This is a genomic window from Acidovorax soli, from assembly GCF_014207955.1.
Lineage (GTDB): Bacteria > Pseudomonadota > Gammaproteobacteria > Burkholderiales > Burkholderiaceae_C > Acidovorax > Acidovorax soli_A.
In genome coordinates, this window is record NZ_JACHLK010000015.1 from 56945 (window position 1) to 110979 (window position 54035).

A 54035-nucleotide genomic window follows, 5' to 3' on the forward strand; every position below is an offset into this window, starting at 1 on the left:
CTGGCCAGCAACTGAGCTAAGCTCAGGGCCGTTGATGGAACACGCTGAATCATGGCCGCGTTGACAACCTTTCTCCCCAGAACCTTCGGCCTCGCCGCCCACCGCCTGCACCGCTCGACGGCCGACGGCGGTCTGGCCCAATGGGCCGCCGCCTCGCACGCTGCCCTGCAAGAGCTGCAACTGGGCATCGCCGCCGTCGGCGGCTGCGCCGACGCCATCGCACAGCATGCCCTGGCGGGCCACTTTCCGCACTTCACCCGCCTGCCCTATGGGCGCGAGGGCGGGGTGATGCGCATGGTCTCGCGCATCGCGGGCGGTGTGCATGCGGAGCAGGAACTGGCTGGCGCCATCTACCTGCTGGACCCGCTCGACCCCTCGTCCCTGTACCCCGAGGCCCAGGCCCTCAAGCGCCAGTGCATCTCGCATGGCAAGCCCCTGTTGCTCACCGTGGCCGCGGCCGTCGAATGGGTCGCGGTGGAGGCCGCGCTGCAGGCCGGCACCTCGCTGCGCCAGCGCCCGCCGGCCATGGTGCAGCCCATCGACAGGCAGTCCGTCGCGCTCATCGCGCACGATGCCCTCAAATCCGCCATGGTGGACTTCGCGCACCGCCACTTCGACCTGCTCTCGCAGACCCAAGAGCGCTTTGCCACCGGCACCACGGGCGGGCGGCTCAACGAGATGGCCTGGTCGCGCGGCTGGCCGCGCGACCAGCCCTGGGTGCAGCCCCTGCGCAGCGGCCCGCTGGGGGGCGATGCGCAGATCGCCGAACTCGTGCTCGACCAGCGTTGCGACAAGGTGCTGTTCTTCGAAGACGTGCACGTGGCGCGCCAGCACGAGGCCGACATCCAGCTGCTGGAGCGCGCCGTCTGCACCAAGAGCTTTGCAGCTACCTGCTACCACACGCCTGCCATGGCAGACGCCTGGGCGCGCGCCTGGGCTTGACTCCCTGCCGCCACCGCCGGCGGCCTCCATTTGACCGCCAGCGCACTGCGCGTTGACCCACGCGGCGAAACCGCCGCCGCGCATTGCCGCGGGCTGCCATGCCCCGGATCATCGGCCACCAGAACAGCGCAGGGCTTGTGCCTTGCGCCGGGTGAACCAGAACGAGATCCGGAGACAAGGCATCATGGGTGCGGTACAGGCATACAACTACATCGTCGTGGGTGGGGGCTCGGCGGGCTGCGTGGTCACGCACCGCCTGGTCCGCGCCGGGCACAGCGTGCTGCTGCTCGAAGCCGGGCCCGCCGACAACACGCCCTTCGTGCGCATGCCCGCCACGTTTGTGCGCGTGATCGGCAGCGAACGCACCTGGCTCTACGAGACCGAGCCGCAGCCCCATGCCCAGGGCCGCCGCATGCATGTGCCCCAGGGCCGCACCCTGGGGGGCGGCAGCTCGGTCAATGCCATGGTCTACATCCGCGGGCAGGCCGCCGACTACGATGGCTGGGCCGCCCAGGGCTGCACGGGCTGGGCCTGGTCCGATGTGCTGCCCTGGTTCCGCCAGGCCGAGGCCAACCATGTGCTGTCCGGCCCGCTGCACGGCACCGAGGGGCCGCTGCATGTCAGCGAGACGCGCCACCGCCACCCGCTGAGCTCGGCCTTCCTGCAGGCCGCGCAGGAGTGCGGCCTGCCCTACAACCACGACTTCAATGGCGCCGAGCAGGCCGGTGTGGGCTACTACCAGACCACCACCCACCAGGGCGAGCGCGCCAGCACGGCGGCCACCTACCTGGCGGCCGTGCGCCACCTGCCCAATCTCACGGTCGCCACCGGTGCCCAGGTGCTGCGCCTCACGTTGTCGGGCGGGCGTGCCACGGGCGTGGTCTACCGCGATGCACACGGCACCGAACACCAGGCCCTGGCCCATGACGAGGTGGTGCTGAGCGCTGGCGCGCTGGCCACGCCCAAGCTGCTCATGCTGTCGGGCATCGGCCCGGGGGCGCATCTGCAGTCCATGGGCATCCCCGTGGTGCACGATCTGCCCGGCGTGGGCCAGAACTTCCAGGACCACCTGGAGGTCAGCGTCTACGGCCGCTGCCGCGCACCCATCAGCCTGGCGGGCCAGGACCGCGGGCTGGCCGCGCTGCGCCACGGTCTGCAGTGGCAGCTCACGCGCACCGGCCTGCTCACCTCCAACGTGGTGGAGTCCGGTGGCTTCGTGGACACCACGGGCAGCGGCCGCCCCGACGTGCAGTTCCACGTGCTGCCGGTGCTGGTGGGCGATGTCGACCGCGAGCCGCTGGCGGGGCACGGCATCTCCATCAACCCCTGCTTCCTGCGCCCCGCCTCGCGCGGCTCCGTGGCCCTGGCCAGCCCCGACCCCATGGCCCAGGCCCGTTTCGACGGCAACTTCCTCGCAGCCCGGGAGGATGTGGACACCCTGGTGCGCGGCGTGAAGCTGGCCCGGCGCATTCTGCGTGCGCCCTCGCTGGCGCGCCACATCAGCGCCGAGCTGTCGCCCTCGGCCGACGAGGCGCTGGACGATGCCGCGCTCGAAACCCATGTGCGCGCACGCGCCAAGACCGTCTACCACCCTGCAGGCACCTGCCGCATGGGCGGCGCGGGCGATGCGCAGGCGGTGCTCGACCCCGCACTGCGCGTGCGCGGCGTCGCTGGTCTGCGCGTCTGCGATGCGTCTGCCATGCCCACCCTGGTCAGTGGCAACACCAACGCACCGGTGGTGATGCTGGCCGAGCGCTGCGCCGATTTCATGCTGCGCGCGCGCTGAGCCCACCCGGTTTGTGGTCCCCGCTTCGGGGCCTTGATTCAAAAGGAGACTGTTGTGAGCAACCCATCTGCATCCCTGGCCGGCCTGTCGGTCCTCATCACCGGCGGCGGCACCGGCATCGGCGCCGCCGTGGCGCAGCAGTGCGTCGCCGCAGGCGCTCGTGTGGCCCTGATGGGGCGCAGGCTGGCCCCGCTGCAGGCCGTGGCCCAGCCCCTGGGGGCCCTGGCCGTGGCGGGCGATGCGGCTGACGCGGCCGATGTGCGGCGCGCGCTGGCACAGGTGCGCGATGCCCATGGCGGCATCGATGTGCTGGTGGCCAATGCGGGCGGGCATGGCATCGGCAATGCGCTGGGCACCGATGATGCCTCCTGGGCCCTGTCGGCGCGGCTCAACCTGGACACCGCCTTCGTCTGCGCGCGCGAGGCCCTGCCCGGGCTGATGGAGCGGCGCGGCAACATCGTCATCCTGTCCTCCCTGGCCGGCCACTTCGCCGGCCCCGATGCGGTGGGCTACGTGACGATGAAGCATGCGCTCATCGGCCTGACCCGCTCGCTGGCGCGCGACTACGGCCGCCATGGCGTGCGTGCCAACGCCGTCTGCCCGGGCTGGGTGCGCACCGACATGGCCGACGAGCAGATGGCCGTGCTGGTGCAGCGCCACGGGCTGACCGGCGTCGATGCCGCCTACGACCTCGTCACCCGCCATGTGCCCCTGGGCCGGCCAGCCACCCCGGATGACGTGGCGCAGGCCGTGCTGTTCCTCGCCTCGCCACAGGCGGCCATGGTCAGCGGCAGCGCGCTGATGGTCGATGGCGGCGCCTCGGCGGTGGACCTGCCCACCCTGGCCTTTGCCGAATGACGGTACCCCTTTCCTCTCTCACCACTGGAGCACATGCCATGAGCGCTACCCACCGCCCCCCGGACTGGAAGCATTTCGACGACTTCGCGGCCGGCATCGCCACCAACCGCCTTCCGGCCAGCGAGGCCCTGGTCGGCCAGGTGCTGCCGCTGCACCTGCCGGACCGCGTGCTGACGCTGCGGCCCGACAGCCGCCACACGCTGCGCTGGGAGGAGTCGGGCGAGGGCCTGCCCGCACGCAGCGGCAGCGACCGCTACGAGGCCGTGGAGGTCGCGCCGGACACCTGGTTCATCGACCTCACGCGGGCGGCGTTGCCCGACGAGGCCTGGACCGTCATCGCCAACACGCGCACGCGCCGCGTGCTGGCCGTGCGCTGCCACATCCTCGGCGACGGGCAGGTGGCGGGCGAGCCGCGCGTGGCCCAGGACTTCCTGGCCGGCACGCTGGGCGCGGGCCCGGCCCTGGCGGGCAGCACCGCGCCGCACGAGACACGCGAGCTGATCGGGCTGCGCACTTTCCAGACCTACAGCCCCGAGCACACCTACGAGCACACCTACCTGAGCTCCCAGCGCTACGCCTGGCAGTGCCTGGTGGGCGTGCAGCGCGGCCATGGCGACGTGGACCAGGCCAGCTACTACAAGTTCGACGACCAGCAGTACATCTTCACCTTCCGCGAGTACCGCATCCCGGTCGCCTCGGTCTTCTTCTTCAACTTCGAAAGCGGCCGCTCCACCGGCAAGTTCCTGGGCCTGACGGGCGCGGGCGAGATCTCCAACCAGTCCGCGGGGGCCTTCATGCGTAAGGCCTCGATGACGGTCTACCCCTCCCAGCACGAACCCGTCTGAGGCACCCCACCATGCGCACCCCCTACCAGATCATTGCAGACCACTACGCTGCCTCCGACCGGGGCGACATCGCGGCCATGGTGGCCGACCTTGCCGACGATGTGCAGTGGACGGAGATGGCCGGCTTTCCCTGCGCCGGCACCCATGTCGGCCCCCGCGCCGTGGTCGAGAACGTCTTTCAGGTGCTGGGCCGCGACTGGGAGGGCTACCGCTTCACTCTGACGGCCCTGCTCGATGCGGGTGACCAGGTGGTCGGCATCGGCACCTACAGCGGCCGCTTTCGCGCCACCGGGCAGGCCATGCAGGCCCGCGCCGTGCATGTCTGGGCCCTGCAGGGCGGCCGCGTGACCCGCTTCGAGCAGTTCACCGACACGCTGCTTGTGGCACGCGCCATGGCCCGGTGAGCAGACCCCCTCGGAACCTTCCCATGACACCCCACGAACACCCAGCCCACCACCCACTGGCCGACGGCTTTCTGATGCGCCGCCGCTACGGCAATTGCATCGACGGCCAGGAGCAGGCACCGCGCAGCGAGGCCTGGCTGCCGGTGGTCGACCCGGCCACCGGCATGCACATCGCCGATGCCCCCGACAGCGGCGCGGCCGATGTCGATGCCGCCGTGGCCGCAGCCCGGCGCGCCTTCACCGATTCGGCCTGGACGCGGCTGCGCCCGGCCGACCGCGAGCAGATGCTGTACCGGCTGTCGCAGCTGATCGAGGAGCATGGCGACGAACTCAGTGCCATCGAGACGCTGCAAAGCGGCAAGCTGCGCAGCATCGCGCGCGCCGTGGACGTGGGCGGCGGCGCCGAGTTCGTGCGCTACATGGCCGGCTGGGCCACCAAGCTCGAAGGCCAGACCTTGCAGCCCTCCATCGGCTTTCCGCCCGGGGTGCAGTACCACACCTGGACACGGCGCGAAGCCGTGGGCGTGGTGGCGGCGGTCGTGCCGTGGAACTTCCCGCTCGCCATCGCGCTGTGGAAGGTGGCGCCTGCGCTCGCGGCCGGCTGCACCGTGGTGCTCAAGCCCTCGCCCGAGACCCCGCTCACCGCGCTGCGCCTGGCCGAGCTGGCCCTGGCCGCCGGCATACCGCCGGGCGTGCTCAACGTGGTCTGCGGGGCCGGTGCCACGGGGGCGGCGCTCTGCGGCCACCCGGGCATCGACAAGATCAGCTTCACCGGCTCCACCGCCACCGGCAAGGCCATCGGCCGCGCCGCCACCGAGAACATGGCCCGTGTCACGCTGGAGCTGGGCGGCAAGTCGCCGCTGATCGTGCTCGGCGATTGCGATGTGGAGCGCGCCGCCATGGGCGCGGCCATGGGCATCTTCTTCCACCAGGGCCAGGTGTGCACGGCGGGCTCGCGCGTCTACGTGCAGCGGCGCATTTTCGAGCCGGTGGTGGCGGCGCTGGCGCAGATTGCGCAGGGCATGAAGATCGGCTCCGGCTTCGACCCCGAGACCCAGATCGGGCCGGTGGTCTCCAGCCGCCACCTCGACCGCGTGCTGGGCCACCTGGACCGCGCCCGCGCCGAAGGCGCGCGCGTGCTCACCGGGGGAGAGCGCAGCGGCACGGCGGGCTGCTTCATCGCGCCCACCGTGCTGGTGGACGTGCATGCCGGCATGCAGGTGGTGCGTGAGGAGGTCTTTGGCCCCGTGGTCACGGCCATGCCCTTCGACGACGTCGACGAAGTGGTGCGCCTGGCCAACGACTCGCCCTACGGCCTGGCCGCCAGTGTCTGGTCCAACGACCTCTCGGCCGTGCACCGCCTCATTCCCCGGCTGCAGGCCGGCACCGTCTGGGTCAACTGCCACAACATGCTCGACAACAACCTGCCCCTGGGCGGCTACAAGCAGTCGGGCGTGGGCCGCGACCTGGGGCGCGCCGCCGTCGAGGGCTGCACCGAACTCAAGAGCGTGTGCATGGCCGTCTGAGCGGCCGAGGCAGTGCAGAGCAGAGCAGAGCAGAGCAGAAGCATTCCAACCCACAGGAGACAAACCATGATCCCTTCCCGCAACACCGTGCGCCTGGCCGCACTCACCCTGGCCCTGGGCGCTGGCACCGGGGCCGCCTGGGCCCAGGCCCGGCCCGACTGCGGCATGAACACCGGCAAGAAGGCCAGCGGCGAGCCCATCGTGCTCGGCGCCGTGGTCGGCAAGACCGGGCCGGACGACTTCAGCGCCTCGGCCCTGGCCGCCGCCGCGTACTTCAAGTGCGTCAACGACAACGGCGGCATCCATGGCCGCCCGGTGGAGTACCTGATCGCCGACGACCAGTGGAACCCCGAGGTCGCCTCGCAGGTGGCGGCCAAGCTGGTGATGGACCGCAAGGTGCTGGCCATGGTGGGCAGCTCCAGCTTCGTCGAATGCGGCGCCAATGCCCGGCTCTACGAGCGCGAGAACGTGATGGCGATTGCCGGCGTGGGCGTGCCGCGCGAATGCTTCTTCGCCAAGAACTATGCCCCGGTCAACAGCGGCCCGCGGGTCTCGGCCACGCTGGTGGCCGCGCATGCGGCCCAGGCCTACAAGGCGCGCCGCATGGTCTGCATCATCCCCAACATCCCCAGCCTGGGCAACTGGGCCTGCGAAGGCGCCAAGGGCTGGGGCAAGGGGCAGGGCGTGGAGGTCGAGACCATCACCATCGACCCGGGCTCGGCCGACGCCACCTCGGTGATGCTGCAGGCCGCCGCGAAGAAGCCCGACGTGATCGTGCTCAACGTGCCCAAGGGCATCATGGTCCCCATGCTGGCCGCGGCCGAGCAGCAGGGCCTGCAGCGCCGGATCCGCTTCGCCTCCACCACGCCGGCCTACAACAGCGACGTGCCCAAGGCCATCGGTGCGGCCTGGAACAACGCGCTGGACGTGCACCTGGAGTTCATGCCCACCGAGTCCAACGGGCCGGACAACCTCAACTGGAAGGCGGTGATGGCCGCCTATGCGGACAAGGGCGCGCCGCGCGACTCCTTCGCGCAGGGCGGCTACCTCGCAGCGCGCGTGGTCACGGACGCGCTGCTCAAGCTGGGCAGCGCCAAGCCGCTGGACCGGGCCAGCGTGAGCGCCGCGCTGCGCCAGGTCAAGGGCTTCAAGAGCGACATGCTGTGCAAGCCCTTCTACGTGGGCGATGGTGCGCGCCACAACGCCAACACCAGCGGCCCCATCGCGCAGGTCAGCGGCAACGGCTTCAAGCAGGTCACGGCGGCCTGCCTGACGGCCGATGAGCCCGAGCTCGCCGACGTGCGTGCCGACGAAAAGCGGCTCGGGCTCTGAGCACCCGCCATGGACGAGCTCCTGCCCTTCCTGATGGCCGGCCTGGGCGTGGGCGCGGTGTATGCGCTCTCCGGCGTGGGCCTGGTGGTGCTGTACCGTGCCAGCGGGGTGCTGAACTTCGCCTTCGGCGCCATCGGCGCGGTGGGGGCGCACGTGGCCTGGTCGGCGCTGCAGGCGCAGTGGCCGCAGGCCCTGGCCTGGGCCGCAGCGGTGGCCACGGCCATGCTGCTGTCGCTGGCCTACGGGCGCCTGCTGGCGCCACGCCTGGCGGCGCGCGATGCCACCATCCGCAGCATCGCCACGCTGGGCCTGGCGCTCATGCTGATGGCGTTTGTCGAATGGTTCTGGGGCGAGCAGCCGCGCCGCCTCATCCTGCCCACCGACCTGCAGGCCATCGAGCTGGGCGAGGTGCGTCTCACGGGCACGCGCATCCTGGGCCTGGCGCTGGCCGTGCTGATGATGGCCGGCGTGGGCTGGCTGCTGGCGCGCACCCGCATCGGCCTGATGATGCGCGCCCTGGCCAACGACCGCGCGCTCAGCGCCCTGCTGGGGGTGCAGGTGCTGCGCGTCGATACCGTGGCCTGGGTGCTCTCGGGCGCCTTTGCCGGCGTTTGCGGCCTGCTGCTGGCCAACATCGTGCGGCTGCAGGCCACGGTGCTGACCTTTCTGGTGATTCCCGCGTTCGCCGCCGCCATCCTGGGCCGGCTGAGCTCGCTGCCGGCCACTGTGGCGGGCGGGCTGCTCATCGGCATGCTGGAAGCCTGCGCCATCCTGCTGCCCGGCTTCGCGCCCTTTCGCACCGCCGTGCCTTTTCTCATGGCCCTGCTGGCCATCGTGGCCTTTCGCAACACCACGCGTGCCGCGTAGGTCTCTTCTGTCTTCGATCGTTCCACCATGTCCATCCTCCCTTCCGCCGCCGCGCCGCTGCCGCCGCGCCCGGCCGTTCCCCGCGCGCCTGCGGGCCTGCTCGCTGCCGTGGCCCGGAGCGCTGCGCTGCAGCGGCGCCAGTACCACTGGCTGTGCGCGGCCTTGCTGCTCATGGCCCTGGTCCTGCCGTGGCTGGCCAACAGCTACTGGACCAAGACCCTGAGCGCTTCGATGGCGCTGAGCGTGGCCGCCGCCGGCGTGGCCCTGCTCTATGGACAGCTCGGCCTCATCAGCCTGTGCCAGTACGCCCTGCTCGGGGTGGGCGGCTGGGTGGCGCTGCGCCTGGGCCATGGCGGGGCCCTGCCATTCGAGCTGTGCGTGCTGGCCGGCGGCCTGGCCGCCAGCGCGGCCGGCATGGTGGCCGGCCTGCCGGCGCTGCGCATGAAGGGCCTGTACCTGGCGCTGGTGACCCTGATGATGGCCGGCGGCTACCAGGTGCTGGCCAGCGCGCTCGGTTTCCCCGATGGCGGGCCGGGCTGGCTCGGCAAGGCCGATGGCACCGGCCGCGCCATGCTGGCGCGGCCCTGGCTGGCCCAGGGCGATGGCGCCTACCTGGCCTATGTGCTGGCCTGGCTGGCCGCCGTGATGGGCCTGATCGAGTGGCACCGGCGCGGCAAGCCGGGCCGTGCCTGGGCGCTGATCCGCCGCGGCGAGGCTGCCGCCACCGCGGCCGGTGTCAACGTGCTGCTCTACCAGACCTGGGCCTTCGGCCTGGCCGGCTTTTGCGCCGGGGTGGCGGGCGCGCTGCTCGCGGGCAATGTGGGCCAGCTCGATGGCCGGGCGTTCCAGGCGTCCGAATCGGTCATGCTGCTGGCCCTCACGGTGGTGGGCGGCGCCTACCACTGGCTGGGTACGCTGCTCGCAGGCCTGCTGCTCAGGGCCGTGCCGGCGCTGCTGACCGACTGGGAGGTCAACGGCTATGTGGCCCTGATGTTCTTCGGCGCGGCGCTGCTGCATGCGCTCATCACCGCGCCGCAGGGCATTGCGGGCCAGTGGCTCTCGGCGCTGCAGGCGCTGCGCCAGCGGCTGCGGGGAGCGCAGGCATGATCGTGATCGACAAGCTCTGCGTGCAGTTCGGCGGCCTCAAGGCCATCGACGGGCTCACGGCCACGCTGGAGGCACCGGTCTGCGGCCTGATCGGCCCCAACGGCGCGGGCAAGACCACCCTGGTGAACCTGCTCAGCGGGCTGGTGGGCGCACGCGCCGGCCAGGTGGCCGTGGACGGCCTGCCCTGGCTGCCGCTCTCGCCGCGCCAGCGCGTCGTGCAGGGCCTGCGCCGCTCCTTCCAGACCGAACAGGTGGTCGAAGACCTGAGCGTCTGGGCCAATGTGCAGGCCGTGCTCGACCAGGTGCCGCCCACGGGGGTGGAGGCTGTGGACGAGGTGGCCGACGTGCTCGGCTACTGCGGCCTGGCCGATGTGGCCACAGAGCCCGGGCAGGCCATCAACCTGTTCCAGCGCCGCATGCTGGAGCTGGCCAAGGCCCTGGTCGGCCGGCCCCGCCTGCTGCTGCTGGACGAACCCGGCGCCGGCCTCACCGAGCACGAGTCGGGCCGGCTGCGCGAGGCGTTGCGCGGCATCCAGGCCTTTCGCGGCGCCCAGGTGCTGCTCATCGACCACGACGTGGACCTGATCGCCGACACCTGCAGCCAGACCCTGGTGATGGACTTCGGCCGCCGCCTGGCGTTGGGGTCCACGCGCGAGGTGCTGCAAGACCCCGAGGTACGCCGTGCCTACCTGGGAACCGAAGGAGACACCACATGCTGACGATCGAGAACCTGGTACTGCAACGCGGCGGCAAGCCGGTGCTGCATGGCATCGACCTGGCTGTGGCACCCGGCACCGTGACGGCCCTGGTGGGCGCCAACGGCGCGGGCAAGTCGAGCACGGTGATGGCCGTGGCCGGTGCCCTGCCCGTGCAGTCGGGGCAGGTGCTTGCCGACGGCCTGCCGCTGCTGCGCCTGCGCCCCGAGGCCGTGCGCGCTGCCGGCGTGGCGGTGGTGCCCGAGGGGCACCGCGTGCTGGGCGAGCTGTCGGTGCTCGACAACCTGCGCGTGGCCGCCGGCGGCTTGCCCGCCACCGAGGTGGCCGGCGCGATCGACGCGGTGCTGCAGACCCTGCCCGAGCTGCGCGGCAAGCTCGCCGACCCGGGGCGCTCCCTGTCGGGCGGGCAAAAGCAGATGGTCTGCGTGGCCCAGGCGCTGCTGGCCCGGCCGCGCTACCTGCTGATCGACGAACTCTCGCTGGGCTTATCGCCAGTGGTCGTCAAGCGCCTGGCCGAGATCGTGCAGGAGGTGGCGCGCCAGGGTGTGGGCGTGCTGCTCATCGAGCAGTTCACCACGCTGGCGCTGTCCGTCTCCAGCCAGGCGAATGTGCTGGTGCGCGGGCGCATGGCCTGGTCAGGCACCTCGCGCGCGCTGCTGGCGCAACCCGACATCCTGCACAGCAGCTACCTGGCGCCAACTGCCTGAAGCAGCCTCCTGCTCAGTGCGTGTGGGCGTGTTGCCCGCGCCAGCCCGATGGCGCCACCCCGTACTCGGCCTTGAACATGCGGCAGAAATGCGCATTGCTGCGAAAGCCGCAGGCAAAGGCGATGTCGGCGATCTTGCGCTCGGCCTGCGCGGGGGCGGCCAGCAGGAGCTGGCTGCGTGCCAGGCGCTCGCGCCAGATGTAGCGCTCCAGGGTCACCGGCTCGTCCTCGAAGACACGGTGCAGGTAGCGCTTGGAGCAGCGCATGGCCTCGGCAATGCTGTCGATGCTGAGGTCGTCCTCGCCCAGGTGGGCCTGCACATACTGCTGCACGCGCAGCTTCATCACCCCGGGCAGTGTGGCGTGCACGCGGCCCTGGTGCTGCTCGCTCAGCAAGGTGTAGCCCAGCAGGGACAGCACCGTCTCGCTCAGCGCCGGGGCGGCTTCGTCGGGCAGCGAGGCCAGTTGCTCCGACAGCGAGCGCAGAAAGCCCCCCAGCACCGCCGACAGGCCCAGCTGGGCGCTGTCGCGCGCCTCGCAGGTGTGCAGCTCGGGCACCTTGAAGCCGCGCAGCAGCTCCCGCGGGATCTGGATGGCCAGCAGCCGCGTGCGCTCGAAATTGCCGATGGAGTAGGGCACCCGGGGGTCGTACAGGCTCCAGTCGCCCGCATGCAGGTCGAACACCCGGTGCCGTTGCTCGATGCGCGCATGGCCCTGCAACTGCAGCACCAGCTTGTAGCAGTCGTCCAGCGCGTCCGGCGTGTGCCGCGGGTTGCGCACCACCAGGTGCGGCGGCGCCTCGATCTGGAACAGCCGCAGCCCGCCCAGCTCATAGCGCGAGAGCTCAGCCTCCAACAGGCCGGTCTCCATGGCCTCCACGCTCAGGCCGCCGAAGTGGCAGCGGTTGATCTCGGCCCAGTGCTCCGCGCGGTCGGAGGCAGCGGTGTGGAAGGTGTTCACTCTCAGATGGTTCATGCCCCGCCGCCTCGATTACTAACATTTGAGTGACTTTAGGCCTTTTGCCAGGGCTGTTCCACCGGGGAATCCCTTGCACACAACATGGCGGAACACAGCGGCACGTGGATCGCATAAGATACTGTATAAAAATGCAGTATTTGCTGCACGACCACTGCAGTTCTGTGGAGTCACCATGCCCACCCCGCCACGCCCACCCGCCCAGGTTGATGACGAGAACGCCCCCCAGGTCATGCAGGAGGTGCGCATCCCCCTGCAGGCCGTGCGTGGCCGGGGCGTGGCCACGGCGCTGGCGCACCGCTTCGTGCGCGACACGCGCGAGGCCGTCGATGATGGCTGGGAGGCGTATGTGGAAGAGGGCGATGGGCCAGCGCCTCCCACCACCCGCGTGCACTTCGAGACAGCCAAGAGCGCCATCTGCGCCAACGACTCGCCCGACATCTATTTCGATCTCTCGGTGAACCCCTACCGCGGCTGCGAGCACGGCTGCGTGTACTGCTATGCGCGGCCCACGCACAGTTATCTCAACCTGTCGCCGGGGCTCGATTTCGAGACCCAGATCATCGCCAAGCACAACATCGCCCAACTGCTGCGCGACGAACTGGGCCGGCCCAGCCATGTGCCGCAGCTCATCAACATCGGCTCGGCTACCGACTGTTATCAGCCCGTGGAGCGCGAACTGCAACTCACGCGCGGCCTGATCGAGGTGATGCGCGACATGCGCCACCCCTTCTCCATCATCACCAAGTCCGCCGGTGTGGAGCGCGACCTCGACCTCCTGGCCCCGCTGGCCGCACAGCGGCTCACGGCCGTGTACGTCACCATCACCACGCTCGACCCCGCCCTGGCGCGCCGCATGGAGCCGCGCGCCGCGGCCCCCCACCGGCGCCTGCGCACCATCCGCACCCTGGCCGAGGCCGGCATCCCCGTGGGCGTGAGCGTGGCGCCCCAGATCCCCTTCATCACCGAAGACATGGAGCAGGTGCTGTGCGCCGCGCACGAGGCCGGCGCGAGGAGCGCCTTCTACACGGTGCTGCGCCTGCCATGGGAGCTGAACCCGCTGTTCCGCCAGTGGCTGGAGCTGCACTACCCGCAGCGCGCAGCCCGGGTGCTGGCGCGCGTGCAGGATTTGCACAGCCTCGACCCTGCGCAGCGTGCTGCGGGCAAGGTCTATGGCAGCGACTTCGCCACGCGCATGAAGGGCTCGGGGTTGTGGGCCGATCTGCTGCGGCAGCGGTTTGCGGCCAGCTGCCGCAAGCTGGGGCTCAATCGGCAGCGGACGGAGTTGGATTTGACGCAGTACCGGGCTGCGTATGCCCGGAATCAGGGGTGCTTGTTCTAGATTCGATGGCTGGCTGTGGTTGCCGCAGTCCTTGTTTGAGCAGGAGCAAGCCAATGGCCAAGACAGGGCGCCCACCCGTGATTTCCCCCGGCGACTACGCCGACTTGCGCGAGGTGGTCCGAGACAACCCCCAAGCCAACCTGCCCGGCAGACCGGCCGCCTACTGGCGGCGCAGCACCGTCGGTGCGTGCACATCGCTCACCCTGGTGGCCGGCTGTCCAACGATTGTGCTGGCTACACTTTGGTGTCAAAGAGGGCGAAATGGTGGTCTCTGGTTCGGCTTGGCGGTCGAGAGGGAGCCTTCCTGAGATACTCTGGCGTCGCCGGGCCGTGCCGTTTCGAGGTGCTATTCGACATTGCAGAAGTTTGACATTCCAGTTGGAACCGAACTTGGGCAGGCGTTACTAAACTAGCGACATAACAGGTTGCCAACGCTCGCGTCGTGACGATTTCGAACTCCTTCCCTCTCCCTGGTGCTGCCGGTTCCGCCGAGCTGCCCTCGCTGGACGCATTCCAGTCGGCAGCCAAGCAGGGTAGCTGGGTCCATGTGAGCCAGGACGGCTCGCAGTGGCAGGTTCGTGCGACCGGAACCACGCCATCTCAGCGATCGGTGGCATGGGTTGAGCCGCAGTCGGACGCCACGTCCACCTTCGTCGGGGCGCTCGGCCAATCCTTCTCCCGCGGCATACAGGCTGCGGTGGCACGCGAACTGGGCCTGCAGCCTGCCCCAGGACGCCCCCTGTCTGCCCGGACGGTGCTGCAGGCCATCGACATGGCGCAAACCAGCCAAACGGCGATGAGTGGCGTCGATTTCCTCACCCGGCTCAACCTCTCCGCCGTCAGCGGTTCGGCTGCATTCGCCGAGGTCTGCCGCTTGGCGGCGCTGGACCCGGCCGCCTTCGATCCCCAGCAGCGCGCCGCTATCGACGCGCGCATGCAGCAGCGCTTCGACACCGCCTCCGCCCAGGGCCTTTCGCCGGTTTCCGAGCCACTGGCTCGCCAGTGGCTGGAGGAAGAACTCCGCCAAGGCTGAGGTGCCCTTTTGGGGGATTGCACGCAACGCACTTTTAACTGTACAGCGTCGCAAGCGTCTGTAAAAATCTGCTGTAATTGTGCGCTGGAAGGCGCACGCATGCACCTCGCAGCAGATATCCGTGACTTTTCCCCTTCCTCTTTGTGATGCTTTGACCGCGGATGCCGATGCCGTGACAGATGGCATCGCCTTGCCGAGCGAAGGGTGCATACCACTGGGGGAAGAAGACTCGGCCGAGCGCGACGCGTTGTTCCGCACGCTGGTGCAGGCCCATGGCGTGCGTCTGCACCGATTCATCATCAAGAACATCGGCCATTCCACCGACGCGGAGGATCTGGCACAGCAAGCCTTCCTTGAGGCCGTGCGTTCCTACCAGAGTTTCAAGGGCCAGTCGGAACTGTCCACCTGGCTGTACGGCATTGCAATGAACCTCGTGCGCAACCACCTGTCCCGCGCGCCGCACCGCCGCTACGACTTCGGCTCGGACGACGAACTGGCCGAGATGGCCACCGAATCGCCCACCCCCGCCCAGAAGCTGGAGCAGACGCAGCACATGAACCACCTGCAGTCCGCGCTGGCCGAATTGCCCCAGGCCATGCGGGAAATCCTGCTCATGGTGGGGGTGGACGAGTTGTCCTATGAAGACGCAGCCGCCATGCTCACCGTGCCGGTGGGCACGGTCCGCAGCCGGCTGTCGCGCGCTCGCACGGCACTGCGCACCAAGCTGCAGGCGCGCGGCGTGGTCCTGGATTTCTAGCCAGGGCAGTCGCAGCCACGGTGCCGCGCCCTCAGAGCCTGTCCAAAATCTTCTTGGGCCGCAAAAAGATCTTGAACAGGCATCTTGGATGCCGGCTTACTGGGCGGCTGCAGGGCGTAGCGCATCCACAGCACTGGCGGCGGAGGCGGGCAAAGACACTATGCGCGGCTTGATCATGAACAGGCGCTCGCGTGTCTGGTAGTTGCCGGTCTTGTGCGAGAACAGCAGCCCAAGCAGCGGCACCTGGCCCAGCACGGGCACGCGGCTGTTGTCATTGGTCTGCTGGGTGCTCTTGTAGCCGCCGATCAGCAGGGTCTGGCCTTCCCCAACGATGGCCTGGGTGCTCACCACACTGCGCCGCACCGTGGGAATGGCATCGACCCGGGTCTCCTGGATCTGGCCGTCCTCGATGTCCACGTCGAGCTGAATCACGGGGCCGTCCGCACGCTGCACGAAGTGGGGCGTCACCCGCAGCGTGGTACCCGCGGTGATGGGGGTGACTGTAGCCACGCGTTCACCGACGCTGCGTATGTAGAAGGTCTCGGAGAGATCGAGCAAAGCGCCGATGTTGTCGATGGTCAGAATGGACGGGCGCGACTGGATGGACGCGTCGCCCGTTCCTTCGAGTGCTCGGATGCGGTTGACCAGGAAGTTGCCCGAGCTCACCACCAGGCTGCTGGGGTCGATGGAAGCCCCGCGCTGCAGCGCACCCAGGACGAAGTCGTTCCCGTCGCCCGTGGGCGTCATGTTGCCAAAGCCGCCCACCGTGCCGCCCCGGCGGCCGCTCCAGGAGATGCCCAACTCGTCGAGCTTGGTGGAGTTGACGTCGATGATCATCGCCTCGATCTCGATCAGCGGGGTGGGCACGTCCAACTGATCGATCAGCGCCTTGTACAGCGGAATGCGCTCGGGCGTGTCCTGCACGATCAGGGCGTTCAGGCGCGAGTCGGCCTGGATGGATGGTGCCAGGCGCCGCTGGTTGTTCACGCTGCTGCCCGTGTTGCCGGCCGTCCCCCGGGCGCTGGCGCCCGGGGGGCCGGAAGGCTGGGTGCGGGCCCCGGTGGCAGAGACCGTGCCGTTGGGGGATGCCGCCAGCGCCGTGGCCTGACCGGAGCTGGCAGCGTCGAAGGACAGGCCTGCCGTGTTGGCCGCCGAGGGCATGCCATCGGCCAGCGGCGCAGCGATGGACGAGATCAGTGCACTGTTCACGCCGGACGTGCCGCCCCCCGAGACCAGGTTGCGCAGCACTTGGGCCAGGCCTGGCGTGGTGATCTGCCGGTCGCGGTAGAGAATGGTGCGGTCGTCCACGGAGGCATGCTTCAGACGGAACACCGCCACCTGCTGGCCGCCAGCGGTCAGGGGCAGCGTCGCCATGGTGCGTTCGACCAGGGTCACGTAGGCCGGCGGTCCCGAGATCAGGGCAACACCCTGCTCTGGCAGTTCACCCCAGCCAAAGCGTGCATCGAGCACTCCCAGGCTGGTCAGCGCCTGGCGCACCGCAGCGATGCTGCTGCCACCCGAGGTGATGCTGCGCGTGCTCATCTCCGTGGTGCGTGCCACGAACAGCGTGCCCGCATGGGTGAACCACGTCAGCCCGTAGACGCTGGCCATCCGGTCCATGAACTCGGTAGGCGTCTGCGCGTTGAAGCGGCCGCTGACCTTTCCTTCGACCAGGGGCGAGAGTTCGAGCGACAGGCTGAAGCTGGCCGCGAAATCGCGCAGCACGTTGGCGATGGGTGCGCCGTCAGCGTAGTAGCTGTAGGGCGCGTCGGTCCATGGCACTGGCCCGGCCTGGGCGGCAGGCAAGGTGGACAGTGTCAGGGCACAGACTGCCAGCGCGTTGGCCAGGAGGGAGAGGATCGGTCGAGCGGGTTGGGTTCGGTGCATGGGCTGCGGCGTCAGACGTTGGCGATGGCCTTGCTCCAGAAAGCCAGGCAGTTCACGAAACTTCCCACGGCATCGTCGATGTCCTGCGTGGAATTGGCGGGGGCGGCCTGCTGCAGCCAGATGGCGCGGTCGCGCTCGTCCACAGCGCAGGCGGCGGCGTGTTCTTTCATCGTGCCGCAGGCCAGGCGTGCCACGCCCAGCAGCAGATCGTCGCGTGCGGGCCCTGGCTCGGGCAGGCTGCGCAGGCGTGAGCGCACGGCAATGCCGCCCTGGGGCAAGGCCTGCAGGCGGATGCGGTACTGCCCGTCCACTGTGAGCGTGACCGGTGCGCTGCCGCTGCCGGGGGCAGCATCGCCGGCACCGAACTGGGCGGCATAGGCCTGGAGCAGGCGGGCGGAGGCGGGATCGGCCGGGGCGGAGGTCATCATGGCGTAGGGCCTTCCATCTGTTGCAGCAGCCGCAGCACCTCGGCCACGGGTTCGACGAGTTCGGAGGGAATGTACTGGCCGGCCTGCGCGTGCTCGGTGAGCGCGCGCGCCAGCGGAATGTTCTGCATCACCGGCACGCCGGCTTCGCGCGCGGCCTGCATCATGCGTTCGGCCAGGGCGCCTTCGCCCATGGCCAGCACCACGGGCAGCGGGGTTTCATCGGCGTCGTAACGCAGGGCCACGGCCAGGTGGGTGGGGTTGGTGACGACCACGGTCGCCTTGCGCGAATGCTCCACGGCGCCGTGCTGCATCATTTCCTGGTGCAGGTGCTTGCGCTGGTGCTTGATGTGGGGGTCGCCCTCCATCTCCTTGTATTCCTGCTTGACCTCATCCTTGCTCATCATCAGCCCCTTGCGGTACTGGTAGCGTTGCCAGGCGAAGTCGGCCAGGGAGATCGCGCCGTAGGCCAGGCCGACGTTGATCAGCATGGTCTTCATCAGCTCGCCCACCACATGGCCCAGGCCCGCCATGCCGGCCTGCGGAATGCTGGTCATGATGGGCAGGGCGTCGGCGATCAGGATCCACAGCAGCGCCGAAAGAAAGCCGATCTTGAGCACCGACTTGAGGAACTCCATCAGGTTCTTCTTGGAGAAGATGTTCTTGAGGTTGTCCAGCGCGTTGAGCTTCTTTGCCGAGGGCTTGAGCTTCTCGAACGCGAACAGGATGCCCACCTGCATGGTGTCGCCGAAGATGCCGGCTGCCAGCACGATGCCGATGAAGGGCAGTACCACCAGAGCCATCTCGCGCAGCACGGCGTCGATCAGGGCATTGGCCGCGTCGTTGAAGCCCATGTGCAGCAAGGTGGCAGGCAGCAGGATCATCTGCCCCAGGCCTTCGACGATGCGTCCGGCACTGGCCAGCAGGTAGCCGAAGATGGCCAGGATGAGAAGCGTCTGCGTGAAGTCCTTGCTGTAGGCGACGTCGCCTTTCTGGCGCGAATCGCGCAGGCGCTTGCCGGTGGGTTGTTCGGTTTTTTCGCTCATGCGTGCTCCTTTGCGCTAGCGGTTGCCGAATGGGCCCCACTGCTCGCGCAGCAAGGTCAGGATGCGGCCCACGGCGTCCACCTGATCGGCACCGTAGTCGAACAGCGAGGCGGCGTACAGCATCAGCACCAGCATGGCCAGCGCACTCTTGATGGGCATGGCCATGAAGAACACCTGGAGCTGCGGCGCGAAGCGGCTCACCAGCGCCAGGCCGATCTCGGCCAGGAACATGGCCACCAGCACGGGCGCGGCGAACAGCATGGCCAGGCGTACCAGGCGGTCGAGCTGGGATAGCATCACCGGCACCGATTCGGGCTGCAGCACGGGGATCCACTGCGTGACGCTCCACAGCGTGAAACTGTCGTACAGCGTGCCCAGCAGCAGCGAAAAGCCGCCCGTGAGCAGAAAGAAGACGATGAAGGCCTGGTTGAACATCAGACCCAGGGGGGACGAGTCGTTGCCCGTGAGCGGATTGAGGGTGGAGGCGATGCTGGCGCCTCGCTGGTTGTCCACCAGAAAGCCCACGGCCTCGAAGATCCAGAACGGGATGGCCGCCAGGTAGCCGATCACGAAGCCGATGAAGGCCTCCTTGACGATGGTGCCCAGCACCTGCGCTGTGCCCCAGTCGGCCGCCGTCACCTGCGGCTGCAGTGCCGGCACCATCACCAGGCCCAGGGCTCCGGCAATGGCAAAGCGCACCAGCCCGGGCACGAGCTGGGTGTTGAAAAGCGGCAGGACGAGGAACATGGCCAGGATTCGCGGTTGCGTCAAAGCCAGCGTTGCAACGAACGACTTGGCTTGATCGTAAGTAACCGGCAGGTCCATGGGGTTCCAGCGCTGGCAGGCTTGGCCGCGCTATTTCCCAAGCAAGGGCATCACGTCGAAGATCTGCAACGTGAAATTGAACAGCTCGCCCCCCACCCAGCGCGCCGTGAGCAGCAGGGTGATGGAAACGGAAATCAGCTTCACGCCGAACGACAGGGTCTGCTCCTGGATCTGGGTGAGCGCCTGGAACAGCGAAAACAAGGTGCCGACGATGGAGCCCACGATGATGGGCGGCAGCGACAGCCAGAGCACCAGGTACAGGGCCTGGGTGAAGAAGGAGACAACGTCGACAGTCTGCATGGCGGGCTCCGTGGATCAGGCGTAGGTCAGGACCAGGCCCTGGATCAGGCGTGACCATCCGTCTACCATCACGAACAGGAAAAGCTTGAGGGGCAGCGATATGGTCACCGGCGACACCATCATCATGCCCATGGCCAGCAGGATGTTGGAGACGATCAGGTCGATCACCACGAAGGGAAGGTAGAGCAGGAAACCGATCTGGAACGCCGCCGTCAGCTCCGACACCACGAAGGCCGGCATCAGCACGATGAAGTCGCGCTCGGTGACGTCCGCCGACAGCTTGGGGCCCCACATGCGCTGGGCCGTGCGCACGAAGAAGTCGCGCTGCTCGGGCCGGCTGTTCTTGGTCATGAACTCGCGCAGCGGCTCGGCGCCTGCGCGCACCCCGCCAATCAGCGCGGGCACGCTCTTGAGCGTGTCGGGCTGGGCGGTGAGCCGATCGAACATGTTCACGCCCACGGGTGCCATCACGTAGACCGAGAGAATGAGCGCCATGCCGTACAGCGCCAGGTTGGGCGGCATCTGCTGCACCCCGAGGGCATTGCGCAGCAGCGACATCACCACCACGATCTTGAGAAAGCAGGTGCAGACCACGATCAGGGTGGGCATCAGCGCCATCAGCGCCAGCAGTATCGCCAGCGTGATCGGATCGAAACTCGTCATCGCGCCGCGCCGTTGCCAAACAGGTGGCGGATGGACACGCCCAACTGGCCGTCGATCTCGATCAGGTCGCCCTCGCCCACCAGGGCGCCGTTGGCCCGGATGCGCACGGCGCCGGCAAGCGGGTGGCCCAGGTCCAAGGCCTGGCCCGGTTGCAGGGCACGCAGCTGGGCCACCGTCAGTGCCACGTCGCCCAGGTCGAATGACAGGCGCACGGGCAGGGCGTCAAGTGCGGCAGCGCCCCCGGTGGGCGCCTGGTCAGCGGAAGAAACAGCGGGCATGGTATCGGTCCATGGATGCAAAACGGTGAAGGAGGGGGCGGCAGGGGCGCCGCCATCGGCGGGCGCAGGGGCCTGAGAGTAGGACACGTGCAGGCCGGCCTGGCCCGCCGCATTCAGCCAGAGGCTGCCCTGGGCACCCAGGAAGCAGCTGTCCACGAGCACCACATCGCCCGCGGCCAGGCCCGCCACCTCTTCGAGCGTGATGCGGCAAAAACCGAATTCGGCGCGCAGCGCAAGCGGTGCCTGGTCCTGTACCGGGCCAGGGACGGGCGGGCGCCGTGCCACCAGCCCCGCCAACAGCAGCAGGCCCAGGCCATCGGCATGCAAGCTTGCCGCGATGGCCTCGGGGCCGGCCTCGGCGCGCAGCACCAGGTCGAAGGCGTGGGGTGGCAGCGCCGTGGCTGAGGCATCGCCGGCGGTCCAGTCCACCAATTGCGCAGTGCCGCGCCCCAGGGTCTGCAAGGCAGCCAGCAGGTCGGCCAGGCTGGCTTCCATCAGGGCCTGCGCCACCTCGTCGGGCACCGTCGGCAAAGCCGCGCTGCCCAGGCTGGCGGCCAGTACCTGCTCGATGGCCAGCGCCGGCACGCGCAGTGTGAACTGCGCTCCAGCCCATTCGAAGCGCAGCGTGCTGCTGGGCGCTGGGATGGGGGTTGCGGTGGTGGTGGGCACCAGGCGTGCCTGCCAGGCGGCAGTGCCCAAACGCAGCGGCAGGCCGGCGGCACGCTGCGCGATGGTGGTGCACGCCTGCGCCTCGTTGCGCGAGAGGCGCGGCGGCTGCAGGGGCGTGGCGGATGCGGGCAGGGCGGACATCGGTGCGGTGCGAAGGAATGGCGTTGGAATGGTGCGGGGTGCGGCGCTCAGGCGCCAGCGTGCGCCTGCACGGTGCAAGGGTCTTCGGGATCGTCGGTTTGCACGCGCACGCAGACCGGCCTGGCCAGGCGCTCTGCCAGGCCATCGGCCAACCACTGCGCATTGCGTGCCAGGCGTTCGCGCGCGCTCTCTTGCGAACAGGTGAAGCAGGTCACGAGCAGCCCCTCCTCTTCGAACACATCGAGCACGACGCCTTGCAGATGGCCGTCGGCCAACTGGATCTGCACCGCGCGCCGGCCGCTGCTGCCGTCGCTGACCAGCAGGCGCCTGGCCATGCTCGCCAGGGTGTCGTCGATGCCGCCGGGCAGGTCCTGCGCGGTGGCCGCTGGCGGCGCCGCCTGCTGTGCGGCCGGGCTGCCAAACAGGTCGAAGGGCCGCTGCGCCGTGGGGGCCGGTGCGGCGGGTGGGGCATGGCGGCCCGCGTCGAGCAAGGCGCGCAGCGCCTGCGCGTCGTCGTCCAGCTGCTGCTGGCCACGGGTATCGGCCTGGGGCTGGTTGCCCTTGCCTGCCGGTACGTCGAAAGGCGTCGACGCAGGCATGCCCAGGTCCAGGTGGATGGGGCGGTCGGTCACTGGCGTGCCTCCTGGGTCATGCGGCGTGCTCCGGGTCGTGGGTTTCCCAGTCTTCGCGGTCGCGCCTGACGCTGGCGGCCTCTTCCATCTCCAGGTCTTCCTTGCGCTCGACCTCGCGCAGTTGCGCATCGGCATAGTTGCGTGCGAGGTCGACGAACTTGGACTTCTGGCGCGATGCCTCCTGGTGCGCGGCACGCGCGGCGTCCAGTTTCTGGTTCTGCGCCTCTTGCGCGCGCCGGGCCGTCTCCACGGCGTCCTGCTGTGCAGCCTCACGTTGGCGCAAACCGGCCACGGACAGCTGCACATCCTCGATCTCGCGCAGCCGCACGATGCGCGAGCACAGGTCGCGGTAGAGCGCGGTTTCGGTCTCCAGGCCTTCTTGCATCAGGCGCGCGAGCAGGGCCTCGGCCGCGGCGCGGGCCGCCTGCGCATCGGCCAGCGCCTGGCGCTGCACGCGCACGGCACTTTCGGCCTGGCCCTCCCGGAAGGCCTTGATGGCCAGCAGGTCGCGGAAGATGCTCATCGGCGCACTCCCGATCCGACCAGGCCGGCCAGCTTTTCCAGCGTCTGCGGCAGGCTGGAGTGTTCGTCGGTGCGTTGGCGCAGAAAGGTGCGGATGGCTTCCACCTTGTCGATGGCCTCGTCCGTGGTGGGGTCGCCGCCGCGCTTGTACTCGCCGATTTTCACCAGCAGCTCGACCTCTTCGTACTTGGCCATCAGTTCGCGCAGGCGGCCGGCCAGCTTCTTGTGCTCGGGCGTGACGACGGCGTTCATCACGCGCGAGGCCGAGGCCAGCACGTCGATGGCCGGGTAGTGGTTGGCCGCCCCCAGCTTGCGCGAGAGCACGATGTGGCCATCCAGGATGGAGCGCGTCTCGTCGGCGATGGGCTCGGTCATGTCGTCGCCCTCGACCAGCACGGTGTAGAGCGCCGTGATCGAGCCCTTGTCGTTCATGCCCACGCGTTCCATGAGCTTGGGCAGGGTGGCAAACACACTGGGTGGGTAGCCGCGCCGCGTGGGCGGCTCGCCTGCGGCCAGGCCGATCTCGCGCTGCGCACGCGCGAAACGCGTGACCGAATCCATGAGGAACAGCACCTTCTTGCCCTGGTCGCGGAAGTATTCGGCAATGGCCGTCGCCACGTACGCGGCCTTGGCGCGCTCCATCGACGATTTGTCGCTGGTGGCGCAGACGATGACGCTCTTGCGCCGTCCTTCCTCGCCCAGTTCGTGCTCAAGGAACTCGCGCACCTCGCGGCCGCGCTCGCCGATCAGCGCGACCACGGTCACGTCCACCGCCGCGCCTTTGACCAGCATGCCCATGAGGGTGGACTTGCCGCCGCCAGCCGCCGCGAAGATGCCCATGCGCTGGCCTTCGCCGCAGGTCAGCACCGAGTCGAGCGCACGCACGCCCAGCTCCAGCGGCTCATGGATGATGCGGCGCTTGAGCGGGTCCGGCGCCTCGGAGAACACGGGGTAGAACTTGGTCGCCTCCAGCGGGCCATGCACGTCTTCATCCAGGGGGCGGCCCAGGCCATCGAGCACGCGGCCCAGCAGGCCGAAGCCCACGGGCACCATGTGCGCGCGGCCGGTGGGAATCACTTCGGTGGCCGACGAAATGCCGTACATGTCGCCGATGGGCGTGAGCAGGGCCGCATCGCGCGCAAAGCCCACCACCTCGGCCTTCATCTCGAAGTCTTCGCCGGGGTTGCGCAGCACGCAGACCTCGCCCACCTTCACTGTGGGCACCACCGCCTTGATGATGGTGCCGATCACCTGCGTGACGCGGCCCTTGATCTGCAGCACCGGCGTGTCGTCCAGCGCCAGCTGCATCATTTCGGCGATGTAGTCGAACTGGCGCACCGAGCGCGCCCCCCCTTGGGGCAGGGCCTTGGCGATGGCAGCGTTCATATGCGGCTGCCCAGCACTTTCTGGAAGGCGTTCTGCAGGGCTGCGATCTGGCCGTCGATGCTGGCTTCGACCAGGCCGATCTCGCTTTCCACGATGCAGGACTCGCCGCGCAGGCGCGCGTCGGGCACGATGTCCAGGTAGCCGACGCCGGGGTAGGCCGTCAGCAGCTCATTGACCCGGGCGCGCACCCCGTCCACACGCGCGGGTGGCAGGCGCAGGGTCATCTGCTTCTGGTTGCGCACCACGGTCAGCGCGTTCTTCACGACCAGCAGCACGCGCTCCTCGTCGTCGTAGCCGTCGATGATCTTGCGCACCGCGCTCATCACCAGGGCGACCATGTCGGTCTCGACCTTGGCGAAATAGTCCACCGTGCGGCTCACGGTCTCTATCATCTTCTCGGCCTGCTCCAGTTGCGCCTCCGCCAGGCCCTCCGCGAAGCCGCGTTGGCGTTCTTCCTCGAACGCGGCCTGGGCACCGGCGACGATGGCGTCGGCCTGCGCCCGGGCTGCGGCGAGCAGGCCCTCGGCATCCGCCCAGGCGGCCACTTCGGCCGCCTTGACGACGCGCGTGCCCGGCGCGATGCGTGCGTGCAGCGTGCGGGCGGGGGTCAACGGGTTGCGGGGAACGAGGAAAGCCATGGCGTGTCCAGTCGGGCCAGGAGTTGCAGGCACAGGCCGCGCGCGTGCGTGGCATCGAGCCTGCTTGCCGTGCGCACTGGCGTCGCGTCGGCGTCGGGTGAGAGTTTCCAGTCGGCACGGAGGCGCAACGGTGCCGGTGCATCGTGCCAGGACTGGGCCAGCAGGCCGGCACCCAAGTGGTCGGCCGCCAGGGCGTAGTCGGCAGCGCCCTGGCCCTGCAGCCAGAGGCTGGTGTCGTCGAGGCCGGGGTGCAGTCCGGCCGCGTCGGTGCGGACCCAGTGCAATGCCTCGCTCCCCAGGCCTTCGCGCGCTGCCAGCACCTGCTCGCGCACGATGGCCTGGCGCAGTTGCCGCCCCAGCAGCAGCACGCCGGCGTCGCGCACCAGGCGCTGCAGCAGCGCGGGCGCCGCCAGCGCCAGCGGCAGTGCGGGGTGCATGAGGTCGGCCACGGGGCGGGCATCATCGCCCAACCGGTCCAGCAGGTGCTGCGACCAGCGCTGGTGCAGGCTGCGCTGCGCAGCCGGGTGCCCGGCCAGCGGGCCGAGCGTGGCCGCCTCGGGAAACCACGCAGCGGTGCGAAGTGGGTGCAGCGTGTGGCTGGGCAGCAGGTTGAACGCTTGCAGCCGCACGAACAATGCAGCCGTGGCGGGTGAGGAAGGCGTGGGCAGGGCGGCCATCAGGGGGGCAGCTCAGTCCGTCACACTGGGCGGGCGGTGGTGGCCACCGCGCCCGGCGGCGTGTTGCCACGTGCGGGCAGCAGGTAGCGCCAGACCACGTAGCCCAATCCCGCCAAGGCCAGCACGAGCAGTGCAGCCAGGCTCCACAGCAGGGCCGAAAGACCGCCGGCAGTGCTGCGCGGCACGTCGAAGCCCCAGACGCTGGCGGTCTGTGCGGCGGCGGCTGCGGCCGGGGTGGCACGCGGCTGGGCGCCGACGAAGATCACCGACACCCGGTCGGCCGTGAGGCCGGGAATGCTGTTGGTCACCAGGCGGCGGATCTGCGGCTGGATGATGTCGAGGTTGTAGCCGTCCTGGTGCTTGATGAACACCGCCGCGGTCGAGGGCACGCCGGCTTCGCCTGCGGTGCCGCGTTCGGGCAGCACCACGTGCACGCGCGCTGCCAGCACGCCGTCGATCTTGGACAAGGTGTTGGACAGCTCCTGCGACAGCGCATAGATATAGCGGGCGCGCTCTTCCAGCGGCGAGGAGATCAGGCCTTCCTTCTTGAACACCTGGCCCATGCCGGCGAAGCGCTCGCGCGGCAGGCCGTTCTCGCGCAGGATTTCGAGCGCGCGGCCCACCTGGCCCGAGTCGACCTGCACACCCACCTGGCCGTCCTTGCCGGGGGTTTTCTGCGCCGGGATGTCGGCCTTGAGGAGGGCTGCGAGCACATCGTTGGCCTCGTCTTCAGGCACGGCACCGAGAAGGTCGACACGCGCGCCGCAGGCGGCCAGCAGCAGCGCGCACAGCACCACTACCAGGCTCTGCCAAAGGCGCCGGGCAACCAGGAAGGAGGGCAGGGCGGGAGCGTTCATTGCAGGCGCAGCAGTTGGTCGAGGTTCTGGGTGGAGCGGCTCACAGCCTTGCCCACGAGGTCGTATTGCACCGACACCTGCACGAGCTGCAACTGCAGCTTGAGCAGGTCCTGCATGTTCATGTTCTTGTCGCTGGCGTCCAGCACCGTGGACACGGACTTCCAGGCCGACTGGAAGTCGCTGGAGACATTGTTCATGCCCGACAGGATGCGCTCGCCCATGGAGCCCTGCGTGGTGCCGGCGGCCGTGGCCGGCGCCAGTGCGGCCTGTACCGCCTCTGCCACCGGGGTGGGCTGGCCCATGATGGCGCCAAAGCGCGCAGCCGCAAGGCTGTCGGGCGCCGCCATGGAAGCCGTGGGAGCAGTCAGCGCCTGGGTGGCGGGGGCGATTGCGGCGAGGGAGCCGATGATGGGGTCCATGGCTGGTGTCCTTGGCGTCAGGGCGAGAGAGGTGCGTGGCTGGCGGGAGCCTGGGGTTCGCCCAGCATGCGGCGTGCCAGGCGCAGACCGTCATTGTCGGCGTCTGGCGGGGCATTGTGCAGCAACTCGCGCAGCAGCCGGGTGCTTTCGCTGGTGCGGCCTTCCAGCTGCAGCGCCAGCGCGCACAAGGCCGATACGGTGTCGGCGTCCTCGCCGGGAGCGAGCTGCGGCAGGGCGCGCTGGAGCCGCTGCGCGGCCTCGGCCGCACGCCCGGCATTGAGCAGTGCCATGGCCGGCCCCACGTGCGCGAAAGCGCGGTCCGGCCGCACATGCGCAAGCGCGCCGAAGATGCGTTCGGCGCGTGGCACGTCGGCCTGGCCCGCGGCAAGAAAGCCGATCTGGGTCAGCAGGCGGATGTCGTCAGGCTCCAGCAGGGACGGCTCCTTGGGCCGGGCCGCGCAGCAGGTCCATCAGTACCTGCGCGCGTTCGCCGGCCTTGGTGTTGGTGGTGGCATTTTCCTTGCAATACTGCAGCACCAGCTCGACGTTCTGCCGGGCTTCGTCGAACTCGCGTTTGAGCAGCAGGCATTCGACGATGGCGATGGTGTGGTCGACGTTGGCGGTGTCGATGGTGGCGAGGAACGAGTAGACGTTCAGTGCCTCGTCGTAGCGCTCCAGCATGCGGTAGCACAGGGCCAGGCCCTGCAGGTAGGTGACGTGGGTGGGCTTGTACAGCGTGAGCAGCGAGAAGTAGCGGTAGGCCGTCTCGTAGCGGCCCTGCACCACCAACTGGTGGGCCAGGGCGTAGATCGCCTCGGTGTCGCTGTTGGACAGGCGCGAGCTGGATGGCAGCGATTCGAGTGCGTCCTTGAGGTCGAGGATCGACTGGACGGTGCTGCTGTCGTGGATGGGGTTCGACATGGCGGCGGGTTCCCTCGTTCGTTGGTCAGATGTTGCGGGAGATGCCGCGGTTGGTCTCGATGGCGGACTGCTGGATCGACTGCAGCTTGTCGCGCACGTCGCGGATCACGTCCATCATCTGCTGCATCATGTCGTTGGCGTGCTGGACCGCAGTCTCCTGGACCTTGGCCTGGGTTTCCAGCTGCATCTTTGCCGCGTCGGCCTTGTCGGCCGCCAGGGTGAAGCTGGCGCCGATCATTCCACCCATGCCTGCGCTGATGCCGCTCATGGCCTGGCCGTAGTTCATCTGGGCCTGGCCCGTGGCAGTGAGCTTGGCCGCGTCGACCTTGATCCCCGTCAGCTGTACCGCCTTGGGGCTCATGCCATCTGCCTGGTTCTGCATCTGCGCACCTTTCACGGTGTTGTTGACCGAGATGGCCGACATGCCTGCCTGCATGAGACCGCCAGCAATCTGCATGGCGCCTTGCGCAATGGCCGCCGAGAAGCGTTCTGCGGCCGCTGTCTTCATTTGTTCGGCGGCGTTCTGCAGCGAGGTGACCTGGGCCTGCATTTCGGTGGTGCGCTGGGTGCGGGCCGTGTCGCGCATCTGCTGGGCCATCTGCTGGAACAGCGCCATGAAGGCGTAGATGTCGGCGCTCACCTGGTTGTCCCCCAGGCTGCCCAGCACCGACATCGCGCCGGTGATGGAGCCGCCATCGGGCTGCTTGAGGCCGTCGGCAGGGTTGCTGCGATTGTCGCCCAGCAGCTTGGATGCGTTCAGCAGCGCGGTGAGGTCGGTCTGCTGGTTGGTGCCTGCACCTTGGGCGCCGCTCGGGCCGCCGGCCTGGCCGGCGTCGCCGACGCCGTAGAAGTTGGCGGCGCCGCCGCGGTTGATTCCGTCAATGCTCATGGGATGCTCCTTGTGCGCCGGCTGCGCGTCAAATGGTCTGCCCGCGGCCGGACAGATTGGCCGAGATCTGGGCCCGGCTCTCGCCGGCCGAGTTGATCATCTGGCTCACGATGTTCATGCCTTCCATCATCTGGTCCATCACCTTCTTGATCTCTTCGCGGTCTTCTTCCATCTGCTTTTGCATCTTGGCGAGAACGGCGTCGATGCCTTTCTTGTCGGCCTGGATCAGGGAGGCCTGCTTTTCGTCGTAGGCGACGGCGATGTCCACGCCACCCTTGGCGGCCTGGGTGACGCCGCCAGCGATGCCGGCCACGGCCTGGCCGATGCGGGCGGCCGTGAGAACAAGCTTCTGCATGTCGCTCATGGCCGAGGCCCCGCCGGTGAGCGCGATGGAGGCCGCCATGATGGCGATGGTGGCGACCACCGCGAACGTGGCCGAGACGATGGCGGCCTGCTGCTCGTCGGCGCCGAAGGCCTTGGCCAGTTCGCCGAAGCCCTTGCCGATCAGCGAGGCGGGGTCCATCCAGCCGGCCACATCGTCAAAGCCCTTGCCGCCATTGGCCTTGTCGATCTCGCTGGCGATGCTCACGATCGACGTGGCCAGGCCAAGCACCGCCAGGGCGAGCAGGGGAGCTGCGGCGCCACCCGTGGCGGCTGTCGCCACGGCGGCGGCGACCACGGCGAACACGGCGGCAACGGCGGTGAAGATCTTCTGGAACCATCCGAGGATGCCGCCGGCCTTCTGCTTGGATGCGGCGTCCTCGCACTTCTTGATCCAGTCGTTGATCTTGTCCATCGCCTGCTTGTTTTTCTCCTCCATCTTCTTCTTGTTGGTCGTGATGCCTTCCTTGGCCGTGGACAGCTGGGCTTCCTGGGTCTTGCCTTGCAGCACCAGCAGTGCGGCGGCCATGTCCTCGGCCGAGAAGTTCATGGTGACGCCGTCGATCTGCGGCGCGCCGTTGGCGTTGGTGATGCTGTTGCCACCGCTGGTGCTGCCGGGCTGGCTCGTCTGCAGCACGCTGGCCAGTTTGGTGAGCTCCTTCAGCGCCTGCGTGGTATCGAGGTTGGCCTGCTGCAGCCGATCGGTCATCGCGGTGCTCAGGTCGCCTCCCTGGGAGGGGGTATAGATCGGGGCGCCTGGGATTCTGGTGATGTCGGTCATGGAAACCCCCTTCAGTGCGTAGCGGTCTTGCCTGGGGCGCCGAGCAGATCCAGCATGGTCTGGGCGCGGGACTTGAGTTCGGCGCGCTCGGGCTCGTCGCTCTGCAGGAGCACGTAGTGCAGCGCTTCCTTGGCTTCGGTGGTGTAGCCCAGGGCGATCATGCATTCGGCCGTGTGGTAGGTGGGCAGGGGGTCACCCATGTCCATCAGCGAGGCCATCGAGTAGTACTTGATGGCTTCCTTGTAGCTCTTGAGCATCTGCAGGCTGGCTGCGAACGCGTTCATGAACCGCTTTTCCATGTGGTTGTGGGTCACGAGGAAGCCGAAGGTGCGCATGGCGTCCTGGTAGCGGGCCTGGCCGTACAGGCTGTGGCCCAGGGCGTACAGGACTTCGTAGTCGGTGTCGTCGTAGTTGTAGACGGAGCCGAGCGTCCCGCCGTGGGCCAGCAGCTCTGCGATCTGCTCGGGCAGGTTCTCGGGAATCGACGTGGGAAGCGTCTTGGTAGTCATGGTGTGCTCTCTCTCGATATAGGGGGCGGGCGCTTCGGCTCGGTCTTCAGCGCATGTTGCCGAGGATGGAGCTGCGGGCGTCCTGCATCTTCTTGATGAAGTTGGTCATCAGGTCGAAGGCCTCGTTGCGCTTGTTGGAGAGGCTTTGCAGGCGCAGCATGTCCATCTGCTGCGAATTGCTCATGCTGTCGATCTGCGACTTGACCTGCTGGATGTAGCCATCGAGCTGGCCCTTGTTCACCGTGGACGGGTTCTCGGTGATGGAGACGATGCCCTTCTTGCCGCTGTAGTCGCTGGAGCGGAACGCCCAGTTCTTGCTCTTGTAGTCGTCGGCTTCCTTCTTGCCGGCTTCGTCGACCTTGATGACGGAGCCGTCCACCAGCTTCACGTTCCAGGACTTTTCGAGGCCCTGCATGTCGGCAGGCAGGGTGATGCCGGCGCTCTGCGCGGCCGCCTTGATGTCGGCGGCGTTGGCCGAGGACAGGTTGACCGCGTCGCCGGCCTTCGCATCGGTGGGCATGCTGGCCGCCGCCTTGTTGAGCGTGCCCAGGAGCTGGTTGAGCTTGGCGATCTGGTCGTTCTTGGCCTGCACCGAGGAAATCTGGTCCTTCAACTGCGCTTCCAACAGGTTGGCGCGGTTGGTCTGGACGGCCATCATCGCGCTTTCGAGGTCCATGCCCTGGATATTGATGGGCGTGGCACCTTGGACAGTGTTGAGGTTGACTGACATGAGAGACTCCTCTGTGCAGGTGGTTGTATGTCGATCAACGCATGTTGCCGATGATGGAGCTGCGGTTTTCCTGCATCTTCTTGATGAAGTTGGTCATCAGGTCGAAGGCCTCGTTGCGCTTGTTGGAGAGGCTCTGCAGGCGCAGCATGTCCATCTGCTGCGAGTTGCTCATGCTGTCGATCTGCGACTTCATCTGCTGGATGGCGCCGTCCAGCTCGCCCTTGGTCGTGCTGCCATTGACGCCGCCGGGGTACCAGGACGACTTTGTGACCGAGCCGTTGGCATTCGTGGTGTCTGCGGTGCTGTTCTTGTTGCTGTTGTTGTTCCAGGCCTCGGTGCGGCCGCCGCTGCCGTTGTTGCCGCTCATGGGGAACGGGCGGATGCCTGCAGCGTCCAGTGCACTATTGAGCTGCTTCTCGGCTGCGTAGTCGTTGGCGCTGATGGCGTTGGTGATCTTGTCGCCGGCCTTGGCGTCCGACGGCATCTTGGCCGCGATGGCGTTCATCAGGCCGAGCGCCTGGTTCAGCTTGGCGATCTGGTCGTTCTTGGCCTGGACCGAGGCGATCTGGTCCTTGAGCTGGGTTTCCAGCAGGTTGGCGCGGTTGCTTTGCACAGCCATCATGGCCGTTTCCAGGTCCATGCCCTGGATGTTCATGGGGGTGACGCCGCCGATACCGTTGATGGCTGACATGTTGTGCTCCTAGGTGAAAACGATAGCTTGTTGGGTTCAGATCATGGTGCGGGGGCGCTTGGCGCCACCGGTGGGGGCGCCGTTGAACGACTGGCGCGCCTGCTCTTCGCGGACTTCCTGCTCCACCGCAGCCATGTCGGCGTCGAAGGCCTTGCGGGCTTCGGCTTCCGTGTCAAAGGTGGCCTGGCCCTGGGATTGCAGCACCGAACGCACCTTCTCGGGGTTGAGGCCCTGGCTGCGGTAGAACTCGTCGCCGGCGGCGAGCTGGCTTTGCACTTCGTCGATCAGCGCCTGGGCGCGGGCCACGATGTTGTTTTGATCGTCTTGTCCTGGCATGTGAGCACTCCTGATGGGTTTGGGGCGGGAAAGCTGGCGGTTGTCGGCCGCGACACCGGGTAAGTAACAGGCCTGTCGGGCCGGTTCCACGGGCATCGCAAATTTTTTGGTGCCCAGCCCAGGGAACCAAGTCGTCCGCGGCGTTACCCAGAGATACTTGCGTGCCGCACCGGATCCAGCCATGTCCCGAATAGATGCTTTCAACCCCGCCACGCCCTCCTTCGACACCGCCCTGCACCAGGGTGGAGCGCAGGGCGGGCAAAGCGCCGTTGGCCATTTTGGCGGCCAGCAGGTGCAGGTGGACGATGCCAATTCGGTACTGACCGACGCGGCCGAGGAAATCAGCCTGCACCACTCGGAAAAAGCCGAGTCCAAGCACTCGTCCGAGCGCCGGAAGGAAGCCACGCGCGCCATGGAGATGATGAGCCCCGAGGCCATCATGGCCTACATGGACGCCTCGCAGTCCCAGGGGGAGCCGGAGGAACTGGTGCAGCTTGCCAAGCGCATGCTGTCCGGCCAGGGCGACCCGGCCGCCCAGGCCAGGAAGGCCTTCGGCGAGCCGACGCAGCAGTTCATGGCGCTGCAATATGCGCTGCAGCAGGGCGAGCGCGAAGGCGCGGCCCCCGAAATCCTGGACAGCCTGCGCGAGGCGCTGGACGACCTGGAGATGGAGCACGGCCCGCGCATCCGGGCCGACATCAACACCATCGGCACGGCGGCCGAGGGCGCGCAAGGGCGCGCGGAGGTCAGCCAGTTCCAGGCCACCTACCGTGATGTGGTGCTGGGCAACAACAGCCTGTCCGGCACGCTGCGGCTGGCGCTCGAGCGCTTTGGCGACGGCGATTTCGCTGGCGGCCTGGCGCGCCTGATCAAGGCGCTGGGCAACGACCTGGCGGCGGCCCGGCCCTCGGGCGACCCCTCGCGCCTGCAAAGCCTGGTGCAGGACCTGTACCACCTGAGCGTGGCCGCCACCGTGCTGGACGACAGCCGGGCGCTGCTGGAGGGCCTGGCCGCCAAGCACGGCATTGCCCTGGGTTCAGCGCCCGGGCTGATGCAGGACCTGGTGGGCGTGAGCGCTGAAAAATGGGTCGCGGGTTCGCGCTTCACGGCCCTGGCAGAGAAATTCGGCGCCGGCGGGGTCGCGCCCCAGATCCAGTTCCTGACCGGCGTGAAGCTGCTGCTGCGCGACATGCCGCCCAAGGTATTCATCGACGCGGACCAGCGTCAGACCGTATTCCAGGCGGTGCAGGATGCACTGGACGCCGCCATCGACCGGGAGGACTATTGATATGGCCGATCTGCGGCAGGCATTGGCCGAAATGGGCCACGACATCGGCATTCCCGAACTCGCACCGGGCCCCCAGGGCGAGCTGCAGTTGCGTTTTCCCGACACGGGCGCCCTGCTGGGGGTGGCGCAGCACGAGGACACCGTCGTCGTGCACTATGCCGAGCCGGTGCGCTACGACATCGCCGCCCTGGTGCTGCGGGCCATGCGCCAGGCGGCCAAGGTGCCCGAAGCGGCGCAGGCCGTGCAGGTCGGCCTGCGCAGCACCCCGGCGGGCGACTGGCTGGTGCTGGCCACGCGCTTCCCCGTGCAGGAGGCGGGTGCGCGGCGCATCCGCCAGGCGGTGGACTTCCTGCGCCAGTGGCTGGCCACGGTCGAGCCGTGAATTTGCGCCCCGGCGGGCAGGCGGCCTGGAACTTCCTGGGCGCCGTTGTTACCCACCGTACAGGCGCGGCGGTTCGTCCGGCGCGCTGACCCCTTTTGTTGCAAGGAAACGCCATGTCCAACGTCTCTCTCGGCCACCTGGCCTTCGACCGGGGCATCGACAGCATCACCTATGCCCGCCAGGAGGGGCTGCAGGCCCTGCCAGAGCGCGAGGAGGCCCCGCCGCCCGACCTGGGTACCCGGCCCCAGGTGGAAACCCTGCTGTCCCTGCTGACGCTCGACGATGCGCTGGAGTCGGCGATCCGCCCCCAGCTCGAAAACCGCGACCTGATGGTGCCTGCACGCTTTCGCCAGGCGCTGGAAGATGCGCTGGCGCGCCTGACCGATGCCGCCGAGCAGGCGCAGCCCGCCGCTGCCGGTGGCGACAATGCGGGTGAGGGCGCGCGCGTGCTCAACCGTGCCGTGCGCCTGCTCAAGGAAGAGTGCGGCCTGCGCGATCTGCTGCAGATGTACCGCAGCGCCCTGTACCAGGGCTAGGGCGGATGGCTGACCTGCAACCCGCCGCCGTGCCCGCGCTGGGCGCCGACATCGAGCTGATGGACCTGCTGGCCTACGTCTATCTGCAGAACAACCGGCCCGACAAGGCGGCCGTGCTGCTCGCCGCCCGCGACGTGCTGGCGCCCGACCACCCACGCGCCTTGCTGACCCTGGCGCTGGCCCAGGTGCGCGCGGCCAAGCCAGCCCGCGCACTCGATACACTCGACCGGCTGGCCCTGCTGGGTGCCATGGACGGCGCCTTCCACCTCGTGCGTGCCCAGGCGCTGCAGGCCCTGGGCCGTGCCGACGAGGCAGCCGGTGCCATGCGCGCCTTCATCGCCCTGCGTGGCGCCGAGGCCGCTGCGGCCCCAGGCGCCGCCTCCCCTGCGACCCGCCCTTCCGCATAAGAACCCCCTTCCATGTCGCAGACCGCCACCGCCAACCGCCTGCAGCGCATTGTCCAGGTCGCCACCAGCCGCAACGACCTGGTGCTGGCCTTCTTCCTGGTGGCCGTCATCTTCATGATGATCCTGCCGCTGCCCACCTGGCTGGTGGACACGCTGATCGGCATCAACATGACCGTCTCGGCCATCCTGCTGATGGTGGCCATGTACCTGCCCTCGCCGCTGGCGTTCTCGTCCTTCCCTTCGGTGCTGCTGGTCACCACGCTGTTCCGGCTGGGCATCTCGATCGCCACCACGCGCCTGATCCTGCTGCAGGGCGATGCCGGGCACATCATCTTCACCTTCGGCAACTTCGTCGTGGGCGGCAACCTCGTGGTCGGCCTGGTGGTGTTCCTGATCCTGACCATCGTGCAGTTCGTCGTCATCACCAAGGGTGCGGAGCGCGTGGCCGAAGTGGCGGCGCGCTTTTCGCTCGATGCCATGCCGGGCAAGCAGATGTCGATCGACGGCGACATGCGCGCCGGCACCATTGACATGGAGGAGGCCAAGCGCCGGCGCACCATCGTCGAGAAGGAAAGCCAGCTCTACGGCGCCATGGACGGCGCCATGAAGTTCGTCAAGGGCGACGCCATTGCCGGCCTGATCATCGTGGCCGTGAACCTGCTGGGCGGCATCGTCATCGGTGTGATGCAGCGTGGCATGACGGCCGGCGAGGCGGCCAAGACCTATTCGGTGCTGACCATCGGCGACGGCCTGATCGCGCAGATTCCGGCGCTGTTCATCGCCATCTGCGCGGGCATGATCGTCACGCGCGTGCAGTCGGGTGACGGCCCGTCCAACGTCGGCAAGGACATCGGCCAGCAGGTGCTGGCCCAGCCGCGCGCGCTGCTGATCGCCGCCGCCGTGGCCCTGGGCATGGGCCTGATTCCCGGCATGCCGCTGCCGGTGTTCCTGATCCTGGCGGTCGTCATCGGCACCGTGGGCATCGTCATCATGCGCGGCACGCGCCGCGTGGTCGACGAGAAGACCGGCGAAGTCACCGAGGTGCCGGCCATGCAGCCCGCGGGCGAGAAGCCCAAGAAGAAGGCCACCGATGGCAGCGAGGAATTCGCGCCCACCGTGCCCCTGCTCATGGACGTGGCCGCGGGGCTGCAACAGGCCTTCGACGCCGACGTGCTCAACGAAGAGCTGCTCAAGATCCGCCGTGCCCTGTATTTCGACCTGGGCGTGCCTTTCCCCGGCATCCAGCTGCGCTTCAACGACGCCCTGCCGCCCGAGAGCTACAACATCCTGCTGTCCGAGGTGCCGGTGTCGCAGGGGCGGCTGCGGCCTGGCTGGCTGCTGGTGCGCGAGAGCACGGCCAACCTGGATGCGCTGCAGATCGTCTACGAGAGCGACCGCAAGTTCCTGCCGCACATTCCCACGCTGTGGGTGTCGGCCGAACTGCGCGACACGCTGGGCCGCGCGGGCATTCCGTTCATGGACCCGAGCCAGGTGCTGACCTACCACCTGGCCTTCGTGCTCAAGAAGTACTCGGCCGATTTCATCGGCATCCAGGAGACGCGTTTTCTGCTCAGCGCCATGGAGGGGCGTTTCCCTGACCTGGTCAAGGAGTCGACGCGGGTGCTGCCGATCCAGAAGATCGCCGAGATCCTGCAGCGCCTGGTGTCCGAGGACATCTCGGTGCGCAACCTGCGCGCCATCCTGGAGTCGCTGATCGAATGGGGCCAGAAGGAAAAGGACTCGGTGCTGCTGACCGAGTACGTGCGCTCCACCCTCAAGCGCCACATCAGCTACAAGTATTCGAGCGGGCAGAACATCCTGCCGGCCTACCTGCTCGCGCCCAGCATCGAGGACACGGTGCGCGGCGCCATCCGCCAGACCTCGGCGGGCAGCTATCTGGCCCTCGATCCAACGGTGAGCAAGCGCCTGGTGGACAACATCAAGAAGACCGTGGGCGACCTGGGGGCAAGCGCGCAGCGGCCGGTGCTGCTCACGTCCATGGACATCCGCCGCTACCTGCGCAAGATGATCGAGCAGGACCTGTACGAATTGCCTGTGCTGAGCTACCAGGAGCTCACGCAGGAGATCAACATCCAGCCGCTGGCGCGTATCGACCTGTGATGCAACAAGCCTTTTTCACAGCCCGCGCCACCCGGACCACCAAGGGCCCCCGCCGCGGGCACAGCCGTGGCCGTTCAGACCTTGGACAGGCCTTCGTCCAGCGTGTCGGTGACCGCGAACAAGGTCAGGAAGCCGCTCATGTCGAACACCTCGCGCACCATGTCGCGCAGGCCGACCAGCACCAGCTTGCCTTTGCTGGCACGCAGCTTCTTGCCCGCGAGCAAGACCACGCGCAGGCCGGCGGAACTGATGTAGTCCAGCGCCGAGAGGTCAAACACCACGCGCTGCGTGCCAGCCTCGAGCTGCTCGGTGATCACGCGCTCCAGTTCGGGCGAGCTGCTGCTGTCGAGGCGACCGCGCGGGCGCAGGATCAAGATGTCGTCGCGGCGCTCCTGTTCGAGGTTCATGGGCGCAATCCTTTGGGTCGTGGATGGAGAAAAGAAGTCCTGGGACTTCGGCTCTTTCCATTGTATGGGCCGCGCTGCGGTTCTCGGCGTGTGCTGCGCGCAGGGGCCTTGCAATGAGCGCGCAGCCCGACGACCTGGGCCAGGACACCGAGCTGCGCGTGCTCAGCGGCTGCCATGCCGGTGCCCGCGTGCCGCTGGCTGCGACCCTGCGCATTGGCGCGGGCGACGATTGCGACCTGATCGTGAGCGACATGGCCCTGCCGCCCGGCGCACAGGCCTGGTTGCAGGCAGCCGCAGGCCATTGGAAGGTGCTGGCCCAGCCGCGGCAGGCCGGCGCGGCCAACGACGCCACCGGCCCTGACGCTGCAGATGAAGCCTGGGTGCCTCCCACCGCCTGGGGTGGTGTGGCACGGCTGGGCGGTGTGGCCATCACCGTGAGTGCGCCCCATGCCGCCTGGCAGGCGGTGCCTTCGGATGAGGCCGTGGCCACGGCCTCCGTACCGGCTCCCGTGGCCATGGCCGATGGGCCGACGCCGCTGCAGGACGCCTCGGTGCAGGGCGCTGCGGCCCCGGCGCCGGCTCCAGGGGAGCCGTCCACACCCGCCCCCGTGGACGCAGCGGCGCCCGCGGTCCTGGTGCAGACCCCGGCGGTGGCGCGGGCGCGCAGCTGGCACCCTGCCTGGGTGGTGGGCGCGGCCCTGTGCGTGCTGCTGCTGGGCGTGTTCGCGTCCTTGCTCACCGGGCGCGGCCCTGGGCCCGCGGCACCGTCCGCCGCAACGCCTGCAGCAGGCCCCTCCCCTGGGGATGCGGCGCGCCAGCAACAGATGGTGCGCGACATTCAGCGCGCCATCGCGGTGGTGGATCCGGCCTTGCGCCTGCAGATCGACGTGCTGCCCGATGGCCGGGCGCGCGTGAGTGGATGGGTGGCAGGCATCGAGCAGTTCGATCGGCTGGCCGAAGGCCTGGCCAGTATCCGGCCCACGCCGGCGCTGGCCGTGCGCACCGCGTCCGACCTGCTCGATGACCTGAGGGCGGTGGGAGGCAGCACGGGTGCATCGCTGCGCTTCGAACTGCTGGGCGCCGGCCGGGTCAAGGCCTTGGGTGGGGTGCTCACGACAGAGGAGCACGACCGCGTGCTCGCGCAATTGCGCGAGCGCCTGCCACCGGGCATCGAGATGGTCGACGCGCTGCGCGTGGCCGAGCAGCAGGGCCCAGCCATACAGGACTGGCTGCGCCTGGCAGGATTCGAGGCGGCCGCTGTCCGCTGGGACGCCACATCGCAGCAGATGGCGTTGGCGCTGGACATTGCGCCTGGGCGGCGCCCCGCGCTGGAGTCGCTGCTGGCACGCGAGGGCACACCGCTGTCGGGCATTGCGTTTACCTTGCTCGTGCGCGAGACCGCGCAGGCGGCCGCCAACACGGCCGGCACGCCGCTGGTGCACGCCAGCGTGGCACCGCTGCCTTTTCGCATCCGTGGTGTGGTCGGCGGTCCCGTCCCCTACGTGGTGCTTGCCGATGGCAGCAAGCTGCTGCCCGGTGGACAGCGTGCTGGCTGGCGCCTGGCCGAGATCGAGCCCGACCGCCTCGTTTTCGAGGGGCCGCGCCGCCTGGTGGTGCTGAGATGAACGGCGGTGGCAGCATGAAACTTCTGGTGCCCGGGGTCGACCGGTCCCTGCAGGCGTCGCCCGGGCCGTTGAGCGATCTGGAGCACGCATTGCAGGGCGAACATGCCGCGCAGGCGCGCGAACAGTCACTCGCCGCCCTGGATGCCATGGAGGCCCGGCTGCGCAGCGCTGCCGCCGCCGGCCTGCCGCCCGCCGACTATGCGGTGCTGAGGGCATTGCAGGACGCTTGTCAGGCGGCCCGTGAAACGCTCACAATGCCAGTGCGCCGTCTGTAGAAAGCCTTTTTTCCGCGTTTCCCCCTTTTTTTTGACCCCACCCCATCCTTCAGGAGTTCGCTATGGCCGGTATCAACTTCAACAACCTCAACAACACCCTCGGCAAGGTCTCCCAGGCCCGTGAAGCCGAACTGCAGAACACCATCACCAGCATGGACGACTCGGCAACGACCACGGATCTGCTCCGATTGCAGCAGCAGATCCAGCAGTGGACCATGTTCACGCAGATCCAGAGCACCGTGGTCAAGGAAGTGGCCGACGCCATGAAAGGCGTGATCCAGAAGGCTGCCTGAGCCGGGGCTGCACCGCAGCCGCAGAAGAAAGCCGCGCATTGCGCGGCTTTTTGTTGCCAGTCGCCGCCGCCCGAAGGCTGCAGCGCTGCCTGCGCTGTGGACCTCAGCTGCGCAGCTGTACGTTGAAACGCAGAGAATCGGCCACGCTGACGCTGTAGTCGGGTGCGATGCGCAGGCTGAAGGAGAAGGTCGCGTGGCTTTGCGCCGGGTCGACCGGCACGGAGGGAGAGCCATCGAGCGGGCTCACGCTATCGACATTGGGGCGCGAATAGTCGAGGGTGAGCCGGATGCCTCCGGCAGGGTCGGCCTCCATGCGGTAGCCTGATACCCCCTGGCCTTCGGGCACGCCGGGGGAGCCATCGGGCGCCTGTATGCCCAGGTCCCCGCGCATCATGCTGGCCATCAGCGGCGCCATGGTCTGCTGGTTGGCGTACTGGCTCACCAGCATCTTCATGCGGTCGTCGCCACCGGTGAGGGTGTGCAGCAGGGCGGCCGACTGGGCCGCGTCGCCTTGGTGGACCGTCTGGCCGCCAATGGTCACGGTGGAGCGCGGCCAATCCTTGCCGGCCTGCTCGCAGATGCCGTCCTGCGTGGCGGTGACCAGGCCGTGGCCGGCAGGAGGGGTCAAGACGTCCTGGTTGAAGGCCTGGGCGGCCGAGCCTGTGAGCGAGCCGGGCAGGTCCTGGGGCTGGTTGTCACGCGGGTTGATGGAGATGTGCACCTCGGCGCCGCGCCGTTCGATGCCGAACTTGTCCGACTGGCCGCCCAGCTTGGCCGTGGCCTCGGCGATCTGCTGGCGCACGGCCATCACCTCGCGCAGGGTGCCAGCGTCGTTTTTCTCGGTCGCCGCGTCCTGGATGCGGTTGAGGGCCTCTTCGATGAAGGGCAGGCCGAACTTGTGCACCGACTGGCCCACGGCCTTGGCCGAAGCGTCGATGGTGCCAGCGGCAATGGCGTTGTCCACCAGTTGGGCAAAAGGCTTGGCCACGTCGTTCTTGAGCGTGCCTTTGTAGATGTGCTCCTGGCGGCGCATCTCGTCCGATTTGCCCTGGAACATGCTGCCCAGGAAATTGGTGGCATGGCCGATATTGCGGTCCAGCGCCGAGAAGAAGCGCGCGATGCCCTGGCCCACGCCCTGGTGCGGTTCGGTGCGGAAATAGGGCGGGCAGCCCACCGACTCGAACTTGACGAACAGGTCCTGTGTGCCATCCTTGGCGGCGAGCTTGTCGAACAGGATGGTGCCGCCCTGGCCGGGCAGCATGTTGCGGAAGTCCTCGATGCCGCGCTGGCTGGGCTTGCCGCTGGGGATCAGACCGGCGATCTTGTGCTTCTCATTGTGGTCCACGCGTTCACCGAAGTGGGTGGACATGCGCGAATCCGCCGTCGGGGCCGCCGCCAGGAAGCCGTAGATCTTGTTGCCCGGGTCTTTCATGACGAAGGAGCCGGAGGACGACATGTCGGTGACCTTCTGGCCGCCGATGGTGGCATGGTCCTGGCTTTGCTCGCGCTGCACGTCCTGCTGCGCGGCGGCGGCCATCATGTACCAGCTCAGGGCCCGCGTGGTGTGCACGCTGCTGTCCACCTGCACCGGTTGGCCGCCGACCTGCACCGTCACGGGCGAACCGCCGGCCGGGCTATCGCGCAGCGCCTCGGCCAGGCGCTCGCCGGTGGCGACCATGTCCTGTATCTGTTGCGCGCTCATGGGCGTGCCCTGCGATTGGGCATGCGCGGTGAGCTTCTCCATCACGCCCGGATTGCTCAGAATACCGCCCGGCAGGGGCTGGCGCATCTGCATGAGCTGCGGGTTGGCGTTTTCGAAGCGCTTGTCGGCGGCGGGTTCCAGCAGCTTTTCGTTGATCAGGCGCGGCACCTGCAGCAGCAGGCGCGTCGTGCCCACCAGGGCCAGCGCCGCCAGGCCCACCGGCAGGGCGATGGGGGCCAGAACGATGCCGGCCAGCACCTTGCCGGCGGTCTTGAAAAAGCCCTTGGCCTTGTCGGCCAGGCCCACAGACTGTTCACGCGGCTGGCCATCGCCGACCTGGATCTGGCGGCCGGCCAGAGCGCCCGCGCCCATGCGTGCCGGGCCGACGCCCTGCGGCGCCTGGCCCTGGCCTTGCGGGGCTGGTACATGCCCCTGGAGGCCCAGGGGGCCGATCCCGCCGAGGTTCGGCGGGGGAAGTGCGTGACCGATAGGACTGCTCATGGCGTGCTCCTTGGGCGGATCAGGCGCGAAGCCCCATGTGCGGGGGCATCAGCGGTGCGGCGCCGCCATCGGCTGGCGTGCCTTCGACGAAGGCCTTCCAGAACGCCGCAGTGTCGACGAAACCGCTGAGCAGGGCGGCCAGGGACTCGCCGGTCAGGGCCGCGTCGATGGCGATGCGGCCGCACAGCGTCACCGCCTTGGTCTCCTGCTGCAGGCCGATGGTGCAGCCGCCGGTGCCGACCCAGAAGTTGTTGGCTTCGAGCAGGGTGCGCGCAATGCGGTCCAGGTGCTCGGATGTGGGCGTGCCCAGGGTGGTGAAGAACAGCACATCGCCGCTGACCGGGCTGCCTTCGAGTTGCAGGCCGATGGGGAAGCCGTCGATGAGCACCTCTTCGGTGCGCAGCAGCGCTTCGCTGTCCAGCCCTACGTGGTGCGCGAATTCCTTCAAGACATCTTCGTAGCTCAGGCTCATGGGCGCTCCAGTTCGGTGGGTGGGTGATCGTGGCGCAGGGCAGGCCCCATCGGGGACCCCGCGTTCCCCGCATGAGTGACAGCAGCAGGGTGAAAGTTCCATTGCTTGCCGCCACGCAGCGGACGGCGCTCCAAGAGAGCGGCGTCCGGTCGGGACGGGATGACCACCCCGACCTCCTTCACGGCGCACTGGCAAGGCGTGGATGCGCAGTGTGAGCGCACCAAATGGCCGTCCTTTCGGCGCTTCGCCGTATACTTTTGCCATGTCCGAAGATGCTGTAGCCGCTGTGATTTCTGCGCTGGGAGAGTCAATAGGCATCCCTGGACTGCGGCCCGACGCCCATGGCTGCTGTCGGCTGCTGTTCGACGGCAATCAGGTGGTGGAGATCCATCCCTCCTCGGCGCAGGGACGTTGGCTGCTATCGTGCGTGCTGCGCGGTCGGCGCGCCGACGGCCCATCAGAGCTTCAGCTCCTGATGCAAGGCAACCATATGGGTGCAGGCTTCGGGGGCGGATGGGCTGCGCTGGATGGCCAGGGCCAAGCCGTGCTGCATCTGCCCATACCGTGGACGGAGGCAACTGCGTCGGCCCTTCTGCAAGCAATAGAGATGCTGCTGCAGAACGCTGAGCGGTGGATGCAGCGCCTTTCTGAAGGAGTGATGGGGGCGGCCTCTCTCTCTCACTCCGCGCGGGGCCTGCAACTGCGCGTGTGATTCACTGCGAGCGTGCTGTCCCGCTGATTCGATGGTCGATCGGGCCGCATCACCTCGTACCACTGTTGCTGGTCTATCGGGCCCCGGGGCAGGTGCCACCTGCTGCGCAATGGCCCAGACAAGTCCGGTCCACTCCCGCGCGACTGCCTCGCAGACCTTGTTGGCCTGTAAGGCCGTGTCCTGCATGGCCGGGCTGGTGATTGCCACCACCAGCAACCGCCCCAGCGCAGCGTGTCCACGACCAGATGGCGCTTGCGCCCCTGCTCAGGACTTGCGTGGCGCCGCCACCGGCCCATCGGCTTTGGCCTGCGCCGCCCCCGCATCCCGGCAAGGCGTGAACATGTCCTGCTCCGGCTGGTAAGCCCCCGTCTGCACATCCATCAACCCCAGCACCGAGTGGAAGTAATGGTCGTGCGTGATGCGCCGCTCGCGCAGGTCCTTCTGCAGGCAGCCCGTGCTCGCCCCCACGCGCGCCTGCATCGCGGGCGAGAGCCAGGTGATCCAGGGCACGTGCTTTTGCACATCGGGCGCAATCGAATAGGGCAGGCCGTGCAGATAGATGTTGTTCTCGCCCAGCGATTCGCCGTGGTCGGCCACGTACAACATCGCCGTCTGCGCCGTGGCGTTCTGTGTGCCTAGCCACTGGATCACGCCGTCCAGAAAACGGTCGATCTCCACAATGCTGTTGTCATACGCATTCACCACCTGCTGGCGGCTGCATTCCTGCAGCGCGGTGGATGTGCACTCGGGCAAAAACTTCTTGGCGTCGGGCGCAGAGCGCTTGTAGTACGCCGGCCCATGGCTGCCCAGCTGGTGCATCACGACCACCGTGCCGCGCTGGCGCTGCTCGGCGGGCAGCGCGGCGATGCGCGCGTCCAGGTCTTTCAGCATGATGCGGTCCAGGCACTCGCCCTGGTGGGCGCACAGTGCAGGGTCTTTCAGGTTGGCGGTGTTGGTATCGCCCAGGCGGTCGCACACGCCCTTGCAGCCCGACTGGTTGTCCAGCCACAGCACGGCCAGGCCGGCGTGGTGCAACACGTCGACCAGGCTCTCGAAGTTGGCCGAGCGCCCCTCATACCCGCTCTTGCCCAGGTGCGAGAACATGCAGGGCACCGAGGCCGCCGTGCTCGTGCCGCACGACCAGGCGTTGCCTGCGCTCACCAGCTCCTTGGCGCGGGCCGACAGCAGCGGCGTGGTGTCGCGCGCATAGCCATTGATGCCGAAATTGCCGCTGCGCCCCGTCTCACCCAGCACCAGCACCAAGAGCGGCGGCTTGGCCTGGCCCGCATAGCTGGCGCCCAGGTGGGCGTCGCGGCCCACGGGCACCAGGGTGCGCTGGTCCATGCGCAAGGGCTTGGTGGCCACGTTGCCCAGCGCGTACACGCTGTTGAGCGGGTTGATCAGATAGCGCAGCTTGGTGTGGTTGCGCATGGTGGACGAGAAATCCTGGAACACCGCCAGCAGGCTGCCCACGATGACCGCGATGGCCGCCAGCAGCAGCAGCCCGTTGTGCACCGCCTGGCGCAGCGGCGGCAGGCGCCGCACCGGCGTGCGCAGCAGCCACAGCAGGGGCGGCGCGGCCAGCGCCGCCACGGTGGCCAGCATGCGCAGGCTCAGCAGGTCGCCGGCCTCGTGCACATCGGTCTGCACCACGTTGGTCAGCATGCTGGCATCGATGGCAATGCCATAGGCCAGCATGAAGTAAGCGCCAAAGGCCGCCATCAGCACCAGCAGCACGGCCGCGGGCTTGAGCGTCCAGCGCCAGGCCAGCAGGGCCAGCAACCCCGCATTGCCCGCGGTGACGATGGCGCCGAACGCCAGCGCAAAGCCGTACCCGCGCAGGCTGCCCTGGCCGGGCAGGGCAGCCACCTCGCGCCACAGCGGCACATTGCACACCGTGGCCAGCCACAGGCTCACCAGCAGCACCACCCAGGCCGGGTGCAGCGCCGGGGGCGGCGTGGCAGGGCGGGGGCGGGTTGTGTGCGGTGCGGAAGAAGAGGGCGAAGAAGGAGCGGGCGGCGGCAGCAGGGGCCGCGGTAAGGGCAGGATCAGGCGCATGGAAGGCAGTCTCCAGGCCTGGCACTTACGGGCGCATTACCGCCAGATCGTTGCGGGTTCTGCGACAGCTCCTGCTGCAGCTGCTGCTGCAGTGCTGGCCCCGCGGTGCGGGAGCAGGAGGATGAGAAAAAGGCGAAGGGCCGGGCGGGGATCTGGAGCATGGACGGCAGTCTCCGGCCCCAGACTTAAGTGCACATTAATGCCGTCTTAGCGTCCCCTTAGCGCTTTCGTGGCTCCGTGCGATCAGGCCCCCGGCGCGCCATCCACCTGCAGCGCCGCCCGCACCACCAGGGCACGCAGCCAGCGGGCCGCGGGGTCGTTTTCCGAGCGGCGGCCATAGACCATGTCGATGCCGAAGGCCGTGTCCTGCAGCTCGGGCGGCAGGGTTCGTATGGCCGTGCCCGGGGGCGCCATGAGGCGCGCCACCCGTGCGGCCAGGGTGGCCAGCAGGTCGGTGCCGCGCACCGCAAAGGGCAGCGCCGCAATGTGCGCAAACGTGGCCAGCACCCGCCGCTCGCGGCCCAGGTGTGCCAGGTGCATGTCGATCACGCCGCGGCTCGACCCGTTGTCGCTGGGCACGAAAAGCGCATGCGGCCGGGCCAGGTAGGTCTCCAGGTCCAGGGCCTCATCGTCGCGGGCCGGGCCCAGCCGCTCATGGTCGCCGATGCAGACAAAGTGCTCCTCGTACAGCCGCTGCTGCAGCATGCGCTTGGGCGGGTCGAGCAGGCCGCCAATCGCCAGGTCGATGGCCGACTGGTCGAGCTGCTCGTACACCGTCTCGCGGTTCAGCCGCGCCACGCGCAGCGCCATGCCCGGTGCCTCGCGCCGCAGCAAGGCCACCACATGCGGCACCAGCACCATGTCGGCATAGTCGCTGGTCGCGATGGTGAGGCGCCGGCCCTGGGCGGCCAGCGGGTCAAAGTCGAGGCCCTGCGCCAGCGCGCGGCGCAGCTGCTCCAGCGCCAGCGCAATGCCCGGTATCAGCGCCTGTGCGCGCTCCGTGGGCAGCATGCCGTCGGCCGTGCGCACGAACAGCTCGTCCTGGAACACATGGCGCAGCCGGCCCAGCGCATTGCTCACCGAGGGCTGCGCCCGGTTCAGCCGCTGGCCGGCCAGGGTCACGCTGCCGGTCTCGTACAGCGCCTCGAAGGTGAGCAGCAGGTTCAGGTCCATCGACGCGAGGTTCATGCTGCCAATCTACCCCATGTGCCGGGCGCACGCGGCCGGCTGCACACCATGCATTCACGCCGTGGATACGACGCATACCGGAAATCCATTTCCCTGCGCGCGGCCCGCATCCTAGGATGGCCGCCTGTCCGACTTCGAGTTCACCATGGCCCGCAGCATCCTCGTCACCGGCATCGAGCCCTTCGATGGCGAAACCATCAACCCCTCGTGGGAGGCCGTGCGCGTGCTCGACGGCGAAACCATCGCCGGCCACCGCCTGGTGGCCCACCAACTGCCCTGCGTGATCGCCGAAGTGGGCCCGGCCCTGGTGGCCGCCATCGAAGAACTCGACCCCGTGCTGGTGCTCTGCCTGGGACAGGCCGGCGGGCGCGCCGACATCACGGTGGAGCGCGTGGCCATCAACATCGTGGACGCGCGCATCCCCGACAACGCGGGCCGCCAGCCCGTGGACGAGCCCGTGGTGCCCGGCGGCCCGGCCGCGTATTTCTCCACCCTGCCCATCAAGGCGCTGGTGGCTGCGCTGCGCGAAGCGGGCATCCCTGCCTCGGTATCGCAAACGGCCGGCACCTACAACTGCAATGCCATCTTCTACGCGCTGGCACACCACATCGCCACGCGCCGGCCGGCCCTGCGCGGCGGCTTCATCCATGTGCCCTACCTGCCCAGCATGGCCACGCGCCACCCGGGCGCGCCCAGCCTGGCCCGCGAGACGGTGACCGAGGCGGTGCGCATCATGGCCGCCACCTCGCTCGCGGTGGCCAGTGACATCCGCGCTGCCGGCGGCGCCGAGCACTGACGGGCCAAGAGACCGTTAGCCCCCTGCCAGTTGCTTTGCGTGGTGCGCCAGGTGGTCCGCCATGAAGCTCTGGATGAAGTAGTAGCCGTGGTCATACCCGGCATGCCGGCGCAGCGTGAGCGGCTGGCCAATGGCCTGGCAGGCCTCTTCGAACAGCTCTGGGTGCAGCTGCGTGGGCAAGAACTTGTCGGCCAGGCCCTGGTCGATCAATATGCCGCCGGGGTAGGGCGCCATCGGCTGGTGCTGCATCAGCACCGTGGCATCGTGCTCGATCCAGCCCGTGCGGTCCGCCCCCAAGTAGCCGGTGAAGGCCTTCTCGCCCCAGGGGCACTGCGTGGGCGCGCAGATCGGCGCAAAGGCCGACAGGCTCTTGAAGCGGCCTGGGTGGCGCAGCGCCAGCGTCAGCGCGCCATGCCCGCCCATCGAGTGGCCGAAGATGCCCAGGCGCTCGCCATCGATGGGCAACTGCGCAGCCACCTGCGGCAGCAGCTCCTTCATCAAATAGCTTTCCATGCGCCAGTGCTTCGCCCAGGGCTCGGCCGTGGCGTCGAGGTAAAAGCCCGCGCCCACGCCAAAGTCCCAGCTCTCGGCCTCGCCCGGCGCATTGGCGCCACGCGGGCTGGTGTCGGGCGCAATCAGCGCCAGCCCCAGCTCGGCCGCCAGGCGCTGCGCCCCGGCCTTGACCATGAAGGTCTCTTCCGTGCAGGTCAGCCCTGCCAGGTACAGCAGGGCCGGCACGGGCCCTTGCGTAGCCTGCGGCGGCAGGTAGACCGAGAACTTCATCGGCAGCCCGATCTCGGCAGAGGCGTGCTGGTAGAAGCGCTGCACGCCGCCAAAGCAGGCGTGCTCGCTGAGCAGTTCAAACGAGGTGGTCATCGCTCGCCAGGCCTCAGGCAGCGTATTTCACAACCGAGCGGATCGACTTGCCTTCGTGCATCAGGTCAAACGCCTCGTTGATGTCCTTCAGCCCCATGGTGTGCGTCACAAACGGCTCCAGCTGGATCTTGCCGGCCATGGCGTCTTCCACCATGCCGGGCAGCTCGCTGCGGCCTTTCACGCCGCCAAAGGCCGTGCCCAGCCACTTGCGGCCTGTGACCAACTGGAAGGGGCGGGTGGAGATCTCCTGCCCCGCACCCGCCACGCCGATGATGACCGACTGCCCCCAGCCGCGGTGCGCGCATTCCAGCGCCGCACGCATCACGTTCACATTGCCAATGCACTCGAAGGAATGGTCCACGCCCCAGGTCGTCATCTCCACGATCACCTGCTGGATCGGCTTGTCAAAGTCCTTGGGGTTGATGCAGTCCGTGGCGCCAAACACCTTGGCCAGGTCGAACTTGCTGGGGTTGGTGTCGATGGCGATGATGCGCCCCGCCTTGGCCAGCTTGGCGCCCTGGATCACCGCCAGGCCAATGCCGCCCAGGCCAAACACCGCCACCGTATCGCCCTCCTGCACCTTGGCCGTGTTCTTCACCGCGCCCAGGCCCGTGGTCACGCCGCAGCCCAGCAGGCACACCTGCTCGGGGTTGGCTTGGGGGTTGATCTTGGCCAGCGACACCTCGGCCACCACCGTGTACTCGCTGAAGGTCGAGCAGCCCATGTAGTGGTAGATCGGCTGGCCGTTGTAGCTGAAGCGCGTGGTGCCATCGGGCATCACGCCCTTGCCCTGCGTGGCGCGCACCGAAACGCACAGGTTGGTCTTGCCGCTCTTGCAGAACAGGCACTCGCCGCACTCCGCCGTGTACAGCGGAATCACGTGGTCGCCCGGCTTCACACTGGTCACGCCTTCGCCCACTTCCACCACAATGCCCGCGCCTTCATGGCCCAGCACCACGGGGAACAGGCCCTCGGGGTCGTCACCGCTCAGGGTGAAGGCATCCGTATGGCACACACCCGTGTCGGTGATGCGGATCAGCACCTCGCCCTTCTTGGGCGGTGCCACGTCGATCTCGACGATCTGCAGGGGTTCTCCGGCCTTGAAGGCCACGGCGGCTTTGGATTTGATGGTCATGGTGTTGGGGGATTGGGTTGGTAAAGGGGAGGGGGCCAAAGGCTCTGCGGCCTCATGGCATGGGTGGACGCCCAGACTGTAGGCCATGTGGGGGGCACACCGAAACCCATGGCCGCAGACCTTGGGGGTATGGCCGAATTCCATCGTTCATGGCCTTGGCGGACATGGCCTCCCGTATAGTCCACCGCGCTTCTTTGCTCTCCGCAGCTCAATGGACCACCACCATCCCCACCACCACCCCGCCGGCCAGCCCCACCGCATCGACCTCGTCGTCTACCCCGGCTTCAAGGCGCTGGAGGCCGTGGGCCCCATGTCCGTGTTCGACTACGCCAACGTGCACCTGCGCCAGCACGGCCGGCCCGATGGCTACGCCGTGCGCGTGGTCGCAGCCCAGGCCGGGGCCGTGCAGTCCGACACCCTGATGGCCCTCGCCGCCACCCACACCCTGGCCGGGCTGGAGCAGCAACAGCAAGCAGGAGAAGGCGGCCCCGGCTGCACCGTGGTGCTGGTCGGCTCGCGCAACATCGAACAGGTGCTCGCCGCCTCGCCCGACCTGGTCGCCTGGGCCGCCCGCGTGGCCCCGCGCGTGGACCGCATGATCGCCCTGTGCTCCGGCAGCTTCTTTTTGGCTGCCGCCGGTCTGCTCGACGGCCGCCGCGCCGCCACCCACTGGAGCGTGGCTGCACTGCTGCGCCAGCGCTACCCCGCCATCGACGTGGACCCCGACGCCATCTACGTGCGCGACGGATCGCTGTGGACATCGGCCGGCGTCACCGCCGGCATCGACCTCGCCCTGGCCCTGGTCGAAGAAGACTTCGGCCACGCCCTCGCGCTGGAGGTGGCGCGCGATCTGGTCATGTACCTCAAGCGCCCCGGCGGCCAGTCCCAGTTCAGCGTACAACTGGCCAGCCAGGGAGTCACCCACCGCGACATCCAGGCCGTGCAAAGCTGGGTGCTGGAGAACCTGCACGAACCCATGCCCCTGGCCGCCCTGGCGGCGCGCGCGGCCATGAGCGAACGGCACTTTCGGCGGGTGTTTGTGCAGGAGACGGGGCAGACGCCGTCGGCATTTGTCGATGCAGCGCGGTTGGAGGGGGCGCGGCGGTTGCTCGAATCATCAACCTCCCAGCCGCAGGCTGCACTGCCGATCAAGACCGTGGCCGCGCGCGTGGGCATGGGGTCGGAGCAGGCGTTGCGGCAGCTGTTTGTGCGGCATTTGGGGATTACGCCGCAGGCGTATCGGGAGAGGTTTGGGGGGCCGGGGAGGCGGTGATTTAAAGGCTTTGAGGTGCAAAGCTGCAATGGGGCTTGCGAAAGATTGAATACTGTTTAAAAATACAGCATCATTCTGTGGAGACGCTATGTCCAGCTATATCTTCGTGTCGCCAGGCTCCGACCCGGGAGCCGGCCTAGCACTCGTGGATCCAATGCTTAGCTCATCAAAACCATCAATGGGCACCTGCAGACCTGACTTGCGACGCATGGTCAAGCCCGGCGATCACATCTTCGTGATCAGTGGGAGCCGGGGGCGAACCATTCCCCAATATGTCATCGGCGGGATGCAGATTGACAAGAAGCTGGACGATCAGCTCGAGGCTTTGCGGCGCCATCCCGAGAATGCACTACGCTTTGACGGCAAGCAGCGCACGGGAAACATCATTGCCTTACCTGATGGCACTCAGGATCCGCGCGACCACCACGATAAGTTCGAAAGCAGGATCAAGAACTACATCTTGGGTAAAGATCCGGTGATGCTAGAGACTCCCAAGGAGGTAGAACTTGGCCGCGACCGCTCAGTAGGCATCCTCTCAAAAATTCTTGAAGTGCCAGGGTACCGGATGCAGCAAGTGGTGGGGCGTAGTCGCAAACTCTCGACCATGCAGGTAGACCGCCTGCTGCGTGCGCTAGATGACATCAAGCAAGAGGCGCGCTCGTGACCAACATTGCCGCTCACCTTGCGAGCAAGAGCCTCACGGTCGAGAAGGCTGCGAAAAAGGCCGGTATAACTCCTGATAGGTTTCAGCAAGTCGTGGGAGGCGCGAAAGCAACTCTGGGCGAGATGCGGGGCATAGCAAAGGCGCTGCAGATTCCTTTGTCCAGCTTGATGGATGGCAGGCGCGAGACGGCGGAACCGATCAAGATGCTGTTTCGGCAGACGTTGGAGCAGCGTGAGGCTGTAGAGGTCTCCTCACACATCGATGTGCTTTCGTCCCAGGTGCGGGACGCCCTATCCGTGGCTCGCGGACGATCTTCTGACCTCTCTTGGCTCGATATCTTCAAGGGAATGGATGCGACCCCGGATGCGGCCTCCGAGTTCGCTGATTTATTTCGCAAGACGTTCGCGGATATTGACGACCTGGAGCCGTTCCCTCATTTGGCACAGGTGTTAGCCGATATGGGCGTATGGCTGCTTTTTTCTCGAGATCCTACTGTTGAGGGCGTCTCCGCGATTGTGGAGGGTCACGCGATCGTGATCATTGGTCCTCGCACCTTTAAGCCAAGGATGCTTTTCACGTTGGCGCATGAACTAGGGCATCTAGTTGCCCACCACGACGCTCGAAAACAAGGTTACGCGCACATGGACAAAGAGGCGGACTGGTCACGCAGTCCTCGGCGAGCAGAGGAGAAGTTCGCCGACGCCTTTGCTTCGGCGCTACTGTTACCGAAACACGGCGTGCTGAGTGCTCTGAAAGCAGTGCGTGATCAACTTGGCATCTCTCAGCAGCCGCTCGGAGCTGCTGAGATCGCTTGGATCGGGCATATCTTTCACGTCAGCTTTGAAGTGGCGGCAAGGCGCTTTGAGACGTTTGGTCTACTTCCCTCAAGCGGTGCGCGTGCTTTCTACCAACGGTTGCAGGACGACTTTAAGAATCCCGAGAAATTCGCTGCGAGCGTAGGTGTCCCCTCGCGGCAGGATCTCGTGATTGCAACATCGCCAATGCTTATGGAGTCTGCTGCGGAGAAAGTGCGAACCGGTGAGTTGTCGCTTGGCAAAGCTGCGGAACTGCTAAACGTTCCGATTTCGGCCATCGTGGTCGCAAACTCGGAAATCAGCGCGTGATCGTCGTCCTCGACGCATCCACATTGATTAACTTGCACAACGGTGGCGTGCTCGCCCAAGTCCTTTCGCTTCCTGGCCGTTCATTCCAAGTGAGTCCAGAAGTGCGTCGTGAATCGCGCACGGTTGCCAACGAGATTCAAGTCGCTGTCGAGCGTGGCGACATTGAATGGGTCGATGACACCGCAATAGCTGCTACGGAGTTCGAGGATGCATTGGCTTTTTGGGAGTTGGGCCCTGGAGAGACTGAGTGCATCCTAGCGGCGAAGGCGTTGGGATGTGTTGTTGCATGCGATGATGGTGCTGCGCGCAGGGTCATCGCACAGGAGATCGGCGCCTCTCGAATGACTGGAACTGTTGGCTTGCTTCGAGAAACTGTAGTCGCCGGGTACTTGACGGCGACGGAGGCCTTTACGGCCTATCTGCAAATGAAGCGCCTAGGTGGATTTCTGCCGCACTTGGCGTTGGCTGACTTTCAGCCTTAGATTGTCTCGGGGCGCAGCCCCAGTTTGTCCTCGCGTACCGGCCCAGTGGCGGAAAGCCCCAATTTTTTGCGCGTTCCAACGAATGGGTTGCCGATCGTTTTTTTGATCTGGCTCAAAGCCCGGAAACTCTGGCCGCACGAGTAGCACTCGTGATCAATGTGTGGCGTAAATGCGTGCTCGCCTTTATCGATGTGTGGCTCAGCACAATGCGGGCAGGACAAGTCTAACACCCTGCCCTCCAAGTGGGGCATGGCCGATTGCGCCATGTATGTCCGTACTTGATCGGCATCGATCTTAATGCCGTCAATTGTCACCTTGGCGTAGGTCTCATCTACTTCAGGAAATTCCTGATCATGCATTTTGAATGCATGTAAGTGAATTCCTGTCATTTCGGGATCTGAGGATGTCCATAAAATCGCCGGGTTCGATCCCCAGAGTTGAATGCCACCGGGGTAGTCACATTGTTTGATCGCGATGCTGTCGGGAGCCTTCCGCTTTTTGGTGGGTGTTGCTCCAAGCATGTGGCGCAGGGCTGCAATGGGATTTCCGATACCAAGGCCCATAGGATCAGAGAATTGACGGCCGCAGCCGTGGCATTGGTGTTTACGATGAGAATGCACAGCAAACCAGTCGCGATCAAGATGGGGAAAGCCACAGTAAACACAATGGACCGGGATGGTCTCAAAGCCGAAGACGCTGGAGATCATGTAGTTGATCGCGTCGATCTCATCAACGTTCACCCAGCCATCGGAGAGTAAATCAACCCTATAAGGAACCTGCAACCTCCGATAGGTCTTGTCAATGTTTTTCAAGCCGCCTTTGGTCGATCTTGCATGTACATGTATGCCTCGGTCAATGGGCTGGGTCGTAGTGTCATAGATCGCGGGAACCGAACCCCAAAGCGCGATTCCGCCCGGATAGTCGACGAAATTCAAATGCAGTGTTTCCTCGGCCTTGATCGGCGGATCGTCAGCCGCGACACACTTGTCCGCAGCTACCCCATACTTTGCTGTGGCGTTGGCATGGTGTTCCATGCACCAATAACGGGTACCGCCATCTCGGCGCTTTCCCACTGCTATGATTTTGCAACTCATCTGCAAATTATTGCGTGACTTCTAAGCAAATGTCACGCCTTGTCGGCATTGGTGTTTGTACTGATTGGTTCAAAAATGATTCGACTTTAAAGGAGCGGCAGTAGTAAAAACTTTGTATGATCACTCAGTCATGGAGGAGAGGAAGTGACTGAAGATTGGAAGGGATATCAGGAAGAGGCTGCGGCGCTTTTTCGATCAATGGGACTTGATGCGAATACAGACGTAACACTGAATGGGGCTCGAACGTCTCATGCTGTCGACGTGGTGGTGAAATCACACCATGCTGGCTTTGATGTAACTTGGTTAGTGGAATGCAAACATTGGAAAACACCAGTCTCTAAATTGCACGTTCTTGGATTGCGTCAAATTGTGGTGGATCTGGGCGCTGATAGAGGGATAATTTTATGTGAATCGGGTTTTCAAAGCGGAGCAATAGAAGCTGCGAATCTCACAAATGTGCAATTAACAACACTTGAACAGGTGCGCGCTACCGCAGGTGGCGATATAGCCGCTATGCGTCTCCGAGAACTTTATGATCGCTTGGAGGTCTGCAGGGTGCAGTATTGGGATTTACCCAAATACCATCGTATTGAGCATGGACTTAGAGGTGATTTGGGAGATGATTGGGCCTACTCCGGGACTTTGGTTCTTGAGGCATGTGCTGAGTTGCTAGCCCGTTCTCTGCGAGGTATATATCCTATTCAGTTGATCAATGTGGCGGGATTGATTGTATTTGGAAGAGATCGAGAGTTTTTGTCGGTGCAAGATGTGGTGTCGGTGATCACAGCACAGCTCTGTGAGCTGGAACAGAAGCTGAGCGCGGCTA

The 54035-nt window shown here is 67.2% G+C and carries 61 protein-coding genes (2 of these 61 running past the window's edge); 30 read left to right on the plus strand and 31 right to left on the minus strand.

Annotation, left to right across the window (positions count from 1 at the left end):
* The 12 genes from HNP48_RS27735 to HNP48_RS27790 all read left to right on the plus strand — a co-directional run.
* A protein-coding gene (locus tag HNP48_RS27735) for a hypothetical protein (protein ID WP_184863322.1) crosses the window boundary here: on the plus strand, positions 1-15 show its final stretch. The gene continues 1086 nt to the left of window position 1, outside the view; only the last 15 of its 1101 coding nucleotides appear in the window; the start codon falls outside the window, past its left edge; the stop codon is at positions 13-15.
* Between the two features lie 36 nt (positions 16-51).
* The gene (locus HNP48_RS27740; protein ID WP_409362588.1) at positions 52-942 is read left to right on the plus strand and encodes a methylglyoxal synthase; all 891 of its coding nucleotides are present in this window, start codon (positions 52-54) and stop codon (positions 940-942) included.
* Between the two features lie 184 nt (positions 943-1126).
* Positions 1127-2728, plus strand: coding sequence for a GMC family oxidoreductase (locus HNP48_RS27745; RefSeq protein WP_184863323.1), 1602 nt, complete (start codon positions 1127-1129; stop codon positions 2726-2728).
* 54 nt (positions 2729-2782) lie between these two features.
* On the plus strand, positions 2783-3586 hold the full coding sequence (locus HNP48_RS27750) for an SDR family oxidoreductase (protein WP_311773867.1): 804 nt from the start codon (positions 2783-2785) through the stop codon (positions 3584-3586).
* Between the two features lie 38 nt (positions 3587-3624).
* A complete protein-coding gene (locus tag HNP48_RS27755; protein WP_184863325.1) occupies positions 3625-4431 on the plus strand; it encodes a MoaF C-terminal domain-containing protein in 807 nt (268 codons plus the stop codon).
* Between the two features lie 11 nt (positions 4432-4442).
* On the plus strand, positions 4443-4835 hold the full coding sequence (locus HNP48_RS27760; protein WP_184863327.1) for a nuclear transport factor 2 family protein: 393 nt from the start codon (positions 4443-4445) through the stop codon (positions 4833-4835).
* Between the two features lie 23 nt (positions 4836-4858).
* Positions 4859-6361: an aldehyde dehydrogenase gene (locus tag HNP48_RS27765; RefSeq protein WP_184863329.1), complete on the plus strand. Its 1503-nt coding sequence runs from the start codon at positions 4859-4861 to the stop codon at positions 6359-6361.
* Positions 6362-6427: 66 nt separating this feature from the next.
* Positions 6428-7693 carry an ABC transporter substrate-binding protein gene (locus HNP48_RS27770; RefSeq protein ID WP_184863331.1) on the plus strand — a complete coding sequence of 422 codons (1266 nt, stop codon included), beginning with the start codon at positions 6428-6430 and terminating at the stop codon, positions 7691-7693.
* Positions 7694-7702: 9 nt separating this feature from the next.
* The gene (locus HNP48_RS27775; protein ID WP_184863333.1) at positions 7703-8560 is read left to right on the plus strand and encodes a branched-chain amino acid ABC transporter permease; all 858 of its coding nucleotides are present in this window, start codon (positions 7703-7705) and stop codon (positions 8558-8560) included.
* Between the two features lie 27 nt (positions 8561-8587).
* Positions 8588-9667: a branched-chain amino acid ABC transporter permease gene (locus tag HNP48_RS27780; RefSeq protein WP_184863335.1), complete on the plus strand. Its 1080-nt coding sequence runs from the start codon at positions 8588-8590 to the stop codon at positions 9665-9667.
* On the plus strand, positions 9664-10386 hold the full coding sequence (locus HNP48_RS27785) for an ABC transporter ATP-binding protein (protein WP_184863337.1): 723 nt from the start codon (positions 9664-9666) through the stop codon (positions 10384-10386). Before HNP48_RS27780 ends, HNP48_RS27785 begins: the two co-directional genes overlap by 4 nt.
* Positions 10380-11090, plus strand: a complete 711-nt coding sequence (locus HNP48_RS27790; RefSeq protein WP_184863339.1) for an ABC transporter ATP-binding protein — start codon at positions 10380-10382, stop codon at positions 11088-11090. Before HNP48_RS27785 ends, HNP48_RS27790 begins: the two co-directional genes overlap by 7 nt.
* A gap of 13 nt (positions 11091-11103) precedes the next feature.
* Here the strand turns inward: HNP48_RS27790 and HNP48_RS27795 are convergent, their stop codons facing one another.
* Positions 11104-12063, minus strand: a complete 960-nt coding sequence (locus HNP48_RS27795; protein ID WP_184863341.1) for a helix-turn-helix domain-containing protein — start codon at positions 12061-12063, stop codon at positions 11104-11106.
* Positions 12064-12295: 232 nt separating this feature from the next.
* Between HNP48_RS27795 and HNP48_RS27800 the strand changes: the two genes are divergently transcribed.
* From HNP48_RS27800 to HNP48_RS27810, 3 genes are all read left to right on the plus strand, one after another.
* Positions 12296-13405 (plus strand): PA0069 family radical SAM protein, encoded by a 1110-nt coding sequence (locus HNP48_RS27800; RefSeq protein ID WP_184863549.1) that lies wholly within the window; start codon positions 12296-12298, stop codon positions 13403-13405.
* Between the two features lie 442 nt (positions 13406-13847).
* Positions 13848-14438, plus strand: coding sequence for a hypothetical protein (locus HNP48_RS27805; protein WP_311773868.1), 591 nt, complete (start codon positions 13848-13850; stop codon positions 14436-14438).
* Between the two features lie 172 nt (positions 14439-14610).
* Positions 14611-15195: an RNA polymerase sigma factor gene (locus HNP48_RS27810; RefSeq protein WP_184863343.1), complete on the plus strand. Its 585-nt coding sequence runs from the start codon at positions 14611-14613 to the stop codon at positions 15193-15195.
* 96 nt (positions 15196-15291) lie between these two features.
* Here HNP48_RS27810 and sctC read toward each other — a convergent pair whose 3' ends face one another.
* Genes sctC through HNP48_RS27920 form a run of 22 tightly spaced genes read right to left on the minus strand, consistent with a single transcriptional unit; the run spans position 15292 to position 31798 of the window.
* A complete protein-coding gene (sctC, locus tag HNP48_RS27815) occupies positions 15292-17082 on the minus strand; it encodes a type III secretion system outer membrane ring subunit SctC (RefSeq protein ID WP_184863345.1) in 1791 nt (596 codons plus the stop codon).
* 11 nt (positions 17083-17093) lie between these two features.
* Positions 17094-17510 (minus strand): type III secretion system chaperone, encoded by a 417-nt coding sequence (locus HNP48_RS27820; protein ID WP_184863347.1) that lies wholly within the window; start codon positions 17508-17510, stop codon positions 17094-17096.
* Complete coding sequence (sctU, locus tag HNP48_RS27825) at positions 17507-18553, minus strand: type III secretion system export apparatus subunit SctU (RefSeq protein WP_184863349.1); 1047 nt, start codon at positions 18551-18553, stop codon at positions 17507-17509. The genes HNP48_RS27820 and sctU overlap by 4 nt, the downstream gene beginning before the upstream one ends.
* A 15-nt stretch (positions 18554-18568) precedes the next feature.
* Positions 18569-19378 carry a type III secretion system export apparatus subunit SctT gene (gene sctT, locus HNP48_RS27830; protein ID WP_184863351.1) on the minus strand — a complete coding sequence of 270 codons (810 nt, stop codon included), beginning with the start codon at positions 19376-19378 and terminating at the stop codon, positions 18569-18571.
* 30 nt (positions 19379-19408) lie between these two features.
* Positions 19409-19678: a type III secretion system export apparatus subunit SctS gene (sctS, locus tag HNP48_RS27835; RefSeq protein WP_184863353.1), complete on the minus strand. Its 270-nt coding sequence runs from the start codon at positions 19676-19678 to the stop codon at positions 19409-19411.
* Positions 19679-19693: 15 nt separating this feature from the next.
* Entirely contained in the window at positions 19694-20341 is a 648-nt protein-coding gene (gene sctR / locus HNP48_RS27840; protein ID WP_184863355.1) for a type III secretion system export apparatus subunit SctR, read from the minus strand.
* Positions 20338-21429: a type III secretion system cytoplasmic ring protein SctQ gene (gene sctQ, locus HNP48_RS27845; protein WP_184863357.1), complete on the minus strand. Its 1092-nt coding sequence runs from the start codon at positions 21427-21429 to the stop codon at positions 20338-20340. The genes sctR and sctQ overlap by 4 nt, the downstream gene beginning before the upstream one ends.
* 47 nt (positions 21430-21476) lie before the next feature.
* Complete coding sequence (locus tag HNP48_RS27850) at positions 21477-22061, minus strand: hypothetical protein (protein WP_184863359.1); 585 nt, start codon at positions 22059-22061, stop codon at positions 21477-21479.
* A gap of 16 nt (positions 22062-22077) precedes the next feature.
* Positions 22078-22584, minus strand: coding sequence for a type III secretion system stalk subunit SctO (sctO, locus tag HNP48_RS27855; RefSeq protein WP_184863361.1), 507 nt, complete (start codon positions 22582-22584; stop codon positions 22078-22080).
* Positions 22581-23921, minus strand: coding sequence for a type III secretion system ATPase SctN (gene sctN / locus HNP48_RS27860; RefSeq protein WP_184863553.1), 1341 nt, complete (start codon positions 23919-23921; stop codon positions 22581-22583). The genes sctO and sctN overlap by 4 nt, the downstream gene beginning before the upstream one ends.
* Before the next feature lie 44 nt (positions 23922-23965).
* Positions 23966-24607: an HrpE/YscL family type III secretion apparatus protein gene (locus tag HNP48_RS27865; protein WP_184863363.1), complete on the minus strand. Its 642-nt coding sequence runs from the start codon at positions 24605-24607 to the stop codon at positions 23966-23968.
* Positions 24577-25284, minus strand: coding sequence for a hypothetical protein (locus HNP48_RS27870; RefSeq protein WP_184863365.1), 708 nt, complete (start codon positions 25282-25284; stop codon positions 24577-24579). The genes HNP48_RS27865 and HNP48_RS27870 overlap by 31 nt, the downstream gene beginning before the upstream one ends.
* Positions 25285-25304: 20 nt before the next feature.
* On the minus strand, positions 25305-26141 hold the full coding sequence (gene sctJ / locus HNP48_RS27875) for a type III secretion system inner membrane ring lipoprotein SctJ (protein ID WP_184863367.1): 837 nt from the start codon (positions 26139-26141) through the stop codon (positions 25305-25307).
* A complete protein-coding gene (gene sctI, locus HNP48_RS27880; RefSeq protein ID WP_184863369.1) occupies positions 26138-26560 on the minus strand; it encodes a type III secretion system inner rod subunit SctI in 423 nt (140 codons plus the stop codon). The genes sctJ and sctI overlap by 4 nt, the downstream gene beginning before the upstream one ends.
* Positions 26561-26577: 17 nt before the next feature.
* Positions 26578-26928: a hypothetical protein gene (locus tag HNP48_RS27885; RefSeq protein WP_184863371.1), complete on the minus strand. Its 351-nt coding sequence runs from the start codon at positions 26926-26928 to the stop codon at positions 26578-26580.
* 52 nt (positions 26929-26980) lie between these two features.
* The gene (locus HNP48_RS27890; protein ID WP_184863373.1) at positions 26981-27481 is read right to left on the minus strand and encodes a tetratricopeptide repeat protein; all 501 of its coding nucleotides are present in this window, start codon (positions 27479-27481) and stop codon (positions 26981-26983) included.
* 25 nt (positions 27482-27506) lie between these two features.
* Positions 27507-28370, minus strand: coding sequence for a type III secretion system translocon subunit SctB (sctB, locus tag HNP48_RS27895; protein WP_184863375.1), 864 nt, complete (start codon positions 28368-28370; stop codon positions 27507-27509).
* Positions 28371-28398: 28 nt separating this feature from the next.
* A complete protein-coding gene (sctE, locus tag HNP48_RS27900) occupies positions 28399-29532 on the minus strand; it encodes a type III secretion system translocon subunit SctE (protein ID WP_184863377.1) in 1134 nt (377 codons plus the stop codon).
* Between the two features lie 11 nt (positions 29533-29543).
* A complete protein-coding gene (locus HNP48_RS27905) occupies positions 29544-30041 on the minus strand; it encodes a SycD/LcrH family type III secretion system chaperone (protein WP_184863379.1) in 498 nt (165 codons plus the stop codon).
* A 46-nt stretch (positions 30042-30087) separates the two neighbouring features.
* Positions 30088-30771, minus strand: coding sequence for a hypothetical protein (locus tag HNP48_RS27910; RefSeq protein WP_184863562.1), 684 nt, complete (start codon positions 30769-30771; stop codon positions 30088-30090).
* 34 nt (positions 30772-30805) lie between these two features.
* Positions 30806-31462 (minus strand): hypothetical protein, encoded by a 657-nt coding sequence (locus tag HNP48_RS27915; RefSeq protein WP_184863564.1) that lies wholly within the window; start codon positions 31460-31462, stop codon positions 30806-30808.
* A gap of 36 nt (positions 31463-31498) precedes the next feature.
* Positions 31499-31798: a hypothetical protein gene (locus HNP48_RS27920; protein ID WP_184863381.1), complete on the minus strand. Its 300-nt coding sequence runs from the start codon at positions 31796-31798 to the stop codon at positions 31499-31501.
* A 181-nt stretch (positions 31799-31979) separates the two neighbouring features.
* On the opposite strand from HNP48_RS27920, the gene sctW reads away from it, so the two are divergent.
* From sctW to sctV, 5 genes are all read left to right on the plus strand, one after another.
* Positions 31980-33086 (plus strand): type III secretion system gatekeeper subunit SctW, encoded by a 1107-nt coding sequence (gene sctW / locus HNP48_RS27925; protein ID WP_184863383.1) that lies wholly within the window; start codon positions 31980-31982, stop codon positions 33084-33086.
* 1 nt (position 33087) lies between these two features.
* Positions 33088-33468 (plus strand): hypothetical protein, encoded by a 381-nt coding sequence (locus HNP48_RS27930; protein WP_184863385.1) that lies wholly within the window; start codon positions 33088-33090, stop codon positions 33466-33468.
* Between the two features lie 113 nt (positions 33469-33581).
* Entirely contained in the window at positions 33582-34004 is a 423-nt protein-coding gene (locus HNP48_RS27935; RefSeq protein ID WP_184863387.1) for a hypothetical protein, read from the plus strand.
* Positions 34005-34009: 5 nt separating this feature from the next.
* Positions 34010-34411, plus strand: coding sequence for a hypothetical protein (locus tag HNP48_RS27940; protein WP_184863389.1), 402 nt, complete (start codon positions 34010-34012; stop codon positions 34409-34411).
* Between the two features lie 12 nt (positions 34412-34423).
* Positions 34424-36532 carry a type III secretion system export apparatus subunit SctV gene (gene sctV, locus HNP48_RS27945; protein WP_184863391.1) on the plus strand — a complete coding sequence of 703 codons (2109 nt, stop codon included), beginning with the start codon at positions 34424-34426 and terminating at the stop codon, positions 36530-36532.
* Between the two features lie 74 nt (positions 36533-36606).
* On the opposite strand, the gene HNP48_RS27950 is transcribed toward sctV, so the two are convergent.
* The gene (locus tag HNP48_RS27950; RefSeq protein ID WP_184863393.1) at positions 36607-36939 is read right to left on the minus strand and encodes an STAS domain-containing protein; all 333 of its coding nucleotides are present in this window, start codon (positions 36937-36939) and stop codon (positions 36607-36609) included.
* A gap of 113 nt (positions 36940-37052) precedes the next feature.
* Between HNP48_RS27950 and sctD the strand changes: the two genes are divergently transcribed.
* The 3 genes from sctD (at position 37053) to HNP48_RS27965 (ending at position 39132) form a co-directional block, all read left to right on the plus strand.
* Entirely contained in the window at positions 37053-38564 is a 1512-nt protein-coding gene (sctD, locus tag HNP48_RS27955) for a type III secretion system inner membrane ring subunit SctD (protein ID WP_184863395.1), read from the plus strand.
* Positions 38565-38578: 14 nt separating this feature from the next.
* Positions 38579-38839, plus strand: coding sequence for a hypothetical protein (locus tag HNP48_RS27960; RefSeq protein WP_184863397.1), 261 nt, complete (start codon positions 38579-38581; stop codon positions 38837-38839).
* A gap of 62 nt (positions 38840-38901) precedes the next feature.
* Positions 38902-39132: an EscF/YscF/HrpA family type III secretion system needle major subunit gene (locus tag HNP48_RS27965; RefSeq protein ID WP_184863399.1), complete on the plus strand. Its 231-nt coding sequence runs from the start codon at positions 38902-38904 to the stop codon at positions 39130-39132.
* Between the two features lie 103 nt (positions 39133-39235).
* On the opposite strand, the gene HNP48_RS27970 is transcribed toward HNP48_RS27965, so the two are convergent.
* Both HNP48_RS27970 and HNP48_RS27975 read right to left on the minus strand, forming a co-directional pair.
* Positions 39236-41335, minus strand: coding sequence for a hypothetical protein (locus tag HNP48_RS27970; RefSeq protein WP_184863401.1), 2100 nt, complete (start codon positions 41333-41335; stop codon positions 39236-39238).
* 19 nt (positions 41336-41354) lie between these two features.
* On the minus strand, positions 41355-41807 hold the full coding sequence (locus HNP48_RS27975) for a type III secretion system chaperone (protein ID WP_184863403.1): 453 nt from the start codon (positions 41805-41807) through the stop codon (positions 41355-41357).
* A 262-nt stretch (positions 41808-42069) separates the two neighbouring features.
* Here HNP48_RS27975 and HNP48_RS27980 point away from each other — a divergent pair, with 262 nt between their 5' ends.
* Entirely contained in the window at positions 42070-42519 is a 450-nt protein-coding gene (locus HNP48_RS27980; protein WP_184863405.1) for a type III secretion system chaperone, read from the plus strand.
* A gap of 264 nt (positions 42520-42783) precedes the next feature.
* Here the strand turns inward: HNP48_RS27980 and HNP48_RS27985 are convergent, their stop codons facing one another.
* Positions 42784-44577: a phosphoethanolamine transferase gene (locus HNP48_RS27985; protein WP_184863407.1), complete on the minus strand. Its 1794-nt coding sequence runs from the start codon at positions 44575-44577 to the stop codon at positions 42784-42786.
* A 243-nt stretch (positions 44578-44820) separates the two neighbouring features.
* Positions 44821-45765 (minus strand): LysR family transcriptional regulator, encoded by a 945-nt coding sequence (locus HNP48_RS27990; protein ID WP_184863409.1) that lies wholly within the window; start codon positions 45763-45765, stop codon positions 44821-44823.
* A gap of 145 nt (positions 45766-45910) precedes the next feature.
* On the opposite strand from HNP48_RS27990, the gene pcp reads away from it, so the two are divergent.
* Positions 45911-46561: a pyroglutamyl-peptidase I gene (gene pcp / locus HNP48_RS27995; RefSeq protein ID WP_184863411.1), complete on the plus strand. Its 651-nt coding sequence runs from the start codon at positions 45911-45913 to the stop codon at positions 46559-46561.
* A 15-nt stretch (positions 46562-46576) separates the two neighbouring features.
* On the opposite strand, the gene fghA is transcribed toward pcp, so the two are convergent.
* Positions 46577-47437, minus strand: coding sequence for an S-formylglutathione hydrolase (gene fghA / locus HNP48_RS28000; RefSeq protein WP_184863413.1), 861 nt, complete (start codon positions 47435-47437; stop codon positions 46577-46579).
* A 13-nt stretch (positions 47438-47450) separates the two neighbouring features.
* On the minus strand, positions 47451-48566 hold the full coding sequence (locus tag HNP48_RS28005; RefSeq protein WP_184863554.1) for an S-(hydroxymethyl)glutathione dehydrogenase/class III alcohol dehydrogenase: 1116 nt from the start codon (positions 48564-48566) through the stop codon (positions 47451-47453).
* A gap of 217 nt (positions 48567-48783) precedes the next feature.
* Between HNP48_RS28005 and HNP48_RS28010 the strand changes: the two genes are divergently transcribed.
* The 4 genes from HNP48_RS28010 to HNP48_RS28025 all read left to right on the plus strand — a co-directional run bounded on the left by HNP48_RS28010 (position 48784) and on the right by HNP48_RS28025 (position 52115).
* A complete protein-coding gene (locus HNP48_RS28010) occupies positions 48784-49845 on the plus strand; it encodes a GlxA family transcriptional regulator (RefSeq protein WP_184863415.1) in 1062 nt (353 codons plus the stop codon).
* A gap of 88 nt (positions 49846-49933) precedes the next feature.
* A complete protein-coding gene (locus tag HNP48_RS28015; RefSeq protein WP_184863417.1) occupies positions 49934-50509 on the plus strand; it encodes a hypothetical protein in 576 nt (191 codons plus the stop codon).
* Positions 50506-51633: an ImmA/IrrE family metallo-endopeptidase gene (locus tag HNP48_RS35715; protein WP_184863419.1), complete on the plus strand. Its 1128-nt coding sequence runs from the start codon at positions 50506-50508 to the stop codon at positions 51631-51633. The genes HNP48_RS28015 and HNP48_RS35715 overlap by 4 nt, the downstream gene beginning before the upstream one ends.
* Entirely contained in the window at positions 51630-52115 is a 486-nt protein-coding gene (locus HNP48_RS28025) for a hypothetical protein (RefSeq protein WP_184863421.1), read from the plus strand. The genes HNP48_RS35715 and HNP48_RS28025 overlap by 4 nt, the downstream gene beginning before the upstream one ends.
* Here the strand turns inward: HNP48_RS28025 and HNP48_RS28030 are convergent.
* Complete coding sequence (locus tag HNP48_RS28030) at positions 52112-53209, minus strand: hypothetical protein (protein ID WP_260420408.1); 1098 nt, start codon at positions 53207-53209, stop codon at positions 52112-52114. The two genes, HNP48_RS28025 and HNP48_RS28030, sit on opposite strands and share 4 nt — an antisense overlap.
* Before the next feature lie 144 nt (positions 53210-53353).
* Here HNP48_RS28030 and HNP48_RS28035 point away from each other — a divergent pair, with 144 nt between their 5' ends.
* Positions 53354-54035: the 5' portion of a restriction endonuclease gene (locus HNP48_RS28035; protein ID WP_184863426.1), read on the plus strand. Its footprint extends 32 nt past the window's final position; 682 of the gene's 714 nt are visible here — the first part of the coding sequence; its start codon is at positions 53354-53356; its stop codon lies off the right edge, out of view.

Excerpts from the sequence above, each read along its gene's own strand:
- HNP48_RS27740 (WP_409362588.1), top strand. The coding sequence starts at position 52 with ATGGCCGCGTTGACAACCTTTCTCCCCAGAACCTTCGGCCTCGCCGCC.
- HNP48_RS27745 (WP_184863323.1), top strand. The coding sequence starts at position 1,127 with ATGGGTGCGGTACAGGCATACAACTACATCGTCGTGGGTGGGGGCTCG.
- HNP48_RS27755 (WP_184863325.1), top strand. The coding sequence starts at position 3,625 with ATGAGCGCTACCCACCGCCCCCCGGACTGGAAGCATTTCGACGACTTC.
- HNP48_RS27760 (WP_184863327.1), top strand. The coding sequence starts at position 4,443 with ATGCGCACCCCCTACCAGATCATTGCAGACCACTACGCTGCCTCCGAC.
- HNP48_RS27765 (WP_184863329.1), top strand. The coding sequence starts at position 4,859 with ATGACACCCCACGAACACCCAGCCCACCACCCACTGGCCGACGGCTTT.
- HNP48_RS27770 (WP_184863331.1), top strand. The coding sequence starts at position 6,428 with ATGATCCCTTCCCGCAACACCGTGCGCCTGGCCGCACTCACCCTGGCC.
- HNP48_RS27775 (WP_184863333.1), top strand. The coding sequence starts at position 7,703 with ATGGACGAGCTCCTGCCCTTCCTGATGGCCGGCCTGGGCGTGGGCGCG.
- HNP48_RS27780 (WP_184863335.1), top strand. The coding sequence starts at position 8,588 with ATGTCCATCCTCCCTTCCGCCGCCGCGCCGCTGCCGCCGCGCCCGGCC.
- HNP48_RS27785 (WP_184863337.1), top strand. The coding sequence starts at position 9,664 with ATGATCGTGATCGACAAGCTCTGCGTGCAGTTCGGCGGCCTCAAGGCC.
- HNP48_RS27790 (WP_184863339.1), top strand. The coding sequence starts at position 10,380 with ATGCTGACGATCGAGAACCTGGTACTGCAACGCGGCGGCAAGCCGGTG.
- HNP48_RS27795 (WP_184863341.1), bottom strand. The coding sequence starts at position 12,063 with ATGAACCATCTGAGAGTGAACACCTTCCACACCGCTGCCTCCGACCGC.
- HNP48_RS27800 (WP_184863549.1), top strand. The coding sequence starts at position 12,296 with ATGCAGGAGGTGCGCATCCCCCTGCAGGCCGTGCGTGGCCGGGGCGTG.
- sctC (WP_184863345.1), bottom strand. The coding sequence starts at position 17,082 with ATGCACCGAACCCAACCCGCTCGACCGATCCTCTCCCTCCTGGCCAAC.
- HNP48_RS27820 (WP_184863347.1), bottom strand. The coding sequence starts at position 17,510 with ATGATGACCTCCGCCCCGGCCGATCCCGCCTCCGCCCGCCTGCTCCAG.
- sctU (WP_184863349.1), bottom strand. The coding sequence starts at position 18,553 with ATGAGCGAAAAAACCGAACAACCCACCGGCAAGCGCCTGCGCGATTCG.
- sctT (WP_184863351.1), bottom strand. The coding sequence starts at position 19,378 with ATGGACCTGCCGGTTACTTACGATCAAGCCAAGTCGTTCGTTGCAACG.
- sctS (WP_184863353.1), bottom strand. The coding sequence starts at position 19,678 with ATGCAGACTGTCGACGTTGTCTCCTTCTTCACCCAGGCCCTGTACCTG.
- sctR (WP_184863355.1), bottom strand. The coding sequence starts at position 20,341 with ATGACGAGTTTCGATCCGATCACGCTGGCGATACTGCTGGCGCTGATG.
- sctQ (WP_184863357.1), bottom strand. The coding sequence starts at position 21,429 with ATGTCCGCCCTGCCCGCATCCGCCACGCCCCTGCAGCCGCCGCGCCTC.
- sctO (WP_184863361.1), bottom strand. The coding sequence starts at position 22,584 with ATGAGCATCTTCCGCGACCTGCTGGCCATCAAGGCCTTCCGGGAGGGC.
- HNP48_RS27865 (WP_184863363.1), bottom strand. The coding sequence starts at position 24,607 with ATGGCTTTCCTCGTTCCCCGCAACCCGTTGACCCCCGCCCGCACGCTG.
- HNP48_RS27870 (WP_184863365.1), bottom strand. The coding sequence starts at position 25,284 with ATGGCCGCCCTGCCCACGCCTTCCTCACCCGCCACGGCTGCATTGTTC.
- sctJ (WP_184863367.1), bottom strand. The coding sequence starts at position 26,141 with ATGAACGCTCCCGCCCTGCCCTCCTTCCTGGTTGCCCGGCGCCTTTGG.
- sctI (WP_184863369.1), bottom strand. The coding sequence starts at position 26,560 with ATGGACCCCATCATCGGCTCCCTCGCCGCAATCGCCCCCGCCACCCAG.
- HNP48_RS27890 (WP_184863373.1), bottom strand. The coding sequence starts at position 27,481 with ATGTCGAACCCCATCCACGACAGCAGCACCGTCCAGTCGATCCTCGAC.
- sctB (WP_184863375.1), bottom strand. The coding sequence starts at position 28,370 with ATGAGCATTGACGGAATCAACCGCGGCGGCGCCGCCAACTTCTACGGC.
- sctE (WP_184863377.1), bottom strand. The coding sequence starts at position 29,532 with ATGACCGACATCACCAGAATCCCAGGCGCCCCGATCTATACCCCCTCC.
- HNP48_RS27905 (WP_184863379.1), bottom strand. The coding sequence starts at position 30,041 with ATGACTACCAAGACGCTTCCCACGTCGATTCCCGAGAACCTGCCCGAG.
- HNP48_RS27910 (WP_184863562.1), bottom strand. The coding sequence starts at position 30,771 with ATGTCAGTCAACCTCAACACTGTCCAAGGTGCCACGCCCATCAATATC.
- HNP48_RS27915 (WP_184863564.1), bottom strand. The coding sequence starts at position 31,462 with ATGTCAGCCATCAACGGTATCGGCGGCGTCACCCCCATGAACATCCAG.
- HNP48_RS27920 (WP_184863381.1), bottom strand. The coding sequence starts at position 31,798 with ATGCCAGGACAAGACGATCAAAACAACATCGTGGCCCGCGCCCAGGCG.
- sctW (WP_184863383.1), top strand. The coding sequence starts at position 31,980 with ATGTCCCGAATAGATGCTTTCAACCCCGCCACGCCCTCCTTCGACACC.
- HNP48_RS27930 (WP_184863385.1), top strand. The coding sequence starts at position 33,088 with ATGGCCGATCTGCGGCAGGCATTGGCCGAAATGGGCCACGACATCGGC.
- HNP48_RS27935 (WP_184863387.1), top strand. The coding sequence starts at position 33,582 with ATGTCCAACGTCTCTCTCGGCCACCTGGCCTTCGACCGGGGCATCGAC.
- HNP48_RS27940 (WP_184863389.1), top strand. The coding sequence starts at position 34,010 with ATGGCTGACCTGCAACCCGCCGCCGTGCCCGCGCTGGGCGCCGACATC.
- sctV (WP_184863391.1), top strand. The coding sequence starts at position 34,424 with ATGTCGCAGACCGCCACCGCCAACCGCCTGCAGCGCATTGTCCAGGTC.
- HNP48_RS27950 (WP_184863393.1), bottom strand. The coding sequence starts at position 36,939 with ATGAACCTCGAACAGGAGCGCCGCGACGACATCTTGATCCTGCGCCCG.
- sctD (WP_184863395.1), top strand. The coding sequence starts at position 37,053 with ATGAGCGCGCAGCCCGACGACCTGGGCCAGGACACCGAGCTGCGCGTG.
- HNP48_RS27960 (WP_184863397.1), top strand. The coding sequence starts at position 38,579 with ATGAAACTTCTGGTGCCCGGGGTCGACCGGTCCCTGCAGGCGTCGCCC.
- HNP48_RS27965 (WP_184863399.1), top strand. The coding sequence starts at position 38,902 with ATGGCCGGTATCAACTTCAACAACCTCAACAACACCCTCGGCAAGGTC.
- HNP48_RS27970 (WP_184863401.1), bottom strand. The coding sequence starts at position 41,335 with ATGAGCAGTCCTATCGGTCACGCACTTCCCCCGCCGAACCTCGGCGGG.
- HNP48_RS27975 (WP_184863403.1), bottom strand. The coding sequence starts at position 41,807 with ATGAGCCTGAGCTACGAAGATGTCTTGAAGGAATTCGCGCACCACGTA.
- HNP48_RS27980 (WP_184863405.1), top strand. The coding sequence starts at position 42,070 with ATGTCCGAAGATGCTGTAGCCGCTGTGATTTCTGCGCTGGGAGAGTCA.
- HNP48_RS27985 (WP_184863407.1), bottom strand. The coding sequence starts at position 44,577 with ATGCGCCTGATCCTGCCCTTACCGCGGCCCCTGCTGCCGCCGCCCGCT.
- HNP48_RS27990 (WP_184863409.1), bottom strand. The coding sequence starts at position 45,765 with ATGAACCTCGCGTCGATGGACCTGAACCTGCTGCTCACCTTCGAGGCG.
- pcp (WP_184863411.1), top strand. The coding sequence starts at position 45,911 with ATGGCCCGCAGCATCCTCGTCACCGGCATCGAGCCCTTCGATGGCGAA.
- fghA (WP_184863413.1), bottom strand. The coding sequence starts at position 47,437 with ATGACCACCTCGTTTGAACTGCTCAGCGAGCACGCCTGCTTTGGCGGC.
- HNP48_RS28010 (WP_184863415.1), top strand. The coding sequence starts at position 48,784 with ATGGACCACCACCATCCCCACCACCACCCCGCCGGCCAGCCCCACCGC.
- HNP48_RS28015 (WP_184863417.1), top strand. The coding sequence starts at position 49,934 with ATGTCCAGCTATATCTTCGTGTCGCCAGGCTCCGACCCGGGAGCCGGC.
- HNP48_RS28030 (WP_260420408.1), bottom strand. The coding sequence starts at position 53,209 with ATGAGTTGCAAAATCATAGCAGTGGGAAAGCGCCGAGATGGCGGTACC.